Origin of the sequence: Stenotrophomonas sp. 364 (genome assembly GCF_009832905.1) — a bacterium.
GTDB lineage: Bacteria > Pseudomonadota > Gammaproteobacteria > Xanthomonadales > Xanthomonadaceae > Stenotrophomonas > Stenotrophomonas maltophilia_AP.
In genome coordinates, this window is the sequence record NZ_CP047135.1 from 40001 (window position 1) to 96482 (window position 56482).

Annotated in this window: 48 protein-coding genes, 2 tRNA genes and 4 rRNA genes (2 of these 54 cut by a window edge); 34 read left to right on the forward strand and 20 right to left on the reverse strand. The window is 66.3% G+C overall.

Going from position 1 to position 56482, the window contains the following annotated elements:
• From GQ674_RS00175 to rrf (GQ674_RS00200), 6 genes are all read left to right on the forward strand, one after another.
• Positions 1-134 (forward strand): 16S ribosomal RNA (locus tag GQ674_RS00175); it begins 1413 nt to the left of the window's first position.
• A 95-nt stretch (positions 135-229) separates the two neighbouring features.
• Positions 230-305, forward strand: a tRNA-Ala gene (locus tag GQ674_RS00180).
• Between the two features lie 48 nt (positions 306-353).
• Positions 354-430 (forward strand) — tRNA-Ile (locus GQ674_RS00185).
• 228 nt (positions 431-658) lie between these two features.
• Positions 659-3537 (forward strand): 23S ribosomal RNA (locus GQ674_RS00190).
• Between the two features lie 168 nt (positions 3538-3705).
• Positions 3706-3820 (forward strand): 5S ribosomal RNA (rrf, locus tag GQ674_RS00195).
• 131 nt (positions 3821-3951) lie between these two features.
• Positions 3952-4066 (forward strand): 5S ribosomal RNA (gene rrf / locus GQ674_RS00200).
• Together the 16S, 23S and 5S rRNA genes with 2 tRNA genes alongside form the textbook arrangement of a ribosomal RNA operon.
• A gap of 466 nt (positions 4067-4532) precedes the next feature.
• Here rrf (GQ674_RS00200) and GQ674_RS00205 read toward each other — a convergent pair.
• On the reverse strand, positions 4533-6284 hold the full coding sequence (locus GQ674_RS00205) for a M28 family metallopeptidase (RefSeq protein WP_159495525.1): 1752 nt from the start codon (positions 6282-6284) through the stop codon (positions 4533-4535).
• A 52-nt stretch (positions 6285-6336) separates the two neighbouring features.
• Positions 6337-6999, reverse strand: a complete 663-nt coding sequence (locus tag GQ674_RS00210; protein ID WP_159495526.1) for a hypothetical protein — start codon at positions 6997-6999, stop codon at positions 6337-6339.
• A gap of 190 nt (positions 7000-7189) precedes the next feature.
• On the opposite strand from GQ674_RS00210, the gene GQ674_RS00215 reads away from it, so the two are divergent.
• Positions 7190-8422, forward strand: coding sequence for a peptidoglycan DD-metalloendopeptidase family protein (locus tag GQ674_RS00215; RefSeq protein WP_236546268.1), 1233 nt, complete (start codon positions 7190-7192; stop codon positions 8420-8422).
• Positions 8423-8546: 124 nt separating this feature from the next.
• Positions 8547-9992: a S41 family peptidase gene (locus GQ674_RS00220; RefSeq protein ID WP_159495528.1), complete on the forward strand. Its 1446-nt coding sequence runs from the start codon at positions 8547-8549 to the stop codon at positions 9990-9992.
• 136 nt (positions 9993-10128) lie between these two features.
• Here GQ674_RS00220 and GQ674_RS00225 read toward each other — a convergent pair whose 3' ends face one another.
• The gene (locus tag GQ674_RS00225; RefSeq protein ID WP_128096239.1) at positions 10129-10821 is read right to left on the reverse strand and encodes a rhomboid family intramembrane serine protease; all 693 of its coding nucleotides are present in this window, start codon (positions 10819-10821) and stop codon (positions 10129-10131) included.
• A 226-nt stretch (positions 10822-11047) separates the two neighbouring features.
• On the opposite strand from GQ674_RS00225, the gene GQ674_RS00230 reads away from it, so the two are divergent.
• Entirely contained in the window at positions 11048-12406 is a 1359-nt protein-coding gene (locus GQ674_RS00230) for an outer membrane protein transport protein (protein WP_159495529.1), read from the forward strand.
• A 110-nt stretch (positions 12407-12516) separates the two neighbouring features.
• Here the strand turns inward: GQ674_RS00230 and GQ674_RS00235 are convergent, their stop codons facing one another.
• Both GQ674_RS00235 and putA read right to left on the reverse strand, forming a co-directional pair.
• Complete coding sequence (locus GQ674_RS00235) at positions 12517-13248, reverse strand: ThuA domain-containing protein (protein ID WP_159495530.1); 732 nt, start codon at positions 13246-13248, stop codon at positions 12517-12519.
• Between the two features lie 135 nt (positions 13249-13383).
• Positions 13384-16608, reverse strand: a complete 3225-nt coding sequence (putA, locus tag GQ674_RS00240; protein WP_159495531.1) for a bifunctional proline dehydrogenase/L-glutamate gamma-semialdehyde dehydrogenase PutA — start codon at positions 16606-16608, stop codon at positions 13384-13386.
• Between the two features lie 551 nt (positions 16609-17159).
• Here putA and coxB point away from each other — a divergent pair.
• From coxB to GQ674_RS00260, 5 genes are all read left to right on the forward strand, one after another.
• Positions 17160-18056 carry a cytochrome c oxidase subunit II gene (gene coxB / locus GQ674_RS00245; RefSeq protein ID WP_159495532.1) on the forward strand — a complete coding sequence of 299 codons (897 nt, stop codon included), beginning with the start codon at positions 17160-17162 and terminating at the stop codon, positions 18054-18056.
• 64 nt (positions 18057-18120) lie between these two features.
• Positions 18121-19731: a cytochrome c oxidase subunit I gene (ctaD, locus tag GQ674_RS00250; protein WP_038690929.1), complete on the forward strand. Its 1611-nt coding sequence runs from the start codon at positions 18121-18123 to the stop codon at positions 19729-19731.
• A gap of 7 nt (positions 19732-19738) precedes the next feature.
• Positions 19739-19873: a hypothetical protein gene (locus tag GQ674_RS21710; RefSeq protein ID WP_268893843.1), complete on the forward strand. Its 135-nt coding sequence runs from the start codon at positions 19739-19741 to the stop codon at positions 19871-19873.
• Positions 19870-20463, forward strand: a complete 594-nt coding sequence (locus tag GQ674_RS00255) for a cytochrome c oxidase assembly protein (RefSeq protein ID WP_128095990.1) — start codon at positions 19870-19872, stop codon at positions 20461-20463. Before GQ674_RS21710 ends, GQ674_RS00255 begins: the two co-directional genes overlap by 4 nt.
• A 22-nt stretch (positions 20464-20485) precedes the next feature.
• On the forward strand, positions 20486-21361 hold the full coding sequence (locus GQ674_RS00260; RefSeq protein ID WP_038690925.1) for a cytochrome c oxidase subunit 3: 876 nt from the start codon (positions 20486-20488) through the stop codon (positions 21359-21361).
• Positions 21362-21414: 53 nt separating this feature from the next.
• On the opposite strand, the gene GQ674_RS00265 is transcribed toward GQ674_RS00260, so the two are convergent.
• Positions 21415-21633 carry a twin transmembrane helix small protein gene (locus tag GQ674_RS00265; RefSeq protein ID WP_038690924.1) on the reverse strand — a complete coding sequence of 73 codons (219 nt, stop codon included), beginning with the start codon at positions 21631-21633 and terminating at the stop codon, positions 21415-21417.
• Between the two features lie 57 nt (positions 21634-21690).
• On the opposite strand from GQ674_RS00265, the gene GQ674_RS00270 reads away from it, so the two are divergent.
• The 7 genes from GQ674_RS00270 to GQ674_RS00300 all read left to right on the forward strand — a co-directional run bounded on the left by GQ674_RS00270 (position 21691) and on the right by GQ674_RS00300 (position 27460).
• Positions 21691-22425 (forward strand): SURF1 family protein, encoded by a 735-nt coding sequence (locus tag GQ674_RS00270; RefSeq protein WP_159495533.1) that lies wholly within the window; start codon positions 21691-21693, stop codon positions 22423-22425.
• A gap of 27 nt (positions 22426-22452) precedes the next feature.
• On the forward strand, positions 22453-23028 hold the full coding sequence (locus GQ674_RS00275; RefSeq protein ID WP_159495534.1) for a hypothetical protein: 576 nt from the start codon (positions 22453-22455) through the stop codon (positions 23026-23028).
• 11 nt (positions 23029-23039) lie between these two features.
• The gene (locus tag GQ674_RS00280) at positions 23040-24248 is read left to right on the forward strand and encodes a COX15/CtaA family protein (protein WP_159495535.1); all 1209 of its coding nucleotides are present in this window, start codon (positions 23040-23042) and stop codon (positions 24246-24248) included.
• A 4-nt stretch (positions 24249-24252) separates the two neighbouring features.
• Positions 24253-25143, forward strand: a complete 891-nt coding sequence (cyoE, locus tag GQ674_RS00285; RefSeq protein ID WP_038690917.1) for a heme o synthase — start codon at positions 24253-24255, stop codon at positions 25141-25143.
• Positions 25144-25325: 182 nt separating this feature from the next.
• On the forward strand, positions 25326-26129 hold the full coding sequence (locus GQ674_RS00290; RefSeq protein ID WP_236546154.1) for a calcium-binding protein: 804 nt from the start codon (positions 25326-25328) through the stop codon (positions 26127-26129).
• Between the two features lie 216 nt (positions 26130-26345).
• On the forward strand, positions 26346-26720 hold the full coding sequence (locus tag GQ674_RS00295) for a hypothetical protein (protein WP_159495536.1): 375 nt from the start codon (positions 26346-26348) through the stop codon (positions 26718-26720).
• 5 nt (positions 26721-26725) lie between these two features.
• Positions 26726-27460 carry a hypothetical protein gene (locus GQ674_RS00300; RefSeq protein WP_159495537.1) on the forward strand — a complete coding sequence of 245 codons (735 nt, stop codon included), beginning with the start codon at positions 26726-26728 and terminating at the stop codon, positions 27458-27460.
• Between the two features lie 51 nt (positions 27461-27511).
• Here GQ674_RS00300 and GQ674_RS00305 read toward each other — a convergent pair whose 3' ends face one another.
• From GQ674_RS00305 to rpsU, 6 genes are all read right to left on the reverse strand, one after another.
• Positions 27512-28510 (reverse strand): bile acid:sodium symporter family protein, encoded by a 999-nt coding sequence (locus GQ674_RS00305; protein ID WP_159495538.1) that lies wholly within the window; start codon positions 28508-28510, stop codon positions 27512-27514.
• 52 nt (positions 28511-28562) lie between these two features.
• Positions 28563-29015, reverse strand: a complete 453-nt coding sequence (locus tag GQ674_RS00310; RefSeq protein ID WP_159499127.1) for a sulfur transferase domain-containing protein — start codon at positions 29013-29015, stop codon at positions 28563-28565.
• Positions 29016-29107: 92 nt separating this feature from the next.
• Positions 29108-30838 carry a DNA primase gene (gene dnaG / locus GQ674_RS00315; protein ID WP_159495539.1) on the reverse strand — a complete coding sequence of 577 codons (1731 nt, stop codon included), beginning with the start codon at positions 30836-30838 and terminating at the stop codon, positions 29108-29110.
• A gap of 63 nt (positions 30839-30901) precedes the next feature.
• A complete protein-coding gene (locus GQ674_RS00320) occupies positions 30902-31747 on the reverse strand; it encodes a YihY/virulence factor BrkB family protein (protein ID WP_236546269.1) in 846 nt (281 codons plus the stop codon).
• A gap of 274 nt (positions 31748-32021) precedes the next feature.
• On the reverse strand, positions 32022-32468 hold the full coding sequence (locus GQ674_RS00325) for a GatB/YqeY domain-containing protein (protein ID WP_128096447.1): 447 nt from the start codon (positions 32466-32468) through the stop codon (positions 32022-32024).
• 139 nt (positions 32469-32607) lie between these two features.
• A complete protein-coding gene (gene rpsU, locus GQ674_RS00330) occupies positions 32608-32823 on the reverse strand; it encodes a 30S ribosomal protein S21 (RefSeq protein ID WP_002808376.1) in 216 nt (71 codons plus the stop codon).
• Between the two features lie 166 nt (positions 32824-32989).
• On the opposite strand from rpsU, the gene tsaD reads away from it, so the two are divergent.
• The 5 genes from tsaD (at position 32990) to GQ674_RS00355 (ending at position 39337) form a co-directional block, all read left to right on the forward strand.
• A complete protein-coding gene (tsaD, locus tag GQ674_RS00335; protein ID WP_159495540.1) occupies positions 32990-34015 on the forward strand; it encodes a tRNA (adenosine(37)-N6)-threonylcarbamoyltransferase complex transferase subunit TsaD in 1026 nt (341 codons plus the stop codon).
• A gap of 375 nt (positions 34016-34390) precedes the next feature.
• Positions 34391-34744, forward strand: a complete 354-nt coding sequence (folB, locus tag GQ674_RS00340; protein WP_038690891.1) for a dihydroneopterin aldolase — start codon at positions 34391-34393, stop codon at positions 34742-34744.
• Between the two features lie 76 nt (positions 34745-34820).
• Positions 34821-36098 carry a mechanosensitive ion channel domain-containing protein gene (locus GQ674_RS00345; RefSeq protein WP_159495541.1) on the forward strand — a complete coding sequence of 426 codons (1278 nt, stop codon included), beginning with the start codon at positions 34821-34823 and terminating at the stop codon, positions 36096-36098.
• 137 nt (positions 36099-36235) lie between these two features.
• Entirely contained in the window at positions 36236-38410 is a 2175-nt protein-coding gene (locus GQ674_RS00350) for a glycoside hydrolase family 3 N-terminal domain-containing protein (protein WP_159495542.1), read from the forward strand.
• Between the two features lie 318 nt (positions 38411-38728).
• Positions 38729-39337: a hypothetical protein gene (locus GQ674_RS00355; RefSeq protein WP_159495543.1), complete on the forward strand. Its 609-nt coding sequence runs from the start codon at positions 38729-38731 to the stop codon at positions 39335-39337.
• 196 nt (positions 39338-39533) lie between these two features.
• On the opposite strand, the gene GQ674_RS00360 is transcribed toward GQ674_RS00355, so the two are convergent.
• Positions 39534-40682 carry a PQQ-dependent sugar dehydrogenase gene (locus GQ674_RS00360; protein ID WP_159495544.1) on the reverse strand — a complete coding sequence of 383 codons (1149 nt, stop codon included), beginning with the start codon at positions 40680-40682 and terminating at the stop codon, positions 39534-39536.
• Between the two features lie 177 nt (positions 40683-40859).
• On the opposite strand from GQ674_RS00360, the gene yiaA reads away from it, so the two are divergent.
• Complete coding sequence (yiaA, locus tag GQ674_RS00365) at positions 40860-41297, forward strand: inner membrane protein YiaA (RefSeq protein WP_038690881.1); 438 nt, start codon at positions 40860-40862, stop codon at positions 41295-41297.
• Positions 41298-41322: 25 nt separating this feature from the next.
• Here the strand turns inward: yiaA and GQ674_RS00370 are convergent, their stop codons facing one another.
• From GQ674_RS00370 to GQ674_RS00400, 7 genes are all read right to left on the reverse strand, one after another.
• The gene (locus GQ674_RS00370) at positions 41323-41670 is read right to left on the reverse strand and encodes a hypothetical protein (protein WP_038690880.1); all 348 of its coding nucleotides are present in this window, start codon (positions 41668-41670) and stop codon (positions 41323-41325) included.
• A gap of 107 nt (positions 41671-41777) precedes the next feature.
• Positions 41778-43076 (reverse strand): amino acid permease, encoded by a 1299-nt coding sequence (locus GQ674_RS00375; protein WP_159495545.1) that lies wholly within the window; start codon positions 43074-43076, stop codon positions 41778-41780.
• Positions 43073-43882 carry a hypothetical protein gene (locus tag GQ674_RS00380; protein ID WP_159495546.1) on the reverse strand — a complete coding sequence of 270 codons (810 nt, stop codon included), beginning with the start codon at positions 43880-43882 and terminating at the stop codon, positions 43073-43075. Before GQ674_RS00380 ends, GQ674_RS00375 begins: the two co-directional genes overlap by 4 nt.
• Before the next feature lie 30 nt (positions 43883-43912).
• Positions 43913-44761: a MurR/RpiR family transcriptional regulator gene (locus GQ674_RS00385; protein WP_159495547.1), complete on the reverse strand. Its 849-nt coding sequence runs from the start codon at positions 44759-44761 to the stop codon at positions 43913-43915.
• Positions 44762-44990: 229 nt separating this feature from the next.
• Positions 44991-46097 (reverse strand): dipeptide epimerase, encoded by a 1107-nt coding sequence (locus tag GQ674_RS00390; RefSeq protein ID WP_159495548.1) that lies wholly within the window; start codon positions 46095-46097, stop codon positions 44991-44993.
• Positions 46094-47524 carry an SH3 domain-containing protein gene (locus tag GQ674_RS00395; protein ID WP_159495549.1) on the reverse strand — a complete coding sequence of 477 codons (1431 nt, stop codon included), beginning with the start codon at positions 47522-47524 and terminating at the stop codon, positions 46094-46096. The genes GQ674_RS00390 and GQ674_RS00395 overlap by 4 nt, the downstream gene beginning before the upstream one ends.
• The gene (locus GQ674_RS00400; protein ID WP_159495550.1) at positions 47521-47967 is read right to left on the reverse strand and encodes a hypothetical protein; all 447 of its coding nucleotides are present in this window, start codon (positions 47965-47967) and stop codon (positions 47521-47523) included. Before GQ674_RS00400 ends, GQ674_RS00395 begins: the two co-directional genes overlap by 4 nt.
• A gap of 134 nt (positions 47968-48101) precedes the next feature.
• Between GQ674_RS00400 and GQ674_RS00405 the strand changes: the two genes are divergently transcribed.
• From GQ674_RS00405 to GQ674_RS00435, 7 genes are all read left to right on the forward strand, one after another.
• Positions 48102-49604, forward strand: a complete 1503-nt coding sequence (locus GQ674_RS00405; protein ID WP_159495551.1) for a transglutaminase-like domain-containing protein — start codon at positions 48102-48104, stop codon at positions 49602-49604.
• Between the two features lie 43 nt (positions 49605-49647).
• Positions 49648-52647, forward strand: a complete 3000-nt coding sequence (locus GQ674_RS00410; RefSeq protein WP_159495552.1) for a TonB-dependent receptor — start codon at positions 49648-49650, stop codon at positions 52645-52647.
• Positions 52648-52651: 4 nt separating this feature from the next.
• Entirely contained in the window at positions 52652-54208 is a 1557-nt protein-coding gene (locus GQ674_RS00415; protein WP_236546155.1) for a serine hydrolase, read from the forward strand.
• A gap of 10 nt (positions 54209-54218) precedes the next feature.
• Positions 54219-54893 (forward strand): M15 family metallopeptidase, encoded by a 675-nt coding sequence (locus GQ674_RS00420; protein ID WP_236546270.1) that lies wholly within the window; start codon positions 54219-54221, stop codon positions 54891-54893.
• 58 nt (positions 54894-54951) lie between these two features.
• The gene (locus GQ674_RS00425) at positions 54952-55329 is read left to right on the forward strand and encodes a hypothetical protein (protein WP_159495554.1); all 378 of its coding nucleotides are present in this window, start codon (positions 54952-54954) and stop codon (positions 55327-55329) included.
• Positions 55330-55552: 223 nt separating this feature from the next.
• Positions 55553-55969, forward strand: coding sequence for an EF-hand domain-containing protein (locus tag GQ674_RS00430; RefSeq protein WP_159495555.1), 417 nt, complete (start codon positions 55553-55555; stop codon positions 55967-55969).
• Between the two features lie 112 nt (positions 55970-56081).
• Positions 56082-56482, forward strand: partial view of a hypothetical protein gene (locus GQ674_RS00435; RefSeq protein WP_159495556.1) — the 5' portion only. 13 nt of this gene lie beyond the right edge of the window; 401 of the gene's 414 nt are visible here — the first part of the coding sequence; its start codon is at positions 56082-56084; its stop codon lies off the right edge, out of view.

Here is a 56482-nt window from a genome sequence, read left to right on the forward strand (position 1 = left end):
CACCATGGGAGTTTGTTGCACCAGAAGCAGGTAGCTTAACCTTCGGGAGGGCGCTTGCCACGGTGTGGCCGATGACTGGGGTGAAGTCGTAACAAGGTAGCCGTATCGGAAGGTGCGGCTGGATCACCTCCTTTTGAGCAAAGACAGCATCGTCCTGTCGGGCGTCTTCACAAGTAACCTGCATTCAGAGTTTCACGTCGGCCTGGCCGACGTGGATAGTCCCGTATATGGGGCCTTAGCTCAGCTGGGAGAGCACCTGCTTTGCAAGCAGGGGGTCGTCGGTTCGATCCCGACAGGCTCCACCACACGTTGCGTGTTTATCGACGCAAACGGCAATGAGCTGAACGGACATTGGGTCTGTAGCTCAGGTGGTTAGAGCGCACCCCTGATAAGGGTGAGGTCGGTAGTTCGAGTCTACCCAGACCCACCACTCTGAATGACTAGCGCATACAAAGAATTTATTACGCATCGGCATTGTGGCCGGTACGTGTTCTTTTAAAACTTGTGACGTAGCGAGCGTTTGAGATTCTATCTTGACGTGTCGTGAGGCTAAGGCGGAAGACTTAAATGTCTTCTTATTAATTGAGTCGTTATATTTCGTATCTGGGCTTTGTACCCCCAGGTCATATATATAACCCAAGGCAACTTGCGGTTATATGGTCAAGCGAATAAGCGCACACGGTGGATGCCTTGGCGGTCAGAGGCGATGAAGGACGTGGCAGCCTGCGAAAAGTATCGGGGAGCTGGCAACAAGCTTTGATCCGGTAATGTCCGAATGGGGAAACCCACCCGCTTGCGGGTATCCTGCAGTGAATACATAGCTGCTGGAAGCGAACCTGGTGAACTGAAATATCTAAGTAACCAGAGGAAAAGAAATCAACCGAGATTCCCTGAGTAGCGACGAGCGAACGGGGACTAGCCCTTAAGCTGGAATGGTTCTAGAAAAACAGCCTGGAACGGCTGGCCATAGAAGGTGATAGCCCTGTATTTAAAAGGGCCACTCCAGTGAAGACGAGTAGGGCGGGGCACGTGAAACCCTGTCTGAACATGGGGGGACCATCCTCCAAGGCTAAATACTACTGACCGACCGATAGTGAACCAGTACCGTGAGGGAAAGGCGAAAAGAACCCCGGAGAGGGGAGTGAAATAGATCCTGAAACCGTGTGCGTACAAGCAGTAGGAGCTCGAAAGAGTGACTGCGTACCTTTTGTATAATGGGTCAGCGACTTACTGTTCGTGGCAAGCTTAACCGTATAGGGGAGGCGAAGGGAAACCGAGTCTGATAAGGGCGCATAGTCGCGGGCAGTAGACCCGAAACCGGGTGATCTAGTCATGGCCAGGGTGAAGGTGCCGTAACAGGTACTGGAGGCCCGAACCCACGTCTGTTGCAAAAGACGGGGATGAGCTGTGATTAGGAGTGAAAAGCTAATCGAACCCGGAGATAGCTGGTTCTCCTCGAAAGCTATTTAGGTAGCGCCTCATATGTATCCTCTCGGGGGTAGAGCACTGTTATGGCTAGGGGGTCATCGCGACTTACCAAACCATTGCAAACTCCGAATACCGAGACGGACTGTATGGGAGACACACGGCGGGTGCTAACGTCCGTCGTGAAAAGGGAAACAACCCAGACCCACAGCTAAGGTCCCAAATTCACTGCTAAGTGGAAAACCATGTGGAAAGGCACAGACAGCCAGGAGGTTGGCTTAGAAGCAGCCACCCTTTAAAGAAAGCGTAATAGCTCACTGGTCGAGTCGGTCTGCGGGGAAGATTTAACGGGGCTAAGCAGTGAACCGAAGCTTGGGGTGTGCATATTTATATGTACGCGGTAGAGGAGCGTTCCGTAAGCCGTTGAAGGTGGATTGAGAAGTCTGCTGGAGGTATCGGAAGTGCGAATGCTGACATGAGTAACGATAATGCGGGTGAAAAACCCGCACGCCGAAAGCCCAAGGTTTCCTTGCGCAACGTTAATCGGCGCAGGGTGAGTCGGCCCCTAAGGCGAGGACGAAAGTCGTAGTCGATGGGAAGCAGGTTAATATTCCTGCACCTCGCGTAAGTGCGATGGAGGGACGGAGAAGGTTAGGTGTACCCGGCGTTGGTTGTCCGGGGGAAAGGAGGTAGGTTTGAATCTTTGGCAAATCCGGGATTCTTCAAGACCGAGCACCGAGACGAGCCTTTAAGGCGAAGTCACTGATACCACGCTTCCAGGAAAAGCTCCTAAGCTTCAGCTTACGCAGACCGTACCGTAAACCGACACAGGTGGGTAGGATGAGAATTCTCAGGCGCTTGAGAGAACTCGGGTGAAGGAACTAGGCAACATGGCACCGTAACTTCGGGAGAAGGTGCGCCCTTTTTGGTGGCTCATGCGAGCTATAGCTGAAGAGGGCCGCAGAAACCAGGCCGCTGCGACTGTTTATCAAAAACACAGCACTCTGCAAACACGAAAGTGGACGTATAGGGTGTGACGCCTGCCCGGTGCTGGAAGGTTAATTGATGGGGTCAGCCGCAAGGCGAAGCTCTTGATCGAAGCCCCAGTAAACGGCGGCCGTAACTATAACGGTCCTAAGGTAGCGAAATTCCTTGTCGGGTAAGTTCCGACCTGCACGAATGGCGTAACGACAGCGGCGCTGTCTCCACCCGAGACTCAGTGAAATTGAAATCGCTGTGAAGATGCAGCGTTCCCGTGGCAAGACGGAAAGACCCCGTGAACCTTTACTATAGCTTTACACTGAACGTTGAGTTCGTCTGTGTAGGATAGGTGGGAGGCTATGAAACCATGGCGCTAGCTGTGGTGGAGCCATCCTTGAAATACCACCCTGTCGTGCTTGACGTTCTAACCTGGGTCCATAATCTGGATCGGGGACCGTGTATGGTGGGTAGTTTGACTGGGGCGGTCTCCTCCTAAAGAGTAACGGAGGAGCTCGAAGGTACGCTCAGCGCGGTCGGACATCGCGCACTGTGTGCAAAGGCATAAGCGTGCTTGACTGCAAGATCGACGGATCAAGCAGGTAGGAAACTAGGACTTAGTGATCCGGTGGTTCTGTATGGAAGGGCCATCGCTCAACGGATAAAAGGTACTCCGGGGATAACAGGCTGATACCGCCCAAGAGTTCATATCGACGGCGGTGTTTGGCACCTCGATGTCGGCTCATCACATCCTGGGGCTGTAGTCGGTCCCAAGGGTATGGCTGTTCGCCATTTAAAGTGGTACGCGAGCTGGGTTCAGAACGTCGTGAGACAGTTCGGTCCCTATCTGCCATGGGCGTTGGAGATTTGAGAGGGGCTGCTCCTAGTACGAGAGGACCGGAGTGGACGAACCTCTGGTGTTCCGGTTGTCACGCCAGTGGCATTGCCGGGTAGCTATGTTCGGAAGCGATAACCGCTGAAAGCATCTAAGCGGGAAGCGCGCCTCAAGATGAGATCTCCCGGGGCACAAGCCCCCTGAAGGAACCATATAGACTATGTGGTTGATAGGTCAGGTGTGTAAGTACAGCAATGTATTGAGCTAACTGATACTAATGATCCGTGTGGCTTGACCATATAACCTCAAGTTGCCTTGGCCGACATGACATGTCGATAGATCCAAGTGCACGCTACGTCACAAGACCAAACGAGAGGCAGGCGCCCAGGCGCGTCTCTTTGTAAAGCCGGCACATCCGTGCCCGCTCCCTGCAAAGACACGCTCTGCGGCGACACTCCAAAAGCCTCCCTGGTGAAATTAGCGCTGTGGAACCACCCGATCCCATCCCGAACTCGGAAGTGAAACGCAGCTGCGCCGATGGTAGTGTGGCTCAAGCCATGCGAGAGTAGGTCATCGCCAGGGTTTATACCCAAAAACCCCGCTGCTCACGCAGCGGGGTTTTTCTTTTTTTGCAGGCACCCGGTTTTCGAAGGTGTCTGTTTCTCGGAAGAGACCCATGCCGAGCTGGCGCAACGCGCTGCTCCAACCGTCTCCCTGGTGAAATTAGCGCTGTGGAACCACCCGATCCCATCCCGAACTCGGAAGTGAAACGCAGCTGCGCCGATGGTAGTGTGGCTCAAGCCATGCGAGAGTAGGTCATCGCCAGGGTTTACACCCAAAACCCCGCTTCTCACGCAGCGGGGTTTTTCTTTGTGCGTTTGGCACCTCCGTAGAGCCGACCGTTGGTCGGCTGCACGTCGCACCGGCATTGCGGCGCACCACGTGGAGCCGACCAACGGTCGGCTCTACCCGAGGGTGATGCCACGAATGCGTCTGCCGGAAGATGCGCGGCGTTGCCGACGCTTCGCGGATCTCGCTGGAAGACACACGTGGAGCTGACGCCGGCATTGCCTGTGTTGCATTGGCGGATGGACGCCTGATGCCGCGCGCCGGACATCGCTGGCCTTTCGCCGATCCCCTCATGCCACTACCGGGCGCGGAGGCAGCAACCGTGGTCGATAGGGATGCGACCCCATCAGGTCACATGTTCGACGCTCCACTGGCGTCATCCAGCCATAAAAAAACGGCGCCCCGCAGGGCGCCGTTTCTGGTTCAAGCACTGACTAAGGCTTACTTACTTGCTGGCCGGTGCCGGTGCCGGTGCCGCTGCACCTGCACCTGCCGCCGCACCCCTCGGCTTCATCATCGCATCGCGGGCCGCCTTGAACGGGTTGCCCTCATACCAGTTCGGCCAGCGGTCGCCGCCGGCGAGCTCCTTGCCTACGCCGTACAGCAGTTGCAGGTCTTCCACCGTGCCGTCCAGCTTCCAGGTGGCCACATCAAACTCATCCTTCGGCCCGTGGTAGCGGTCGCGGCCGTAGGCTTCGGCGGCCTTGCGGCCGGCCTCGATGCCACCGTCGCGCAGGTCTTCGCCGCCGTCGGCATACAGAGCCGGCACACCGGCCTTGGCGAAGTTGAAGTGGTCCGAACGGAAGTAGAAGCCGCTCTGCACCGAGGTCTCGCCATGCAGGGGACGGCCCTGGTTGGCAGCCAGCGGCTTGAGGATGTCTTCCAGCTCCGAGCTGCCGAAGCCGGTCACAGTGAGGTCCTTGGCACGGCCAGCCACCGACATCGCGTCGATGTTGATCACCCCGGCAATCTTGTCCAGCGGGAAGGTCGGGTGGCTCACGTAGTACTTGGACCCCAGCAGGCCCGACTCTTCCAGCGTCACCGCTAGGAACACCACCGAACGCTCCGGCGGCGGCTGCTGGTGTGCCATCGCATCGGCGACTTCCAGGATGCCGGCCACGCCGGTGGCGTTGTCCACCGCACCGTTGTAGATGTTGTCGCCCTGCTCACCCTCGTGCTTGCCCAGGTGGTCCCAATGGGCCATGTACAGCACCGCTTCGTCGGCCCGCTTGCTGCCCGGCAGCACGCCGACCACGTTGCGCGACTTCTTCTCGGCGATGGTGCTCTTCAGATCGAAAGACACCTTGGCCTTCAGCGACACCGGCTTGAAACCGCGCTTGCTGGCGTCCTTGTAGGCCTTGTCCAGGTCCAGCCCGGCATCGGCGAACAGCTGGCGGGCAGCCTCGGCGCTCAACCAGCCCTGCGCGGGAATGCGCGCTTCCGGGTCGTCCTTGGCCGGCAGGTCGTACTGCGGGCCCGCCCAGGAATTCTTCACCACGTCCCAGCCGTAGGAGGCACCGGCGGTGTCGTGCACGATCAGCGCCGCGGCGGCGCCCTTGCGGGCGGCTTCTTCGAACTTGTAGGTCCAGCGCCCGTAATAGGTCATGCGCTTGCCGTCGAACAGCTTGGCATCGTTGACGTGGAAGCCCGGGTCGTTGACGAACATCACCACCGTCTTGCCCTTCCAGTCCTGCCCGGCGTAGTCGTTCCACTTCTGCTCCGGCGCATCCACGCCGTAGCCGACGAACACCAGTTCGCTGTTCTCGACCTTCACTTCCGGCTGGCCGCTGCGGGTGCCGATCACCATGTCGGTGCCGAACTTCAGGTCGCGCTGCTTGCCCGCCTGGTCCAGCTTCAGCACCGTCGATTCGTCGGCGCTGGTTTCGGTCATGGCCACGTCCTGGAACCAGCTGTCGCCGTTGCCCGGCTGCAGGCCGATGCGCTGCATCTGGTCGCGGATGTAGTTGACGGTCAGTTCCTCGCCCTTGCTGCCGGGGGCACGACCCTCGAACTCATCGGAGGCAAGGGTTTTGACCAGCTCGCCGAAGTCGGCGGCGTTGATGTCGGGCGAGAACGCGTGGCCGGTGGCGGCCACCGGCGCCGGCGCGGTGGCCGTGTCGACAGGTGCGGTGGCTTCGCCCTTGCACGCGGTCAACGCGGCGGTGGCAGCAAGGCACAACAGAAGTTTACGGGGCATCATCGATTCCTGGGTACAAGGGGCCGGTGCCGACAGGCACCGGAAGAGGGTATCAATCCTGGGGCGCGGCGTCGGTATCGAACGTCTGCGGCTGGGCGCCGCTGACCGGGCCGATGTGCGCGCTGCGGTGGACGTACAGGGTGACGTCACGGTCGAACTGCAGGCTGCCGTTGACGCTGGCATTGGGGCCGATGATCACGCGCGGCTTGCGGCTGCCGGTCAGGGACAGGCTGAAGTTGGGCTTCTTGACCCGGATACCGCCCTGGACCTCCGAGCCGACGCCGACGGTGATGTCGCCGTTGACCGTTTCGATGTTGCCGTTCAAGCGCGTCTCCACCAGCCCGATGCCGCCATTGACCGTTTCCATGTTGCCTTCCACCACGCTGCCACGGTCGACGAAGATGCTGCCGTTCACCGTTTCCACGTTGCCGGCGGCCACTACTTCGCGGCCGATCCGCACGTTGCCGTTGACGGTGGACACGCCGGTGGTACGGGCGCGGTCGTCGACCCGGATGCTGCCGTTGACGGTTTCAATCTCGCGGGTGACCACGCCCTCTTCGACCGTCACACCGCCATTGACCGTCTCCAGGTCGCCGTAGGTCTGCCCGGCGGACGCGCGGATGCTGCCGTTGACCTTGCTGATGTCTTCGCTGGCGAAGGCGGGTGCGCACGGCAGCGCCAGGGCCAACAGCAGCGCGAGTGGAATGTGTTTCATGGTGACCTCATGTCCGGTGTGCGGCTGGCAGGCCGCCTGTTGGGATGTCACCATGCATCGCTACAATCCGCATCTGCCTGAAGTCACTGGAAAGCCCTTGCGCCACAACGCTTTGTCCTCACGCCGGAATAACAAACCGACGCCCGGTCGCCGCGGAGCGGTGGTCCTGCGCGCCTGCGCGCACGGGCTGATGCTGGCGCTGGCGGTGCTGGCGATGGGGCCGGTGTCGGCACAGAGTTCGAAAGAGGCCGAGCGCAAGCTGCAGAAGCTGCGCTCGGAGTTGAAGGGCGTGGCCCAGGAGCGCCGCACGCTGGAAGGCCAGCGCGGCCAGGCGTCGCGCCAGTTACGCGAGGCCGACGAGAAGGTGGCCCGCACCGGGCGCGTGCTGGCCCAGACCGAAACCGCCCTGCAGCGCGAAACCCGGGCCATGGAGGAACTGCAGCGCAAGCGCAGCGAGTTGCAGGCCGGCATGACCAGGCAGCGCGAAGAGCTGGCCTCGCTGCTGCGTTCGGCCTACCGCATTGGCAACAACGCGCCGTTGAAACTGCTGCTGTCGCAGGACCGCGTGGCCGACGCCAACCGCAGCCTGGCCTATCACCGCTACCTGCAGCGCGAACGTGCCCGCCGCATCCAGCTGCTCACCCACGACCTGGCCGAACTGCAGGCGGTGGAAGCACAGATCGTCGAACGCCGGCAGGCACTGGAAGGCACCCGCCAGCAGCAGAAGCAGCAGGTGGCCACCCTGGCCGACGACCGCCGCACCCGCGCGGCGACGGTGGCCAGCCTGGAAGAGCGCTACAAGGACCGCAGCGAGCGCGAAAAGGCGCTTGGCCAGGATGCCAAGGCGCTGGAGACGCTGCTGGCCAACCTGCGTGCCGCCGCCGCGCGTGCCGAGGCCGAGCGCCGGGCCGCGGCCCGCCGCGCAGCCGCCGAGAAGGCCGCTGCCGAGAAAGCGGAGAAGGCCGCTGCCGCCAACGGCACACGTCCACCGCCGCGACCGGGCAAGACCCCGCCGGCGGTGGCCTCGGCGCCGCCGCCCAAGGTGGGCGGGCTGGGCTGGCCGTTGTCGGGCAACCTGCTGGCGCGCTATGGCGGCAAGCTGCCCGACGGTCGCACCAGCAGCGGCGTCCTGATCGGCGCCGCAGCCGGCAGCACCATCACCGCTGTGGCCGATGGCACCGTGGTGTTCTCCGACTGGATGACCGGCTACGGCATGATCCTGATCGTCGACCACGGCAATGGCTACATGAGCCTGTACGCGCACAACGACACCCTGCTGCGCGACGCGGGTGCGACGGTGAAAAAGGGCGATCCGGTGGCCAAGGTGGGCAACTCTGGTGGGCAGGGCGTCACCGCGCTGTACTTCGAGCTGCGCCGCAACGGCCAGCCGGTGGATCCGGGTAGCTGGCTGCAGCGTCGCTGACAGCCAGCCCAACGGCGGGCGCTTGTTGCACGCCGGGTTCAACGGGAATTTACCGTCGCTTCGCGCATAATCGGGCGACGCACCTGGTGCGTGTTTTCCGTCCCCCGCCGACCTGGAGTGCTTCATGCGCGTAGCCCGTACCGCCACCTTGCTGCTGGCCCTGTTGCCCGCCGTGTCATGGGCGCAGCAGACCCGCGAGGCCGCCAGCAGTACCAGCGACGCCGCCAGCAACGAAGAAGCGGTGACATCGCGGGTACCGCTGGAAGAGATCCGGCGTTACGTGGCGGTCTACAACGCGGTGCGCGCCGCCTATGTGGACCCGGTGGACGACAAGAAGCTGATGCAGTCGGCCATCCGTGGCCTGCTGCTGGACCTGGACCCGCACAGCACCTATTTCGACAAGGAAGATGCCGAAGCCTTCGACGAGCAGGCGACCGGTGCCTACGACGGCATCGGTGTGGAGCTGCAGCAGCAGCCCGACAACAGCAGCCTGAAGGTGATCTCGCCGATCGACGACACCCCGGCCGCCAAGGCCGGCATCCTGGCCGGCGACCTGATCATCGCCATCGACGGCAAGCCGATCAGCGCCATCGAAGCGACCGAACCGCTGCGCGGCAAGGCCGGCAGCAAGGTGGTGCTGACCCTGGTGCGCGAAGGCAAGCCCAAGCCGTTCGATGTCACCGTCACCCGCCAGACCATCCGCGTGACCAGCGTGCGCAGCCGCATGCTGGAACCGGGCTACGGGTACATCCGCCTGAGCACGTTCCAGGCCGATACCGGCGCCGATTTCCAGAAACACGTGGGCCAGTTGCAGCAGCAGGCCGGTGGCAAGCTCAAGGGCCTGGTGCTGGATCTGCGCAGCAACCCCGGCGGCCTGCTCACCGCAGCGGTGCAGGTGGCCGACGACCTGCTGGAGAAGGGCAACATCGTGAGCACCCGTGGCCGCATCTCGATCAGCGATGCCCGCTTCGACGCCACCCCCGGCGACCTGCTCAAGGGCGCCCCGGTGGTGGTGCTGGCCGACGCAGGCTCTGCCAGCGCCTCCGAAGTGCTGGCCGGCGCGCTGCGCGACAACGGTCGGGCCCGCGTGGTGGGCAGCCGCACCTTCGGCAAGGGCTCGGTGCAGACCGTGCTGCCGCTGGACAACGGCGATTCGGTCAAGCTCACCACCGCCCGCTACTTCACCCCCAGTGGCAAGTCGATCCAGGCCACCGGCATCGTGCCCGACGTGGTGCTGCAGCCGGAAAAGCGCGAGGGCGACGACGACCTGCCGGCCAGCCTGGCCGACTACAGCGAAGCGACCCTGCCCGGCCACCTGCGTGGCGATGAGGAGGGCAGCGAAGGGTACAAGGCCGGTGACGTGCTGTCCGGCGACGGCCCGATCAACGACGCGCTGGCCGAGCTGAAGAACCCGGGTTCGGTAGTGGCCAGGCAGAAGGCGGAAGCGGCGAAGAAGCCGGCGGCCAAGCCGGCGGCGGCAGCGGTGAAGCCGACTGACGCGAAGCCGACCGAAGCAAAGCCGGAAGCAAAGCCGGAAGCAAAGCCGACAGATGTGCCAACCAAACCCTGACCGGTAGTGCCGGCCGCTGGCCGGCTCTGCAGTCATCCAACCGTACGAGGAGCCGGCCAGCGGCCGGCACTACCGGGCGAACCGGGCGAACTGGGCGAACTGGGCGTAGCGGCAGCCGGTCAGCGGCCGGCGTTACCTAGAAGCCGTGCCGCTTGCGCAGGCGTCGGGCGATCGCCGCGCGCACGTAGACCCCGTAGCCGAGCCCGAAGGCGAAGCCGGCGATGTGTGCCCACCAGGCCACCATGCCGAAGCTGGGGCCGATGTAGGCAAACACCACCTGCAGGGCTGCCCAGACCCCGATGAGCAGGTAGGCCGGGGCGCGTACGAATTCCAGGAACAGGCCCAGCGGGATCACCACGCCCAGTCGCGCGCCCGGGAACAGGGCCAGGTAGGCCCCGATCAACGCCGACACCGCGCCGCTGGCACCGATGATGATCTGGTCCGGGCTGCCCATGGTGTAGATCGCGGTCAGGTTCGAGATCGCCCCGCCCACCAGGAACAGCAGCATCAGCCGCCACGGCCCCAGCACGCGCTCGGCCGGCAGCCCGAAGATCAGCAGGAACACCAGGTTGCCCAGCAGGTGTGACCAGTCGGCATGCAGGAACAGGGCGGTGAACAGGCGCAGCACGCTGCCGTCCTGCAGGGTGGCCCACCAGTCCAGCGGGTGGGTCAGCCCGGTCGACAGCGCGCCCCAGTCCAGCCACAGGCTGCGCCGGGCGTCGCCGGGCCGCGAGATCGACCACAGGAATGCCACCCACAGCGCAGCGAACAGCAGCGGGGTAGCCCAGCGGACGGCAGACTTCTTGCGGGAGGGGATCGACACGAACATGCGTGCGGTAGCCTAGCGCGGTGGCGCTCCCGAAGGGGGATTGACGGGTTCAGCCTGAATAGCCATAAGGACGACGCCCGTTATTGTTTCATTAACCGGTCTGGGTATACTCCAATACGGCGTCGTATGTCGGGAGGGGAATCCGGCGCGTTGTTCCCGCCCCAGGGCAGGGAAGAACGCAGGCGCGCGTTGCCCAACATCACCGCAATTCCGGAGAGAACCAAACATGCATACCGCTTCCTCGCTTGCCCGCGTCACCGCCCTGGCCGTCGGCATCGCCGGTGCCCTGGCCGCTGGCCACGTCCACGCCGCCGCCTTCCAGCTGAAGGAAAACAGCGCCAAGGGTCTTGGCCGCGCCTTTGCCGGTTCGGGCAGCGCCCAGGGCGACGCTTCGATCATCGCCGTCAACCCGGCCGGCATGCGCCAGCTGGAAGGCATGCAGATCCAGGGTGACCTGAGCGCCATCAGCTTCTCGGCCGATTTCAAGGGCAGCGGCCGCAACGCCGGCCCGACCGGTGCCGGCACCGGCACCCCGATCTCGGGCGGTGACGGCGGCGACGCCGGCATGATCGCCCCGGTCCCGGCCGCCTACTTCCACATGCCGATCGGCGAAAAGGCCCACTTCGGCGTCTCGCTGACCGCTCCGTTCGGCTTCAAGACCGAATACGACAGCGACTGGGTCGGCCGTTACAGCGGCATCAAGACCGACCTGAAGGCCATCGACCTGGGCTTCGCAGCTTCCTATGACGTCAACCCGTACGTGTCCTTCGGCGCGTCCGTGTTCGTCGAACACCTGACCATCGAGCTGACCAACGCCATCGACTACGGCGCCATCCTGGCCCAGTCGCGTGTGCCGAGCTTCGCGCCGGGCAGCGATGACGGCACCCTGAAGGTCGAAGGCGACAACAACGCTGTCGGCTGGACCGTCGGCGGCCTGTTCAGCCCGGATGAGAACACCCACATCGGTATCAGCTACCGCTCGAAGGTGGAGCACAAGATCACCAACGGCGAAGCCACCTTCAACGGCGGTGATCGCGCCCGCGCCGTGCTGGCCCGCCCGACCGTGCGTCCGGGCTGGTTCGTGGACACCAGCGGTCGCGCCACGGTCACCATGCCGGCCTCGGCGACCTTCAGCGTCACCCACAACGTCAATGACCGCTGGACCGTCATGGGCGATGTGACCCGCACCGCGTGGTCGACCTCGTTCGACAAGGTGACCATCGACTACGCCTCCAACCAGGCCGACTCGAACCTCAACTTCGCCTACCGCGACACCACCTTCGTGTCGCTGGGCACGGACTTCAAGCTGAGCGACACCGTCACCCTGCGCGGCGGCGTGGCATACGACCAGACCCCGACCACCGACGCGCACCGTGACGTCCGCGTGCCGGACACCACCCGCAAGTGGCTGTCGCTGGGCGTGGGCTGGACCCCGTCGGCCAACATGGAATACAACTTCGGTTACACCCACCTGTTCACCAAGGACCCGAACGTCAACGTGACCTCGGAAACCGGCAACAAGCTGGTGGGCAAGTACGATGTGGGCGGCGACGTGATTGCTGCGTCGTTCAACTACAAGTTCTGATCGCCGTAGCAGTACGGCGTGTCTGACTGCAGAAAGCCCCGCGAAAGCGGGGCTTTTTGTTTGCCTGTCGCGCGGCGATCCGGTGCGGGACCGCACGGGCGATCAGCGACTCAACAGATCGTCGAGCGGCCGGCCGCGTAACGCAGTCCCTGCCGCAGCTGCGCCAGGAAATGCGGGTTGCGGTACACCGCTTCGTCATGGCCCAGGCCGGTGTACCAGCTGCGCCCGCCGCCGAAACGATGGCACCACGTGATGGGATGATCCGCGCCCATGCTGCCGCCGTCGTAGCGTCGCTCGTCCACGGTAGCCACCACCTGCACGCGCCCGCGCGGGTTGTCGCGGTAGTTGTAGAGCTCGTCGCGGATCGGCCATGGCGTGCCACGTGGGCGGCCATCGCGCTCGGGTTGCACCTGCGTGTCCTGCAGGCCGGGTGGGTGCGCCTTGAACCACGCGCCCACCAATTGGCCGTACCACGGCCAGCCGTATTCGGTATCGGCGGCCGCATGCACGCCGACGAAGCCGCCACCGTTGCCGATGAAGCCCTCCAGCGCGGCCTGCTGGTTGGCGTCGAGCACGTCGCCGGTGGTGCTGGCGAATACCACCACGCGGTAGCGGGCGAGGTTGGCAGAGGTGAACGCCGCCGGGTCTTCGTTGTGGTCGGCGACCATGCGCTCGCCGGTGGCCAGCGTCTGCAGCGTGGCCACGGCCGTGGGGATGGAGTCGTGCCGGAACCCGGCGGTATGGGTGAACACCAGCAGCCGCTCGGGGGGCGCGTCGGTGGCGTGCGCGATGCCGAGCAGGAGCACGGGAAGCAGCAGTAGTGTCCGGAGGAGGGCGCGCATGGGCGGATGATGGCACAGCCGCACGGCACCGGCGGAATGGTGTGCAGCCGCCCATGGGGTGGCTCTACCCGCGGGGGGCACGCAAAAAAAAGCCCCGCGTTTGCGGGGCTTTTTCGTGCTGCCTTGCGCTGTGGATCAGTCGCCCAGGGTCAGCAGCGAGGCGTTGCCACCGGCCGCCGTGGTGTTCACGGTGACCGTCTTTTCAGTGGCAAAGCGCAGCAGGTAGTGCGGGCCGCCGGCCTTGGGGCCGGTGCCGGACAGGCCCTGGCCGCCGAACGGCTGCACGCCGACCACCGCGCCGATCTGGTTGCGGTTGACGTACACGTTGCCCACGTTGATGCGCGAGGAAATGCGGTCCACGGTCTCATCGATGCGCGAATGCACGCCCAGGGTCAGGCCGTAGCCGGTGGCGTTGATCTGGTCGATCACCGCATCCAGCTGGTCGCCCTTCCAGCGGATCACGTGCAGCACCGGCCCGAAGATTTCCTTGTGCAGCTGGTCCAGGTTCTTCAGCTCGTAAGCACGCGGCGCAAAGAAGGTGCCGTGTGCCGCTTCTTCGCTCAGCGAGGCGGCGGCGATCAGGCGCGCTTCCTTCTCCATGCGCACGGCATGGTCCTTGAGGATCTGCAGGGCATCGGCATCGATCACCGGGCCGACGTCCGTGGAGAGCAGGCCCGGGTCACCGACCTTCAGTTCGGCCATCGCACCGGACAGCATGGTCATCACCTTGTCGGCGATGTCGTCCTGCACGAACAGCACGCGCGCGGCCGAGCAACGCTGGCCGGCCGAGGTGAAGGCCGACCCGATGGCATCCTTGACCAGCTGTTCCGGCAGCGCCGAGGAGTCGGCGATGAAGGCGTTCTGGCCGCCGGTTTCGGCGATCAGCACGCCGATGGCGGCATCGCGTGCGGCCATCGCGCGGTTGATCGCACGGGCGGTGTCGGTGGAGCCGGTGAAGGCCACGCCGGCCACGCGCGGGTCGGCGGTGAGCGCGGCACCGACGGTGGCGCCGTCGCCCGGCAGGAACTGCACCACGCCCTCGGGCACGCCGGCGTCGAGCAGCAGCTTCACCGCGTAATAGCCGATCAGGTTGGTCTGTTCGGCCGGCTTGGCGATCACACTGTTGCCGGCGGCAAGCGCGGCGGCCACCTGGCCCAGGAAGATCGCCAGCGGGAAGTTCCACGGGCTGATGCAGACGAACACACCGCGACCATGCAGCTGCAGTTCGTTGGATTCACCGGTGGGGCTGGGCAGCTTTTCGGCGTGGCCGAACTGCTCGCGCGCCTGCTTGGCGTAATAGCGCAGGAAGTCGACCGCTTCGCGCACTTCGGCGATGCCATCGGGCAGGCTCTTGCCGGCTTCCTTGACGCACAGCGCCATGAACTCCGGCATGCGCGCTTCCAACTGGTCGGCGGCGTGTTCCAGGATCGCCGCGCGGCTGGCGGCGGGGGTGCGGTTCCAGGCCGGCTGCGCGGCCACGGCATTGGCCAGCGCCTTTTCGACGGTGGCGCTGTCGGCTGGCTGCCACTGGCCCACCACCTGGCGCGTATCGGCCGGGTTGGTCACGTTCAACAGCGCGCCGGCCGGGGTGGCACCGGGCACCAGCGGCGCGGCCTTCCACGGCTTCACGGCCGCATTGAGCTGCTCGGCCAGGGCGCGCAGGTCGTTGTCGTTGGCAAGATTGACGCCCATGGAATTGGTCCTGTCATGGTTCTGGCTGCGCAGCAGGTCGACCGGCAGCGGGATTTTCGGGTGGGGAATGGACGCGAACGAGGACACCGCCTCGACCGGATCGCGGATCAGGTCGTCGATGGCCACCGCGTCGTCGGTGATGCGGTTGACGAAGCTGGAGTTGGCGCCGTTTTCCAGCAGGCGGCGCACCAGGTACGGCAGCAGGTCTTCGTGCGAACCGACCGGTGCGTACACGCGGCACGGCACGTTCAACCGATTGGCCGGGACCACTTCGGCATACAGGTCATCGCCCATGCCGTGCAGCTTCTGGTGCTCGTACTGGCCGCCCTTGGCGATCGCCTTCACCGCGGCAATGGTGTGCGCGTTGTGGGTGGCGAACATGGGGTACAGCGCATCGGCATGCGAGAACAGCCGCTTGGTGCACGCCAGGTAGGACACGTCGGTGTTCTGCTTGCGGGTGAACACCGGGTAGGCCGGCAGGCCGTCGATCTGCGCGCGCTTGATCTCCGCGTCCCAGTACGCGCCCTTGACCAGGCGCACCTGCAACCGGCGACCGATGCGACGGGCCAGGTCGGCCAGGTAGTCGATCGTGTACGGGGTGCGCTTCTGGTAGGCCTGCACGACCACGCCGAAGCCTTCCCAGCCGCTCAGCGAGGCATCGCTGACCACCGCCTCGATGATGTCCAGCGACAGCTCCAGGCGGTCGGTTTCCTCGGCGTCCACGGTGCAGCCGATGCCGTAGGACTTGGCCAGCTGCGCCAGTTCCAGCACGCCCGGGACCAGGTCGGCCATTACGCGGGCGCGCTTGGCATGCTCGTAGCGCGGGTACAGCGCCGACAGCTTGATCGAGATGCCCGGCGCCGCGTTGACGTCACCGTCCGGGCGACCGCCGCGGGCCTTGTGGTCGCCACCGATGGAGTGGATCGCGCGGCGATAGTCTTCCAGGTAACGCTTGGCATCCTTCATGGTCAGCGCGCCTTCGCCGAGCATGTCGAACGAATAGCGGTAGTTGGCGTTGTCGCCCTTGTGCGAGCGCGACAGCGCCTCGTCGATGGTGCGGCCCATGACGAACTGGTGGCCCATGATCTTCATCGCCTGGCGCACGGCCAGGCGGATCACCGGCTCACCCACGCGGCCGATCAGGCGCGCGAACGCGCCCGGCACGTCGGCGCGGGTGGCGTCGTTGATCTGCACCAGGCGGCCGGTCAGCATCAGGCCCCAGGTGGAGGCGTTGACCAGCACCGAGTCGCTGCCGCCCATGTGCTTCTTCCAGTCGGCATCGCCGAGCTTGTCGCGGATCAGCTTGTCGGCGGTGTCCTGGTCGGGAATGCGCAGCAGTGCTTCGGCCACGCACATCAGCAGCACGCCTTCCTCGCTGCCCAGGTCGTACTGGCGCATGAAGGCTTCGATCGCGCCCTGGTCCTGTGCACGCACGCGCACGCGCTTGACCAGGTCGGCGGCGGTGGCCTGCACCTGCGCCTGTTCGTCGGCCGGCAGGCGCGCCTGCGCCAGCAGCTCGCGCACATGGCTGGCCTCGTCCTTCATCCAGGCATCGGTGATGGCCTGGCGGAACGCAGCGGGAGGCGTCGGCAGCTCGGGCGAGAGCAGCGGCGGGCGGGGCGCGCCGGCCGGGGCCGGGGCAGGAATCGATGCAGAAGGTGCGGTCATGCCGGTTGGCTCGTGGAGAACTTGACCATTTTAATCGTTTTTTTGAGCTGGGAAGCACTTTCACGGCGTCGCCTGATTGCAGCAATAGCCTTTCATACAAAGGGATTCGGCGGGATCGGGCTGTGTTGTGGAAAGTATGCTGAATTCGTCAAAACTCCCGCCGGACGTCATGCTGTGTTGCACCATTCCCGAAAATGTGAATGGACCCTTGCTACTGTCGCGAGTGCAGGGCTACCATCGAGACGTTTCCCGCAGCAGGAATTGCGTCCCCCACAGGCGCTCCATGCCCCCGCTGTTCGTCCTGCTGTTTGCTGTGTTGAAGGTCCCGGAGCGCGAGGTCATCCCCGCCGCCGGGTAGTTGCCGGACTGCGTCGCCAGCCTGAATGGGCATGGTGCCGCGCCGGTGGCGAGAAGGACCGCTCGGGGCCGGACCAACGGCCCGGAAAACCAGAAGGCTTGCTCGCGGCCCGCAATGGCTGCAACCGACGACGCTAAGGGTCTAGGCAATGAAGCAACGCAGAAAGTGGGGCAGGACGTTCGCAACAGCAACAATGAGCGGGGCAGCACTGCTGGCGCCCGCAATGGCGTGGGCCCAGGCGGCCGACCCGAAACCGTGGCAGTTGAACATGGGCAAGGGGGTTACCCAGAGCGCGCGGTTGGCGTGGGAATCCAACCTGTTCTCGCTGTGGGTGTGCACCGTGATCGGCGTGATCGTGTTCGGCGCGATGTTCTACGCCATGTTCAAGTTCCGCAAATCCAAGGGCGCGGTTGCCGCCACCTTCAGCCACAACACCAAGGCCGAGGTCATCTGGACGGTGATTCCGGTGATCATCCTGGTGGTGATGGCATGGCCGGCCACGGCCAACCTGATCAAGTTCTACGACACCCGTGATTCGGAAATGACCGTGAAGGTCACCGGTTACCAGTGGATGTGGAAGTACGAGTACCTGGGTGAGGATGTCACCTTCACCAGCCGCCTGGACCGCGAGTCCGACCGCGTGCGGCAGAGCGGCACGGTGCCCACGCTGGCATCGCACCCGCACTACCTGCTGGAAGTGGACAACCGGCTGGTGCTGCCGGTGGATACCAAGGTGCGCTTTGTGATCACCTCCGACGATGTCATCCACGCCTGGTGGGTGCCGGCGCTGGGCTGGAAGCAGGACGCCATTCCCGGCTTCATCAACGAGGCCTGGACCAACATCGAAAAGCCCGGCGTGTACCGCGGCCAGTGCGCCGAGCTGTGCGGCAAGGACCATGGCTTCATGCCCATCGTGGTGGAAGCGGTGTCCAAGGAGGACTTCCAGAAGTGGCTGGCCTCGCGCAAGCCCGCCCCGGCACCTGCACCGGCAGCAACACCCGCAGCACCGGCGCCTGCCGATGCCGCGCCTGCCGCCGCTCCGGACGCCACGCCGCCGCCGGCACCGGCTGCAGCAGGCAGCAACGCCTGAAATCGAGCCGCGCCTGCCACCCGGCAGGCGTGGGTACCACCGGATCCAGTGAGGTGTAGTTGCGATGGCGCATTCCGCAGTTGACCACGATGGGCACCACGGGCATCAGCAGAGCTTCGTGGAGCGTTGGTTGTTCTCGACCAACCACAAGGACATCGGCACGCTCTACCTGCTTTTCAGCTTCATCATGTTCATCATCGGCGCGGCCATGAGCGTGGTCATCCGCGCCGAGCTGATGCAACCGGGCCTGCAGTTCGTCAAGCCCGAGTTCTTCAACCAGATGACCACCGTGCATGCGCTGGTGATGATCTTCGGCGGCGTGATGCCGGCTTTCGTCGGCCTGGCCAACTGGATGATCCCGCTGCAGATCGGCGCGCCGGACATGGCGCTGCCGCGCATGAACAACTGGTCGTTCTGGCTGCTGCCGGTAGCCTTCAGCCTGCTGCTGGTCACCCTGTTCCTGCCCGGTGGCGCGCCGGCCGGTGGCTGGACGCTGTACCCGCCGCTGTCGCTGCAGGGTGGCTACAACGTGGCCTTCAGCGTGTTCGCCATCCACGTGGCCGGCATCAGTTCGATCATGGGCGCGATCAACATCATCGCCACCGTGCTCAACATGCGCGCGCCCGGCATCGACCTGCTGAAAATGCCGATCTTCTGCTGGGCCTGGCTGATCACCGCCTTCCTGCTGATCGCGGTGATGCCGGTGCTGGCCGGTGCGGTGACCATGCTGCTCACCGACAAGTTCTTCGGCACCAGCTTCTTCAACGCGGCCGGCGGCGGCGACCCGGTGATGTTCCAGCACATCTTCTGGTTCTTCGGGCACCCGGAGGTGTACATCATGATCCTGCCGGCGTTCGGCGTGGTCAGCGAGATCATCCCCACCTTCAGCCGCAAGCCGCTGTTCGGCTACCAGGCCATGGTCTACGCGGTGGCGGCGATTGCCTTCCTGTCGTTCATCGTCTGGGCCCACCACATGTTCACCGTGGGCATGCCGCTGGGCGGCGAAATCTACTTCATGTTCGCCACCATGCTGATCTCCATCCCGACCGGGGTGAAGGTGTTCAACTGGGTGAGCACCATGTGGCGCGGTTCGCTCACCTTTGAAGCCCCGATGCTGTGGGCGGTGGCGTTCGTGATCCTGTTCACCATCGGCGGTTTCTCCGGACTGATGCTGGCCATCGTGGTTGCCGACTTCCAGTACCACGACACCTACTTCGTGGTGGCGCACTTCCACTACGTGCTGGTCACCGGCGCGGTGTTCGCGCTGATCGCCGCGGTGTACTACTGGTGGCCGAAGTGGACCGGGCGGATGTACAGCGAGAAGTGGGCCAAGTTCCACTTCTGGTGGTCCATCGTGTTCGTGAACCTGCTGTTCTTCCCGCAGCACTTCCTGGGCCTGGCCGGCATGCCGCGCCGCATCCCCGATTACAGCGTGGCGTTCGCCGACTGGAACCTGATCAGCTCGATCGGTGCGTTCGGCATGTTCGCCACGCCCTTCATGATGGCCGCGATCCTGCTGCACTCGCTGCGTCACGGCGAAAAGGCCACCGACCGGGTCTGGGAAGGCGCGCGCGGGCTGGAATGGACGCTGCCCTCGCCGGCACCGGCGCACACCTTCACCACGCCGCCGGTGATCCGCCCGGGCGACCTGGCCCATGACGACATCACCCACTGAGGCGACCATGGCGAATGCTCCCAACAACGTGGACATGCAGGCCCTGCAGCGCCGCCGCGCCCACCGCACTGCCTGGAAGATCGGGCTGGTGGCGGTGGCGGTGTACGTCGGTTTCATCCTGACCGGAGTGATCGGGCGATGAGCGACACCGGCCCGGCCGTTCCCGCACGCACGGCGGGCCTGCCCCGCCTGATCGGGGTGGCGTTGGCCGTGTTCGTGCTGACCTTCTCGCTGGTGCCGCTGTACCGCATTGCCTGCGAGAAGGTGTTCGGCGTGCGCCTGGAACGTGGCCCCGGCGCGGCGGCGGCGGGCGTCACCACGCCGGGCAAGCGCACCGTGCGGGTGGAGTTCGATGGCGGGGTCAATTCCAAGCTGCCGTGGGCGTTCCATCCCGAACAGCTGACCATGGACGTGGTGCCCGGCGAGCTCAACGAAGCGCTGTATTACGCACGCAACGACAGCGACCGCGCGCTGGTGGGCAGCGCGGTGCCGTCGGTGGCACCGGCCAAGGCGTCGGGTTACTTCAGCAAGACCGAGTGCTTCTGCTTCACCGCGCAGACCCTGCAGGCCGGCGAAAAGCGCGACATGCCGGTGCGCTTCATCGTCGACCCGGACCTGCCGGCCAACATCAAGACCATCACCCTGTCCTACACCTTCTACAAGAACGACGCGTTGTCGGCGCAGCTGCCTGCCGCCGTGGCGGCAACAGCCAACGCACACGCTGCTCCCTAGATACGCACCGGACCCCAAGACCATGGCCCAGCAAAGCCCCGATGCCAACGTGTACTTCGTGCCCACGCACAGCAAATGGCCGTTCATCGGTTCCATCGCGATGATGGTGACCATGGTGGGCGTGGCCAGCTGGCTCAATGATTCGGGCTGGGGCAAGTGGACCTTCTACGCCGGCATCGCGATGCTGGTGCTCACCCTGTTCTGGTGGTTCAGCGACGTGGTGCGCGAGTCGCAGGCCGGCAACTACAACCGCCAGGTGGACGGTTCATTCCGCATGGGCATGGTGTGGTTCATCTTTTCCGAAGTGATGTTCTTCGGCGCATTCTTCGGTGCGCTGTTCTACACCCGCAACCTGGGCCTGCCGTGGCTGGGCGGCGAGGGCGACGGGGTGATGACCAACGAACTGCTGTGGGACGGCTATTCCGCTGCGTGGCCCACCAATGGCCCGGGCAGTATCGGGGGGCACTTCCAGACCATTCCGGCCTGGGGCCTGCCGCTGATCAACACGCTGATCCTGCTCACTTCCGGCGTCACCCTCACCATCGCCCACCACGCGCTCAAGGCCGGCAACCGCCGCCAACTGCTGGTCTGGCTGGGCCTGACCGTGGTGCTGGGCGTGTTCTTCCTGACCCTGCAGGCCGAGGAATACATCCACGCCTACAAGGAACTCAACCTCACCCTGGGCTCGGGCATCTACGGCTCCACGTTCTTCATGCTCACCGGCTTCCACGGTGCGCACGTGCTGCTGGGCACCATCATGCTGGGCGTGATGTGGCTGCGCTCGGCCAAGGGCCACTTCACCCGCGACAACCACTTCGGCTTCGAAGCGGCGGCCTGGTACTGGCACTTCGTCGACGTGGTGTGGCTGATGCTGTTCCTGTTCGTCTACGTGCTGTAGCGTCGGGACGACACCTGCCGCACCTGTCCGGGTGCGGCGTCAGTGGAACGCGGTCAACCGCCGATGCCGTGGGGTTTGATCCAGCCGCTGTAGATGCCGATGGCCACCAGCGCGATCAGCGCCACCGACACCGCGATGCGGCGGGTGAGCGCATTGACGGTGCGCTTGGTCTGGCCGCGATCGACCAGCAGGTAATACAGCCCGGCGCCCAGATTCCAGACGATGACGATCAGAAACGCGATTACCAGCAGGGTCTTCAACGAATCATTCATGCGCGGCTCGATGGCAGGGCGGGTACGCCTATATCACCGCGTTTGGTCGCCGTTGTCATGATGCGAAAGCACACACGCCTGATCGGTTGGGTGGCCGCGGTGCTGGTGATCACCGGTTTCTGCCTGCTGGGCCAGTGGCAGCTGCAGCGCATGCATGAAAAGCAGGCGCTGCTCGACCAGCAGGTGCCGGCGCATGCGCAGGCGCTGCGCCTGGCCGCCGCGCTGTCGGCGCCGCCAACGTTGCGCTGGGTGGAAGACCACGGGCAGTACCTGCCCGGCACCGTGCTGCTGGACAACCAGACCCGCGAGGGCCGCGCCGGATTCAAGCTGTACCAGCCCTTCCTGAGCGATGGCGGTGCGCGCGTGCTGGTCGACCTGGGCTGGCAGCCGATGCCGCCCGACCGGGTGCTGCCGCCCCTCCAGCCTCCGCACGGCCACGCCCGCATCGCCGGGCTGCTGGCGCCGCCACCGGCCAGCGGCATTGCCCTGGGCCCGGCCTTGGCCACCACCGTGCAGCCGGGAATCTGGCTGGCCAACCGCATGCCCCCGGATGAGGTGGCCCGCGCGCTGGGGCTGCCTGCCGACAGCCTGCCGACGCGTGTGCTGCGGCTGGACCCTTCGCTGCCCGGCGGCTACGCCCGCGACCTGGACCTGCTGCCCAACACGCTGCCGCCCAGCCGTCACCTTGGCTATGCGGTGCAGTGGTTCGGGCTGGCGTTGACCGTGCTGGTGGTCGCGCTGGTGCTGGAGCTGCGTTCACGCCGCCGCGTTTCCCCCGACTCCCGGCGCTGACCGCCCCAACGTGAGAAAATGCCCCCCATGAATGCCACTTCCCCGGAACGGCTGTCCCCGCGCTCACGCGGCCGCTGGACGCTGATTGCCCTGTTCGGCCTGTTCTTTGGTGCGATGGCGTTGGCCGGCGTGCTGCGCTTCTCCGGGTGGCAGCCCACCGCGCACCGCAACAGCGGCCAGTTGCTGCAGCCCCCCGCCGATCTGCGCGCGCTGCCGCCCACGCTGGCCAATGGCCAGCCGTATGCATGGAATCCGGAAGCGCGCACCTGGCGCATCCTGGTGGCCCCGTCTGCCGGCTGTACAAGCGCGTGCGTCACTTTGTCGCAGGGATTGGGCAAGGTGTGGCAGCTGTTCGGCCATAACGCCGATAATGTCGAGATCCTGTGGCTGGGCACGCCGCCGGCCGAGCTCCAGGGCGTGCCCGCATTGCGCGTGCTGCGCGACCAGCCCGACCTGCGTGCCGCATTGCCCGCCGTGGATGACCCTGCCGGCACGCCGGTGTATGTGATCGATCCCAACGGTTTCGTGATCATGCGCTATGCGCCGGGATTCGATATGGCCGGTCTGCGCAAAGACCTGGCCACGCTGCTGAAACTGAAGTGAGTTCCGTTTAGATGAGCCTCTCCGCACGCCCGGTGCTGCACCGCAATTTCCACCGTCTGGCGTGGTTTGCGCTGATCATGACCGCCAGCACGATCATGTTCGGTTCGTTCGTGCGCTTGTCTGATGCCGGCCTGAGCTGCCCGGACTGGCCCACCTGCTATGGCCGCGTCACCTGGCCGCAGCATGCCGCCGAGGTGGTCGGGCACGAAGCGGCCAAGATCCGCCCGCTGGAAACCCACAAGGCGTGGCGCGAGCAGGTGCACCGCTTCCTGGCCGGCGCGCTTGGCATCGAGATCCTCACCCTGGCACTGCTGGCCACGCGCCGCCGTCGCTGGGGCACTACTGCCGTGGTCACCGCCTGCGTACTGGTGGCCACTGGCATACCGCTGTACATGATGGGCATGCACGTGCCGGCCAGCATCCTGGCGATCATCGGCGAGGCCATCCTGCTGGTGGCCGCGCTGCGCTGGAACAACATCGACCTGGCCCGCGCCGCGTTGCTGACCCTGGCGGTGGTGATCTTCCAGGCCTTGCTCGGCATGTGGACGGTGACCTGGCTGCTCAAGCCGATCGTGGTGATGGGCCACCTGCTGGGCGGCATGCTGATGTTCGGCCTGCTGGTGTGGATGGCATGGCGTGCCACGCACATGCCCATCACGCTGGTGGAAGCGCCGAAGCTGAAGTGGCTGATCCGCGCCGGCGTGGCCGTGCTGGTGCTGCAGATCGCGCTGGGCGGCTGGGTCAGCGCCAACTACGCCGCACTCGCCTGCGGCGGCGGCAGTGGATCGCTGGACAACTTCCCGCGCTGCGTCAGCCAGTGGTGGCCGCAGCACGACTTCAAGGAAGGCTTCACCCTGTGGCGCGGCATTGGCGTGGACTACGAAGGTGGCGTGCTCGATGGCGCCTCGCGCATTGCCATCCAGATGGCGCACCGCATGATGGCGATCGTGGTGGCCGTGTACCTGCTGTGGCTGTCGGTGCGCCTGTTCAAGCTGCCGAGCATGCGCGGCTGGGCGAGCGCGCTGGGCCTGCTGGTGGTGGCGCAGATCACCCTGGGCATTCTCAACGTGAAGCTGGCGGTGCCGCTGGAAGTGGCCGTGGCCCACAGTGGCGGCGCGGTGGCGCTGTTGTTCGTGCTTGTCACGCTGCTGGCGCGCCTGCGCGCGCCGGACGCAGACGGCAAGCCCGGCACGTCCGCGTCTGCCGTGCAGGCAGGCTGACGGCATGGCCAGTTATCGTCAGTACTGGGACCTGACCAAGCCCAAGGTCGTCGCCCTCATCGTCTTCACCGCGCTGGTCGGCATGTTCCTGGCCATCCCGGGGCTGCCCACCGCGCAGCAGGCCCTGGACGGCGCGCTCGGTTTCCTCGGCATCTGGCTGGCCGCTTCCGCTGCCGCGGCCATCAACCAGTTGCTCGATGCACGCATCGACGCGCAGATGGCGCGCACCTCGTGGCGCCCGCTGGTGGTGGGCAAGGTCAAGCCGTGGCAGGTGCTGGTGTTTGCCGGGCTGCTGATCGCGCTGTCGATGACCATCCTGGTGGTCTGGGTCAACGTCATCACCGCGGTGCTGACCTTCGCCTCGCTGATTGGTTACGCGGTGATCTACACCGTGTACCTCAAGCGCGCGACCTCGCAGAACATCGTCATCGGCGGCCTCGCCGGCGCCACCCCGCCGATGCTGGGCTGGGCCGCGATCACCGGCATGCAGGGCCCGTGGGACTGGGCCTACGCGTCGCTGCTGGTGCTGATCATCTTCATCTGGACCCCGCCGCATTTCTGGGCGCTGGCGATCTTCCGCCGCGAGGATTACGCCAAGGCCGAGATCCCGATGCTGCCGGTCACCCACGGCGTGGCGTACACCCGCAAGTCGATCATGGTGTACTCCATCGCGCTGGCCGTGGTGAGCATCCTGCCGGTGGTGTTCGGCATGAGCGGCATGTTCTACCTCGGCGGTGCGATCGTGCTCAACGCGGTCTTCCTCTGGTACGCGTGGCGCATGCTGAACCCGCCGGATGAGATCTTCTCGATGAAGATGTTCGGCTACTCCATCGTCTACCTGATGGCGTTGTTCGCCTTCCTGATGGTGGACCACTGGATGCTGCCCTGGTTGTAGGGTGCTGTACCGACCAACGGTCGGTACCTGCCGGGGCGGTGATGGCGCCCGCGCGCCTACCCGCGGTAGGTCACGACCGTTGGTCGTGACGCGCCAACCCGTGCGCTGCGACATATTGAATTTCCCGCAAACGTCGCCATTGCTTTCATGACCGGACAGGACGTGACGGCATGAAACGATGGATGCGAAGCGCAGTACTGGCCATGACACTGCTGTGCAGCGCGGCGATTGCCACACCTGCACCCGATGAGACGGCCATGCAGATCATGCGGCACGCCGGCGACCACCGCCTGGTCGTGCTCGGCGAATACCACGGCACCGCCGAAACGCCGCGGCTGGTGGCCGACCTGATGGAGCGCTACAGCCGCAACACGGCCGCCGTGCGGCTGGGGCTGGAACTGCCGATGAGCGAGAACGTCGCACTGGCGCGCTACCTGCGCTCGGACGGCGGTGCCGACGCGCGCGAGACGCTGCGCACGTCGCCGTTCTGGGTGGTGAAGGACGATCAGCATGACGGCCGGCGCAGCCGTGACATGCTCGCGCTGATCGAGGCCGTCCGTGTGTTGCGGGCCCAGGGCCGCGATGTCGGCGTGGCCGGCTATGACAACGAAACCGGCGCCTCCACCAGCAGTGACCAGCGCGATGCGGCCATGGCCGCGCACCTGCGCCAGCAGTTCAACGCGCTGCCCGCCGATGCACGGATGCTGGTGCTGACCGGCAACGTGCATGCCATGCGCACCCGGTCGGCCGATGCGCCCCCAGAGATGCAGAAGACGATGGCCGCGTACCTGCTGGACCTGCCGCTGTACAGCGTGCGTCTGGAAGCGCTGCGCGGCCATTTCTGGGCGTGTTTTCAGCCGTGCCGCGCAGTGCCGCTGATCGAGCGTCCGCCGCGCGCGGCGAAAGAAGATACAGACGCGGATCGGCAGTACGACCTGTGGATATGGATGCCCGCCTTGAGCGTTGCCACCCTGACTGACCCATAGTGCCGGATGTCGCGTCAGACCTGTCGCAACCCTGTTGCGATGCCTCTGCGCCGTCCTTGGTGATGGTCTTCATCGGAGCATTGTCGGGATATGCCGTGTTGAAGTGTCCGCTACGCCTCAATGCGTGGTGAGTTGGAATGCAGTGCACCGTTTACCCTCACCGTGCAGCGTACATATGTGGTGCGAGGTGACTCGCCAACATGTGAGGGAGCGGCAATGAAACTAATCAGACGCCTTGGCGCCGGGCTGCTGTTGATGGTCGCATTCGGGAGCGGGGATGCGGCAGCAGAAGTAAAAGCTATCAGCCGAGCGAACTGTCTTGGCTTCGTCAATGAATCGATAACCTACGACAGGCCCCAATTCAGAAGCATTCAAGGCTCTGCGGCCAGCAGACACATCCCATTGGGCGCCATCCAGCCAAAGCATGTGCTTGGCGCGCCAAACAATGGTGGCTTCTCTTGGCGGTTCAGGGCAGGTGATCAATCCGATCCGGAACGAATGCTCGTGCGTGGGTACCACACCTGGATACTCAACCGGATAGTACACACGCGAAATACCGCGACCGCCGACTGCAGCCTGACCGAGTGGTGATGCATATGAAGAAGATCTCAATCGCGATCGCGCTGCTTGCGTCGTTATCGTCGGTCCATGCCAACGCCGAATCCCGCGATGCGATCGGTCAATGGCTCCATGAGCGGGCCATGCGGGCTGCTCTCAACGACGATCTGCCTGGTGCCAGGCAGAACAATGAAGAGGGAACCTACCGGATAGTGCCGCTTGCGGAGCTGGATGCACCCGATACGGTCAAGCAAACCTTCCGCGTCCAGATCGCGCGCAGCCGGGCGGGCGCCGTACGTGTCCCTGTTGGGGTCATTCCATCGCAGGCCGAACTGCTCGCCACCTTGCCCAAGGTGCAGCGCCCCGATTCGGTTCTCCGCCAGCGGCTGCCCAGTCCGCCGAGTAACCTGCAGGGCACCGTGCTCGGCGTTGCAGAGGTGATCGGCATGGAGCCAAGCGGTGCGCTGGATGGTGTCAAATCGTCCGGGCTGACCCGCTTCTATCGCTTGACCGACGTGGGCATCGTCGCCTTCAACGAGGAGAACTTCCGCGTTCCCGGCACCACCATCGAGGTCATTGCCGAAGCCCAGAACACTGCCGTCAACGGTTTGCCCGCACAGATCGACATGAATGTTGACGGACAGGGACGTGGTCGCGTGGTGTTGTCGTGGGCCGCTGGAGACAAGGCGTACACACTCACCGCAACCGGCGACAGTGACGTGGAGGGCAAGGCGCGCGTGTTGCAGGTGATCGCCGCGGCAATCACCGATTGATCTTGAGCAGACGGGGACTGACGTTCAAAAAACGGAGGGAGCCGAGCGAGCTCAACTGCCCACGTCACCCTTCAGCGGTTCCACCGGATCGCGCGCATACCGCTGCGCGATCATCGCGCAGACGATCAGCTGGATCTGGTGGTAGATCATGATCGGCAGCACGATCGCGCCCAGGCTGCCGCCGGCGAACAGTACCTTGGCGATCGGGACGCCGGTGGCCAGGCTCTTCTTGGAGCCGCAGAACAGGATGGTGATTTCGTCTTCGCGGTTGAAGCCCAGTCGGCGGGCAATGAAGCGGATCAGCGGCATTGCGATGCCGAGCAGAACCGCGGCAACAAGCGCCACGGTGAACAGCGACACCAGCGGCGTCTTGCTCCACAGCCCTTCGCTGACCGCTTCGCCGAACGCCGAATACACCACCAGCAGAATGGTGGCCTGGTCGGTGTAGCGCAGCAGCGCGCGCTGGCGTTCCACCCAGCCGGCGATCCACGGGCGCAGCAGGTGGCCGGCCACGAACGGCACCAGCAGCTGCAGCATGATGCTGGCGATGGCCTGCACCGGGTTGTGCATGCCGCCCTCGGTGCCGGCCAGCAGGGCCAGCAGCAACGGGGTGAGGAAGACACCGAGGATGCTCGACAGCGAGGCGCTGCACACCGCCGCCGGCACGTTGCCGCGCGCCATCGAGGTGAAGGCGATGGACGACTGCACCGTGGACGGCAGCGCACACAGGAACAGCACGCCGATGTACAGCTCCGGGGTAAGCAGCCAGCCATCCAAGGGCTTGAACAGCAGCCCAAGCAACGGGAACAGCACGAAGGTGCACGCCAGGATGGTCAAGTGCAGGCGCCAGTGCAGCAGCCCGGCCACGATCGATTCACGCGGCAGGCGCGCGCCATGCAGGAAGAACAGCAGGGCAATGGCTACGTCGGTGACATCGTCGAGCACCATCGCCGCCGCGCCGTGCATGGGCAGCAGCGAGGCCAGCAGCACGGTGCAGAGCAGGGCGAGGGTGAAGTTGTCCGGTCGCAGGCGCGACCACCAGGGCTTCATGCGCGGCATGCTCCTGTGAGGGGGAAAAGAAAGGGGAGAAACGCGTGCTGACTCAACGCGCGGCAGCCTGTTCGAGCAGGGCGCGGGTAGGGGCTTCCAGCGAGGTCATGCCGGCATCGCGACCCAGCTGCAGGGCTTGCTCCACCGAGGCGCCATCGCGTGCGTTCAACAGCGCCAGCAGCGCACCGGCGCGGTTGCCGGAGGCGCAATGCACCAGCACCGGACCGCTGCTCTGCGCCAGCGCCGTGCGCAGTGCGCGCGCATTGGCGTCGGTCAGGCCGGCCGCGCCGGCCACCGGAATGCGCACGTAGCGCAGGCCGAGGCGTTCGGTGGCGGCGGTTTCATCGAAGCCGCGGTCTTCATCAGGCTGGCGCAGGTCGATCAAGGTAGTGACGCCCGCGTCGGCAGCCTGCTGCAGCTGGGCGGCACTGGGCTGGCCGGCGCTGTACAGCTGGGGGCGCGGCTGCGCGAAGGGCAGCGTGTCGGCCACCGCAGGCAGTGCCATTGCCAGCAGGGCGGCGAGGGCGCCAGGGCGGACGTGGCGGGCGAAGGATGCGGCGGGGTTCACTCGGGGAGAGGCCACGGCTGCTCCGTTGGTCAGAAGCGGAGGGTGCTGCGCGCCTTGAGCAGTTCGCGCAGTTCGTACTTGTCAGTATCGTCCAGACCCTGCTGGCCCTGCTTTGCCTGAAGCTCGTCCAGACGTTGCATCAACAGCTGTTTCTCCAGCTGCGCTACCGCATCGTGCAGTTCCTGGGTCCACATCGCCTCATCGCCAGGCAGGGTCTGCGCGGCCAGCTTGTGCAGCGACTCCTGTTCTTCGCGGCCCTCGAAGTGCTCCAGCAGCGCGCCGGTGCTGATGTCCGGGCGCTGCTCCACCAGGCCCAGCAGCTCCAGCAGCAGGTCGATGCCAGGCAGCCGCAGGCCGTTGAAGTGGTGGCCTTCCAGGGTCATGGCCAGGGACGGTTGCTGCAGCAGGATCGCAATGGCCGCGCGCACCAGGCTGCGCCGCTGGGTGGGCGCCACTGCGCGCGCGGGCGGGCGCGAGGGCTGCGCGGACGCGGTGGGTTTGGCGCCCAGGCCGGTAAGCGTGGTCAGCTGCTGCTTCATCAGGTCGCCGAAGGCGCCGTCGGGAATCTGTGCCAGCATCGGCTTGGCCCGCTCGGCCAGCCGCGCCTTGCCGTCCAGCGTGGCCATGTTGACCTCGCGGGTGAGCTCGTCGAAGAAGAACTGCGACAGCGGCGTGGCCTGCTTGAGGCGTTCGTCGAATGCGGCGCTGCCTTCCTTGCGCACGATGGTGTCGGGGTCTTCGCCGTCTGGCAGGAACAGGAAGAAGGCCTGGCGGCCGTCCTTCATGCGCGGCAGCACCGATTCCAGCGCGCGCCAGCCGGCGCGGCGGCCAGCGGCGTCGCCGTCGAAGCAGAAGAACACATCCGGCGCATTGCGGAACAGCAGCTCGGCATGGTCCGGCGTGGTGGCCGTGCCCAGCGTGGCCACCGCCTGGGTAACCCCGTACTGGAACAGCGAGACCACGTCCATGTAGCCTTCGACCACGATCAGTCGCTCGATCTTCTGGTTGGCCTGGCGCACCTGCCACAGGCCGTACAGTTCGCGGCCCTTGTGGAACAGCGCGGTCTCGGGCGAGTTGAGGTACTTGGGGCCGTCGTCCTTCTCCATGACCCGGCCGCCGTAGGCGATCACGCGGCCGCGCCGGTCGAAGATCGGGAACATGATCCGGTCGCGGAACTTGTCGTAGACGTGGCCGCGGTCGTTCTTGGAGAACAATCCGGCGCGGTCGAGCAGCTTCATGCGCCGCTCGTCCTTGCCCAGGGCATCTTTCAGCGCACTGTAGCCATCGGGCGCGTAGCCGATCGCGAACCGGGTGCGGTTCTCCTCGTCCACGCCGCGCTGGTCCAGGTAGGCGCGCGCCTTGTCGCTGCCCTCCAGCGCTTTCTGGAAGAAGCGCGTGGCCGCGTCCAGCGCCGAGTACAGTTCGCGGCTGTCGTCCTGCTGCTGGGCAGTGCGCGGCTGGGTGTCGCGCGGCACTTCCATACCGACGCGCTTGGCCAGCTCGTCGACCGCGTCGAGGAACTCGAGGCGGTCGTAATTCATCAGGAAGCTGATCGCGGTGCCATGCGCGCCACAGCCGAAGCAGTGATAGAACTGCTTGGTGGGCGAGACCGTGAACGAGGCCGAGCGCTCGTCGTGGAACGGGCAGCGTGCGGCGTATTCCTTGCCCTGGCGCTTCAGCGGCACGCGGCTGCCCACCACCTCGACAATGTCGGAGCGGGCCAGCAGGTCGTCGATGAATGCGTCGGGGATACGGGCCATGGGCAGCAGGCAGTGGCACGGCCGGTAACGGCCCTGCGCGGAAGCGGGGGACGGCCTAGTCTACTAGCTGCCGGTCGCTTCGCCCGGTTTCGGCGCGGGGATGCCCGCCGCGGCCAGGTGCTGGCGCGCGCGCAGGCGCTCGTCGATCACCGCCGTCATCAGCGCACCCACGAAAAACACCACGGTGGCGTAGTAGATCCACACCAGCGAGATCACCAGCGCGCCCATCGACCCGTAGGCGCTGCCGGGCGCGACCGTGGCGATGTACAGGCCGATCGCGTAGCGGCCCAGCGCGAACAGCGCCGAGGTGATCGCCCCGCCGATGAAGGCCTGCCGCCAGGCTACGCGGCGGTCGGGCAGGTAGTGGTAGAGGAAGGCGAAGCCCACCGTGTACAGCGCCAGGCTGGTCAGGTAGCCCACCGCCGGCAGCACCGACGGCAGCTGCGCGAAGGCCACCTGCAGCATGGTGGTGGCGGTCATCGACAGGATCAGCAGGAAGCCCAGTGCCAGCACTACGCCGAAAGAGAACACGCGCTTGCGCAGCCAGGCCACGATGCCGTCCAGGCGCTCGCCGCTGGTATTGAAGATCAGGTTGAGCGCGTTCTGCAGCTGGGCAAATACCGCCGTGGCGCCGATGAACAGCAGCAGCGTGCTCCACACCCCGGCCAGCGAGCCCACGTCGGGCTGGTTGTCGGCGTTCTTGAGCACGGTGTCGGCCACGGTGGCGGCGCTGCTGCCGGCCACGTCGTTGATCTGCGCGATCAGCGCCTGCTGCGCCGGCGGGTACAGCGAGGCGGTGAGCCACAGCAGCAGGACCAGCAGCGGTGCCATCGACAACAGTGCGTAGAAAGAGACCGAGGCGGCCTGGGTAAGCACGTCGATATCGACGAAGCGTTTGCCCACCGCCATGGGGAAGCTGCGTTGCAGCCGGTCGACGTACTTGTGCAGCCGGGGCGGCACGCCGTGGTGGCTAGGCGTGGGAACGGCGTCGGGCGCGGGGGCAGGTGGCAGTGAAGACATGCGCCCGATTTTTGCAGGCCCGGGTCGAAGGCGGGGTGAAGCGAAGCGATGTGCGCGGCAGTGCGCATGCATGCGTGCACCGACCAACGGTCGGTGCCTACCGGGATCCGGATGTGGGCATCCGGCTCGGCAGGTAGCGACCGGGGGTCGCTACCTGGTCCGATCAGCCGGCCAGCTGCTGCTTGACCAGCTTGGACACCAGGCCCATGTCGGCCTGGCCGGCGAGCTTGGGCTTCAGGGCGCCCATCAGCTTGCCGATGTCGGCCGGGCTGGCCGCGCCGGTTTCGGCGATGGCGGCCTGGATGGCGGCCACGATCTCGGCTTCGCCCAGCTTGGCCGGCAGGTACTGGTCGATGACCAGGATTTCCTCGCGCTCGATCACGGCGAGGTCTTCCCGGTTGGCTGCTTCGAACTGGCTGACCGAATCCTTGCGCTGCTTGACCATCTTTTCCAGCACGGCCAGCGTGGCGGCGTCGTCCAGCTCGATGCGCTCGTCCACTTCCTTGCGCTTGATGTCGGCCAGCATCAGGCGGATCACGCCCAGGCGGTGCTTCTCGCCGGCCTTCATGGCGGCCTTCATGTCATCGGTGAGCTGCTGTTTCAGGCTCATGGAACACCTCGTATTCGGTCAAAAGGGCGGAAAGGGACGCCAAACGACTGGAACGCAAAAAGCCGGCAACGCTCGCGCGTTCCGGCTTCGGCTCCGCCACGACAGACCAGCGGCCTGTCGCATCGAAGTTGCGTCCGACTCAGTACAGGCGCTGACGCTTGGTAACGTCGCGCGACGACCGGCGCAGCTGACGCTTCACAGCAGCAGCAGCCTTACGCTTGCGCTCCTGGGTCGGCTTTTCATAGAACTCGCGCTTGCGGGTTTCGGCCAGCACGCCGGCCTTTTCGCAGGTGCGCTTGAAGCGACGGAGCGCAAACTCGAAGGGCTCGTTCTCGCGGACTTTAACGCTGGGCATGGAATCTCCGGGACACAGTAGAACCGGGTCACGCCCGGTGAGAGCCGCACATTATAGCGGCGACAAAAGAAGTTGCAACCCACCCCGGCAAACTTCTTGGCCACAGGTGGTGTCAGGTGGGCTGGCGGTAACGCTGCCGGGGCCTCAGCGGTCCATAATACCCGGTATGCGAGTCCTTGGTATTGAATCTTCCTGTGATGAGACCGGCGTGGCGGTGTACGACACCGCCCTGGCCGGCCCGGACGCTCTGCGCGCCCATGCGGTCTACAGCCAGATCGCCCTGCACGCCGAGTACGGCGGGGTGGTGCCTGAACTGGCCAGCCGCGACCACGTGCGCAAGCTGCTGCCGCTGATCCGCCAGACCCTGGCCGAGGCCGGGATGGGCGTGGCCGACATCGACGGGGTGGCCTATACGGCCGGCCCGGGGCTGGTCGGCGCGCTGCTGGTGGGGGCGGGCGTGGCCCGCTCGCTGGCCTGGGCGCTGGAGGTGCCGGCGGTCGGCGTACACCATATGGAAGGGCACCTGCTGGCTCCGTTGATGGAAGACGACCCGCCGCAGGCCCCGTTCGTGGCGCTGCTGGTGTCCGGCGGGCATACCCAGCTGGTGGCAGTGGACCGGATCGGCCAGTACCGCCTGCTGGGCGAGACCCTGGACGATGCGGCCGGCGAGGCCTTCGACAAGACCGCCAAGCTGATGGGCCTGCCGTATCCGGGTGGCCCGCAGCTGGCGGCGCTGGCCGAGCGCGGTACCCCGGGCAAGTACACGTTCACCCGCCCCATGACCGACCGGCCCGGGCTGGATTTCAGTTTCTCCGGGCTGAAGACCCAGGTGCTGCTGGCCTGGCGCGACAGCGACCAGAGCGAGCAGACCCGCGCCGACATCGCCCGGGGCTTTGAAGATGCCGTGGTGGACACCCTGGCCATCAAGTGCGAGCGCGCGCTGGATGCGGCCGGTACCGATGTGATCGTGGTGGCCGGCGGGGTGGGCGCCAACAAGCGGCTGCGCGCCAAGCTGCAGCAGATGGCGGCCCGCCGTGGGGGCCGGGCCTGCTTCCCGCGCCCGTCGCTGTGTACCGACAACGGCGCGATGATCGCCTTCGCCGGCGCGCTGCGGCTGGAAGCCGGCCAGCACACGCCGCCGCAGGTGCAGGTCACCCCGCGCTGGGACATGGCGACGCTGCCGGCGGTGTAGGCGGAACTGGGCGCTCCGTTCCAGGCCCGGATCGCGCTGATCGAACCGCCTGCACTGAAGGGCCCCGAATGGGGCCCTTCGTGTTTATCCGGGTGCGCCTGCGAGAAGCGCGTGCGGCGTGAATCCAGTGCGCATTGCATCGCAGTTCTGCCCGCTCGGGCTTGCCGCTGTCGTTGGCATCACGTAGCGTCATCATGACGTGCCACCGGGACATGCCGATGGGTGATCCCCATCTCCCCCCGGGGACAAGGTGGTAAGCAAAGGCCCCCGCGGGGCCCTTTGTCTTTGGGCGTCTCCGGTCGCATCTGCCCCCGGTTCCCGGCACGTTCCGGCCCGCGCCGTTACCATGTTCGGCATCTTCCACGTGGCATGGCTATGGACAAGGTATTCATCGAAGGGCTCGAGATCGATGCCCTGATCGGCATCTACGACTGGGAACGGCGGATCCGCCAGACCCTGCGGTTCGACCTGGAAATGGGCTTCGACAACCGTCGCCCGGCGGCCAGTGACGACATTGCCGATACCCTCAACTACAAGGCCGTGAGCAAGCGTATCGAGCAGTTCGTGCGCGAGTCCGATTTCGGCCTGGTCGAAACCCTGGCCGAACGCATCGCCGAGATCGTGCTGCGTGAGTTCAAGGTGGAGTGGCTGCGCCTCAAGCTGAGCAAGCCCGGCGCCGTGCGCGGCGCGCGCGCGGTGGGCGTGATCATCGAACGCAGCGCGTCCTGACCGGGCGCTGCCCGGCAACCCGACGCACCGTAGTGCCGGGCTCTGCCCGGCAACCAGAACTGGAGACCTCCCCAAGATGCTGGATGCAGTAGTAGCAACCCGTTGGCTGGACGACCTGCAGCGAACCCTCGAACCCTGGCCGTGGGCCTACACCGCCGCGGTGCTGTGCCTGCTGGCGCTGGCCGCCTGGCTGGCCAATTTCGTCACCAAGAAGATCCTGCTGCGCGGCCTGCGCGGGTTGATCAACCGGCTGCCCGGCAGCACTGCCCACGGTGGGCGCGGCAGCAACGTGATGCGGGTGGTGTCGCGGTTGTCCAACGTGGTGCCCAGCCAGGTCATCGCCGCCGGCATCACCGTGGTGCCCGACCTGCCCGCGCCGCTGGTGGCCTTCGTCATTGGCGCCTGCCAGGCCTGGGCGATACTCACGGTGGCGCTGGCGATCTCGCACGCGCTGGACGCGGCCAACGACATCTACGAGCGCCGCCCCGATGCGCGCAACAAACCGATCAAGGGCTACCTGCAGGTCGGCAAGATCGTCATCTTCGTCATTGCCGGGTTGTCGATCGTGGCCACCCTGGCCGGCGTGGATCTGCGCTACCTGGTCACCGGACTGGGCGCGGCCACCGCCGTGCTGATGCTGATCTTCCAGGACACCATCCTGTCGCTGGTGGCCAGCGTGCAGATCAGCGGCGACGGCCGGGTGCGGCTGGGCGACTGGATCGAGATGCCCAGCCAGAACGCCGACGGCGACGTCATCGACATCGCCCTGCACACCATCACCGTGCAGAACTTCGACAAGACCATCACCACCATCCCGACCAAGAAGCTGGTCACCGAGTCGTTCAAGAACTGGCGCGGCATGCAGGAGGCCGGCGGACGCCGGATCAAGCGCGCGCTGTACCTGGACCAGCACAGCGTGGGCTTCGTCGATGCGCCGATGCTGGCCGAGCTGGAACAGTTCGCGGTGCTGGGTGAGTACCTGCGCGAGAAGCAGAGCGAACTGCAGCAGTGGAACGCGCAGTTGCAGGCCAAGGGCGTGGCGGCGGTGAATGCGCGGCGGGTGACCAACCTGGGCACGTTCCGCGCGTATGTGGAGCGCTACCTGCGCCAGCATCCCGGCATCCATACGGACATGACGCTGCTGGTACGGCAGCTGCAGCCGACCACCGAGGGCCTGCCGCTGGAGATCTACTGCTTCACCCGCACCACCGCGTGGGGCGAGTACGAGGGCATCCAGTCGGACGTGTTCGACCACCTGCTGGCCACGCTGCCGGCCTTCGGGCTGCGCGTATTCCAGGCCTCCAGCGACGCGATGTTGATGGCCGGCCAGCAGCGCGTGGCCGCCGCAGAGTAAGCTCCTGTGCCCCCGCCACCGCGCTCACGGTGGCGGGGTTCTTCCCACGGGGAAGAAAAATGAACGTCAAAATCATTCACAACGGGCCCGGGAACGCTAGAATCCTGGCCTTGTAAACGTTTTCATAAGGACAGCCGGTGGCCGCCGATCGTATCGAAACCCTCATTGCCAAGATGACCGTCGAAGAAAAAGTCGGCCAGCTGGGTGTGTTTGCCGACATGGTTCGGCCGTTCGCCCCGGACGTGAACCCGGAAGCCAACGTGCTCAACGCCGACCAGGTGCTGCAGCAGGTGCGCGAGGGCAAGGTGGGGTCGCTGTTCAACGGCGTGGGCGTGGAAGCCGGCCGCCGCATCCAGCAGGTGGCGCTGGAAGAAAGCCGCCTGGGCATTCCGGTGATCCTGGCGGCCGATGTCATCCACGGCATGCGCACCGTGTTCCCGATCCCGCTGGGCGAAGCGGCCAGCTTCGAGCCCGACTTGGCCGAGCGCACCGCACGCGCCACTGCGGTGGAAGCCACGGCGGCCGGCCTGCACTGGACCTACGCACCGGCGGTGGACATCGCCCGCGACCAGCGCTGGGGCCGCGGTGCCGAAGGTGCCGGTGAAGACGTGGTGCTGGGCTGTGCGTTCGCCGCCGCCCGCGTGCGCGGCTTCCAGGGTCCGGACCTGCGCGCCGCCGATGCGCTGCTGGCCACGCCGAAGCATTTCGCCGCCTATGGCGCGGTGATGGCCGGTATGGAATACAACATGGTCGACATCTCGCCGCAGACCCTGCGCGACGTGCACCTGCCGCCGTTCCAGGCCGCCTTCGAGGCCGGCGCGCTCACCGTGATGTCCTCCTTCAACGACATCAACGGCGTGCCGGCCAGCGCCAACGCTGAACTGCTCACCGACATCCTGCGCGGCGAGTGGAAGTTCCCGGGCGTGGTGATCTCCGATTACACCGCCGACATGGAGCTGGTTGCGCACGGCTATGCCGCCGATGACCGCGACGCCACCGCCAAGGCGTTCACCGCCGGCCTGGACCTCAGCATGCAGAGCGGCTTCTATGCCGAGCACCTGCCGGGCCTGATCGAGAGTGGCGAAGTGCCGATGGCCACGCTGGACGAATCGGTGCGCCGCATCCTGCGCCTGAAGGATGCGATCGGCCTGTTCGACGATCCCTACCGTTCGCTGGACCTGGACCGCGAAGCGTCCACCGCGCACATCGCCGAACACGATGCGCTGTCGCGCGATGCCGCGCGCCGGTCGATCGTGCTGCTCAAGAACACCGACGCGGTGCTGCCGCTGAAGAAGACCGGGCAGAAGATCGCGCTGATCGGGCCATTCGTGCAGGACCGCGAGAACATCGAAGGCTGCTGGACCCTGTTCGGCGACAAGTCGCGCTATGTGAGCCTGGAAGCCGGCGTGCGCGCGGCGATCAGCGATGAAGCCCTGCTTGAAATCGTGCCGGGCTGTGACCTGGAAGCGGCCGTGCAGGACGGCATCGAGCAGGCCGTGGCCGCTGCACTGCGCGCCGACGTGGTGGTGCTGGCGCTGGGCGAACCGCAGCGTTACAGCGGTGAAGCGCAGTCGCGCGTCGAAATCACCCTGCCGCCGGCCCAGCAGGCGCTGGCCGAGGCGGTGGCCATGACCGGCAAGCCGCTGGTGGTGCTGCTGCGCAATGGTCGCGCGCTGGCACTGCAGGGCGCGGTGCGCAATGCGCAGGCGGTGGCGATCACGTGGTACCTGGGCACCCAGACCGGTCATGCCGTGGCCGATGTACTGTTCGGCGACTACAACCCGTCCGGCCGCCTGCCGGTGAGCTTCCCGCAGGTGTCGGGCCAGCAGCCGTTCTTCTACAACCACCCGCGCACCGGTCGCCCGGAACTGCCGACCATGTCCGAGTTCAAGGCGCGCTGGCGCGAGATCCCGAACGAGGCGCTGTATCCGTTCGGGCATGGCGTGGGCTACACCACCTTCGGCTACGGCGTGCCGCAGCTGAGTGCGGAGAAGCTGGGCTGGGATGACACCCTGACCATCACCACCACGCTCACCAACACCGGTGCGGTGGCGGGCGAGGAAGTGGTGCAGCTGTACATCCACGACCGCGTGGCCAGCCGCGTGCGGCCGGTGCGTGAGCTGAAGGCGTTCCGCAAGGTGGCGCTGCAGCCGGGCCAGAGCACCGAGGTGCAGTTCACCCTGGACCGCACTGCCCTGGGCTTCACCGGCCGCGACGGCGTGTTCCGCGCCGAGCCGGGCCAGTTTGAGCTGTGGGTGTGTGCGTCGTCGGCGAGTGGCGAGCCGGTGATCTTCGAGCTGCTGGCCGGTTGACCCTGTGGGGGCATCGCCGCCGCCCCGGCGGTAGAGCCGACCGTTGGTCGGCTGCCCCAAACGCACTGGTCTCTGCTTGATGGCAGCCGACCAACGGTCGGCTCTACGTTGTGGGTTGGTCGCCTGTGGCGGCAGCCGACCAACGGTCGGCTCTACGTTGTGGGTTGGTCGTCTGGGACGGCAGCCGACCAACGGTCGGCTCTACCTTGGTGGTGTCGGGTGTGGCGGTCATCCCCTGTGGTGCGGCGGTGGCCGTCATCGGCGGCTGACGTGTGGGCGGTTACGCTGGCTGCCTTGCATAATCGTCTGGAGCCCAGCATGCGCGCGATCCGAATCCTGCTTCCCACCCTGTTGCTGGCCGCGTGTTCGCAGCCGGCACCACCGGCGACCGATGCGGCGGCTCCTGCGCCGACCTCACCGCCTACCACCACCGCCACGCCGAGCGAGGACGCGCCGGCGGCCGGCATGTCGCCCGATGCGGTGGCAACGCCGGCCGAAGCGGCTGCGCAGACCGCGCCGGCGGCTTCCGCACCGGATGCCAGCGCCGATAGCAGCGAGGGCGACGTTCGTCAGCGCATTGAACGCCTGCTCGGCGAAGCGCCCCGCTATGAGGCGGTGTTCACTGCCTTGCAGAAAGGCGTGGCTGCGCATGATGCCAAGGCGGTGGCGGCCCTGCCGCTGTACCCGGTGAGCGTCAACGTGGGCGGCAAGAAGCGCAAGGTGGCCGACGCGGCCACCTTCGAGCGCGAGTACGACCGCATCATCACCGCCGACATCGCCAAGACCATCACCGAACAGAAATTCGACGATGTGTTCGTCAACTGGCAGGGCGTGATGCTGGGCAACGGCCAGGTCTGGATCAACGGCATCTGCCCGGCCAACGACTGCACCAAGGCCAAGGTCGGCATCGTGACCGTGCAGGACTGACCGGCACGCATCACCGGGAACCGACCGCGGGTCGGTTCCTCATGCCTGCCTGATGCGGACTGCCCGTTGACCGATGCGCGGTGCCGCGCGGGTAGCGATCCTAGATCGCTACCCGCACCGGTGACGACTGACGGTTGATCACACCCGGTAGGTACCAACCGTTGGTCGATACGCGTTTATCCGGTACGCCCGTGGCTCACCCCTTCGGGGTGAGCTTCAACAACCGGCCGTTCTTCCCGTCTTCCAGCAGCCAGATGGCGCCGTCCGGGCCCTGTTCCACTTCGCGGATGCGCTCGCCCATGTCGAAGCGCTCGGCCTCGCGCGCGTTGTCGCCATCGAAGGCCACCCGCACCAGCGCCTTGGACGACAGCCCGCCGATGAAGCCGCTGCCCTTCCACTGCGGGAACTGCGCGCCGTTGTAGATGATGAAACCGGCCGGCGAAATCACCGGCGTCCAGGTCACCTTGGGCGCGGCGAATTCCGGGCGCGTGCTGTGGTCGGGAATGTCGCGACCGTCGTAATGGTTGCCGTTGGATACGATCGGGTAGCCATAGTTGGCGCCTCGCTGGATCAGGTTGAGCTCGTCGCCACCGGCCGGGCCCATTTCGTGCACCCACAGCTTGCCGCGTGCATCGAAGGCGATGCCCAGCGCATTGCGGTGGCCCAGCGACCAGACCTGCGCGGCCACGCCGCCCTGCGAGGCGAACGGGTTGTCGGCCGGCACGCTGCCGTCGTCGTTCAGGCGCACGATCTTGCCGAGGTTGCCGCCCATGTCCTGGGCCGGATCGAACTTCTGGCGTTCGCTGGAGGTGATCCACAACTTGCCGTCCGGACCGAACGCCAGCCGGTGGCCGTAATGGCCGCCGCCTTCCACCTTCGGGGTCTGGCGCCAGATCACCTTGAAGTCCTGCAGCGTGCCGCTGCCATCGGCGGCCAGCACCAGGCGGGCGCGGCCCACGGCGGCGCCGCGGGTGTCGCCTTCGCCAGCTTCGGCATAGCTCACATACACCAGCTGGTTCTTGGCAAAGCCGGGGTGCGGCAGCACGTCGCCGAAACCGCCCTGGCCGGCGTAGGCCACCTTGGGCACGCCGCTGATGGCTGCACGTTTGCCGGTTTTCAGGTCCACATGCTGCAGGGTGCCGGCCTTTTCGCTGACCAGCAGGCTGCCATCGGGCAGGAAGCTCATTGCCCACGGTTCGTTGAAGGTGCCTGCTTCGGTGGCGGCAAAGGGCCACTCGGCCTTCTTCAGGACCGGGGGGGCCGCCTTGTCAGCGGCCACGCAGGCGGTGGCGAAGAGGGGCAGGGTGAGGGTGACGGCGAGCGACAGCAGCAGCTTGCGGGTCATGGGGAATCTCCGGGTGGGGATGCGATGGCCAGCCATGGTTGTACAGCATGCCCATCAACGCGGCGTGGACCATACGTCATCCCCCGTAGGCGCGCGGGCCGTGATCGGCTACCGTTGGCGCGGGCTGCCCGTGGGGCGGCGTATGCGGCTTGCCGCCATCAAATGGAGTTGGATCACATGAAACAACAGGTGCACAAGCCGTCCCCGGCCTTCATCGCCGCCTCGTGGGCAGCGCTGCTGCTGGGCGCGGCGGCCTATCTGGTTGGGCTGTTCAACGCCGAGATGGCGCTCAACGAGAAGGGCTACTACCTCACCCTGCTCCTGTTCGGCCTGTTTGCGGCGGTGTCGCTGCAGAAGAGTGTGCGTGATCGCGTCGAAGACATTCCGGTCAGCGGCCTGTACTACGCGCTGTGCTGGTTCGCCCTGCTGGCCTCGCTGCTGTTGCTGCTGGTGGGCCTGTGGAACGCCACGCTGCTGCTGAGCGAAAAGGGCTTTTACGGCATGGCCTTCGCCCTGAGCCTGTTTGGTGCGGTGGCGGTGCAGAAGAACACCCGCGACCTGATGGCCGCGGGTGGCAATGTGCGCGAGATCCCGCCGCTGCCCAGCGGCGACTAAGCGCGAGCAGGTGCCGCGCGCTGCCTCAGGTGCCGCGCGGCACACCCTTGTCCAGGTGCGACTGGTGCAGGGCGGTGGATTCATCCCAGCCGCGGCGCACGGCGTTGCGCGCCTGTTCCCAGGTCAGCTTGCTCTTGCCGCGCTCCTGCGCCCAGCGCGTTTCCAGCTCGGCTTCCACCTGCTCGTAGGCGCGGATCATCTCGTCGGCCCGGGAGTAGTGGCCCAGCTGGTAGGCCGGCTCGTAATCGTCGTAGAACTGGCTGTTGTCGTAGTACGGCTCGCTCGGGAAGCGTTCGCGCCAATAGTCCGATACCGCCTGGCGCGGCACACCGTCTTCCGGCACCCGGCCGGGAATCTGGTAATCAGTAGGCATGTGGTGGCTCCGGTTGGGTGAGGCTCCACCCTACCCAGTGGCCGGTTAACGCCGTGGACCCACGAGGTGAATGACACATCAAGCGTCATCCACCGCGCGGTGTCTGTTCAGGCCGGTCGGTCCTTGCGCGGCAGCATGTAGATCACCGCGCCCACCGCGAAGGCAATGCCGGCGGCGGCGATGTTCTGCCAGCTGGCACTCACGAACAGCGCCACGCACAGCACCAGCGCCAGCACCGGAATCACCGGGCCACCCGGCAGCTTCAACGCACCGGGGCGGTCGCGGAAACGGCGCGCCAGTACCAGCACCGCCGCGGCCGTGCCGATATAGGCAAACAGGCGCGTGGTCATCGACAACAGCGCCAGCTGCACGAACGAACCGGACAGCGCCAGCGCCAATGCGATCACGCCCTGGGTCACGATGGCCGCCGCCGGCGTGCGGAAGCGCGGGTGCACGTTGGCCAGCACCTTCGGCCCGTAGCCATCGCGGGCCAGGGCGAACAGGAAGCGCGGGCCCATCATCATGGTGTTGCTGTTGGTGCCGAGGATGGAAATGGTGGCGCCGATGGTGAGGATCAGCGCCAGCGCTTCTCCGCCGAAGCGGGAGGCCGCGTCGGCCAGCGGCGTGGGCGAGGCGGCCAGGTTGGCCAGCGTGCCCTGTGCCACCAGCTGTACCGCACCGTAAATGACGGTGACGCTGATGATCATGGTGATCAGCGCGAACGGAATGTCGCGGCGCGGGTTCTTGTACTCGCCCGCGGCGGCCGGGATGTTCTCGAAGCCCGCATAGGCGTACAGCAGCAGCAACGCCGCCTCGCCCATGCGCTGCAGGTCGTGCGGGTCCGGGCGGACCCCGGAGAAGGCCAGATCCATGTCGACGTAGAACGCGCCGATCGCCACGAACAGCAGCAACGGCAACAGCTTGCCGATCACCAGGATCACCCCGGTGCGCGCGGCCGAACGCACGCCGGCCACGTTGACGGCGGTGAGGAAGCCCAGCGACACCACGATGATCAGCACGCGGCCGAGGTCGTGCCCGGCCCATGGCCAGAACCGTGCGACTGCGTCCGCCAGCGCGTTGCTGAGCGCGGCGGCCGAGCTGATCCGGGTGAGCCAGATCATCCAGCCGATCTCGAACCCGGCAAACCGCCCGAACGCCTCGCGGGCGTACAGGTAGCTGCCACCGGGTTGGTCGAAGTAGCTGGCCGCCTGCGCGTAGCACAGCACCAGCAGCGCCACCACGATGCCGGCGGCAACCACGCCCCACAGGCTGAAGGGCCCGAGCAGGGCGACGGTGGCGGCGGGCAGCAGGTAGATGCCGCTGCCGATCACATCGTTGATCGACAGCCCGACGATCTGCCAACGGCTGACCGCGCGTTCCAGTTGGGGATCGGCCGGGGCGCTCATCGGGTGGTTTCCGGTGCGGGCGGCAGGTTCCAGTCGTGCTGCATCTGTTGGTACTGCGTGCGCGGCAGCAGCACGAACAGGGGGCGCCTGGTCGGATCCAGCCAGGCCAGCAGGCGCTGCATGTGTTCGGGCTGCATGGCGGTGCAGCCGGCGGTGGCCTCCCCGGGCGTGCGCCACAGGTGGGCGAAGATGCAGCTGCCGAGGCGCGCTTCGCCCTTCGGGTTGTGCTCGATCACAAAGCCCTCGCGATAGCGCACATCCCCTTTGTTGTGCAGGTCCAGACGCATCGGCTCGGTGGAGCCTTCCACCGCGTCGCTACCCACGACCTCGGCGTCGACGATGCGGTTGTAGTACGGCGAATCGGGCACGTCCATGCAGTAGCTGCTGGCCAGCATCGCCTGGTACGGCAGGGCGGTGGTGATCGTCGGGGCGTAGCCGAAGGCCAGGCCGATGGTGAAGACGCCGGCCGGGCTGCGACCATCGCCTTCCTTCTTTACCGGGTCCCCGGGCTTCACCGGGTCACCAGGTTGGTGCGGGCCAACGCCTTGCGCCGGTACCACGCCCACGCCCCAGGCGCTGCCGTTGCGGCCTACGGCCACGTCGAATGCGCTGCCCTGTGGCGTCCAACCGTGCGGGGTGCGTTCATAGGCCTGCAGCCGGCCATGGGCGGCATCCCAGCTGTCAGTGACGACCACGATCATCTGGTGGTGGTCCTGCAACGGCCCCACTGCCGGAGTGAGCGCGGCGGCGGGCAGGGCGCTGGTGGCCAGCACGACGGCGAAGACGGATCGGAACAACGGCAGCATCGTGGCGGACTCCAGAAGAGCAGGTGTTGATCAGGTATCGATCAGGTGTTCGATCCGTTCCAGGTTCACCCCGAGCTGGCGGTGGCGGTCCGGGTTGGCATGGCACAGCAGCACGAAGACGAAATCCAGCAGGGACTGCAATGAGGCACGGTACAGCAGCTGGGCCAGGTGTGGCGCCGGGTCGTGCGCGCACAGCACCAGGGACGCATCGGCGTGCGCGCGCAGCGGGTTGGCGCTGTGCCGGGTGATCGACACCACCTTGCCGCCCACGTCCTGGAACTGGCGCGACAGCTGGAACAACTGCGGTAGCTTGCCGAACTCGGAAAACACCAGCATCACGTCGTTGGCGCGTGCCGCCGACAGGTTGGCCATCATCAGGATCGGGTCGGCGTGGTGCACGGTGAGCATGCCCAGCAAAGACAGCCGCATGGCGAACTCGCGCGCATACAGGCCGTCGTCGCCCAGGCCGTAGACGAACACCTTGGGCGCGGCGTCGATCAAGTGCACGATGGCCTCGACATCGGCCTGCGGGTTGGCCACCCGGGTCTCTTCCTCGGCGGCGGCCTTGCTCAGCCGCAGGCGCTCGGCGATACCGGTGTAGGCGTTGCTGTCGGCCGCGGCCGGCGCCTGGGCCTGGGTGCCGTTGCCGGCGCGGGCCACCGCTTGGCCGATGGAGTACTTCAGGTCGGGGTAGCCCTTGAAGCCCAGCTTCTGGCTGAACTTGACCACGCTGGACTGGCTGATCCCCAGTGCGCTGGCCAGCTGCTGGGACGAGTAGTCGCGCAGCAGGTGGGCGTTGTCGAGGATGAAGTCGGCGATGCGGCGTTCGATTGCCGACATGTGGTCACGCTCGGAGCGGATTTTCACCAGAGGGGGCATGGGTGGGGCATCGGGTCCGGAAAGGAGAGCATACGCAAACCGCCGGGCAGAGCCGACCGTTGGTCGGCTGCGCACCCCGGAATTGCACGAGGCAGAGCCGACCGTTGGTCGGCTACGCACCCCGGAATTGCACGAGGTAGAGCCGACCGTTGGTCGGCTGCGCACACCGGAATTGCGCGAACAGCAGCCACCCATGGGGTGGCTCTACCCGCAGGCGGTGCAGGCAGGGTCACCACCGCGGCGGCGTGATCATCTCCAGCCCCCGCACCTCGGTGATGCCCAGCCCGGGCGCGTCGCTGATGGTGATCTCCGATTCGTTGAAATTCACCCCGCCGCTGACCGGGTTGAACTGCCCCAGCGACGGTCCGTCCAGGTCCACCTTGGTGATCACATCGCTCTTGGCCACCGCCAGGTGCACGGCCGCCGCCACGCTGATGCTCGACTCGATCATGCAGCCGATCATGCACGGTACCCCGTAGATGGCGGCGATGTCGGCGATGCGGATCGCGTTGGACAGCCCGCCGGTCTTCATCAGCTTGATGTTGATGATGTCCGCGGCGCGTTGCTGGATCAGGTCGACCACCTGGCCGGGGTTGAACACGCTCTCATCGGCCATCACCGGCGTGTTGACCCGGTCGGTGACGTACTTCAGCCCGCTGATGTCGGCGGCCTTCACCGGCTGTTCCAGCAGTTCCAGCACCACCCCGGCCTCTTCCAGCGTGCGCATCGCGTGCACCGCCTGCTTGGCGGTCCAGCCCTGGTTGGCGTCCAGGCGCAGCAGCGCACGCCCCTGCACGGCGGCGTGGATCGCCTTGACCCGTTCGATGTCCAGGCCGATGTCCTTGCCCACCTTGATCTTCAGCGACTCGAAACCGCGTTCGATCGCCGACAGCGAATCGGCCACCATCTTGTCGATGTAGTCCACGCTGATGGTGATGTCGGTGGTGATCACCGGGTCGCCACCGCCCAGCATCTGGTACAGCGGCGCCTTGTGCAGCTGCGCCCACAGGTCGTACACCGCGATCTCCACCGCGGCCTTGGCGCTGGTGTTGCGTTCCATCGCACTCTGGATCAGCGCGCACACATGGTTGAGGTTGGCCACGTCCTGGCCGATCAGGCGCGGCTTGATGAAACTGTTGATGGCCTCGATGATCGAGCCGTGGGTATCACCGGTGATCACCGCGGTGGCCGGCGCTTCGCCGTAGCCGGTATGGCCGGTATCGGTGCGCACCAGCACCACCACGTCTTCCACCGTATCCACGGTGCGCAGCGCGGTCTTGAACGGGGTCTTCAACGGCACGCGCAGCATGCCAAGTTCGATGTCGGTGATCTTCATTCAGGAGTCTTGGCTCGAAGGCGCTGGATGTTGGTGATGCGGTCGATGTAGCTCACGGTGTCGCTGGCCATCATCGGCTCCAGCGGGGTCACCGACACGCCGTTGAGGTGCGCCTGCACGCGGGTGCCGTCGGGGCCGGACCAGCTGCCGCCGGCGGTGTCATGGATTACCCAGGTGCGGCCGTCCACATGGCCGATGGTCATCATGACGTGGCCGGGGATGTAGACCAGGTCGCCCACCTGCAGCTGGTTCACCGCCGTGGTGCGCCGGGCCTTGCTGTCCTTGCCGGCGAAGGCGATACGGTCCAGCGCCGGGCTCACCGCCTGCGCGCTGGTGTTGCGCGGCATCAGCACGCCCACGCTGCGGTAGATCTCGGACACGAAGCCGCTGCAGTCGCGGGTGTCGTAGTCGTGGCCCCAGCCGTAGCGCTCGCCAAGGAACTTGAAGGCCTGGGTGAGCAGGGTGCGCGGGGTCAGCGGCAGGTAGTCGGCCGCACTGTCCTGCGAGCGCGGCAGCAGCGCTGGTACCAGCGCCAGGCGACCATCGTCATTGCGCACCGGCAGCTGCAGCACGTAACCGGCGTGCGCCTGCTGGCCGTTCACCGGGGTGCCCGGCGGCCAGTCGGCCAGCACCGGCAGCCGCACGCCCATGTCCAGCTGCAGGCGCGACACGCGCGGTTCTTCCGGCGTGTAGGCGGTGAAGGCGGTCGCGCCGGTGATCACCCGGTACGGCCCGCGCTGGCCGTAGCCGAGCACCGTGGCCGCATCGCCGATGCCGACGAAGCGTTTCTCGATCCATGCCGCATAGCGCTCGCTGGTGACGAACAGCCATTGGCCATCGGCGCTTTCATGCATCACCGCCACCGCGTCGCCGGGGAACAGCGCCGATTCCTGGAAGCGGTCGATATCGGTGTCGCCCTGGGTGGTGAACACCCGCAGCGAGGTGGGGAAGGCGCGCAGTGCGGCGCGATGGGTGACCAGTCCGTACTGCAGCGCGCGTTGTGCGGGAATGGCCGCCAGCGCCAGGTTGTCCACGCTGGCGCTGCGCTGCGCCGCACCGAGCGGCTTGCCATCCACGCCGTACAGGGTTTTCTCCGGCCACTTCGACAGTGCCTGCACCGCGGCCAGTACCTGTGCACGCGGCAGCTGTGCGGGCAGTGCGCGCAGGTCGTGGATGGAGGCATCTTCGGCGCGCATGCGCGCGTTCTGCGCGTCGATCTGGGCGCGGTCCAGGATCACCGCATCGGCATTGGGCAGGCGGGCGGCCCAGTACTGCGGGGTGAGGTGGGCCTCATGCAGATCCACCACATACGGCAGCGGCGCGCCCGGGTCGGGGGTGCCGGGCGCGCTGCCGTCGGCGGCCCACGCCGGCGCGCCGGACACCGCCAGCAACAGTGCCAGCACGCGTTTGGCGGCGGCGCGGGTCATGCCGCCCACTCCGTGGCCACATCGGCCGCATAGCGCTTCGGTAGCGAAGGCGCCGCGCGGTAGTAGGTGCCCATGCGAACGTAGGCGTGCGCGCGCCAGGGGAACTGCGCGATGGCGGTCGCAATGGTGGCTTCCAGCGCCGCCCGGTCGGCCCAGGTGGTACCGCAGCTGCCGCAGCCCCATACCGGCGGGTGCAGCGTATCGACCCAGCAGGCATCGCCGGTGCAGGCGCATTCCGGACAGGGCAGGGAGGGCGTGGGGTCGACCGGGCGCGCGGCACCGGGCTGGGTGGGGTCCACCGCAGTGCCGTGGTAGCAGTGCGGGCAGTCCAGCATCACCAGGCGCATGCCCTTGGCGCGGCAGGTATCGAACAGCACGGCCTGCGCCCCGGTCGGCACGAAAGCGGCCTGGCAATGGTCGCAGCGCAGCTCTGGATGATTCATGGGGCACGTCCTCCAGCGGCGGCGGGTGTCATGGAATACTTATTCCTTTCGCTGTGGAATGCAAGAATAAATTATTGACCGACGTCACGGCCCGTGTTACACAGCCTTACCACCCGCGCTGGGGAAGTGTCGCTGTGGATCGTGTCGTTCGCAAACCGTTTGTGCCTGTTGCCGCCAGTCTGCTGGTGGCAGCGCTGCTGTCGGTGCCGTCGGCCCAGGCCGGGCGCGCCGACACCGGCACGGCAGACGACGCGGCCGAACACGCGCGCGTCGCCGATCTCATCGATGCCGGGTACTTCGCCCGCGCCGAGCAGCGCATCGCCACGCACGGCAGCCCGCCGCCAGCGGCCTACGACGAACACACGCTGGCCTTCCAGCGCGAGCGCATGCGGCGGATCCGGCTGGATTTCAGCCTGGACACCGCCGCGACCAAAGACGCCGTGCGGCGTTCGATTCCGGACCTGCGCGACGACGAATTCGAGCGCTGGGACCGGCAGGGGCTGTTGGAGCATCTGGACATCGACGGCACCCGGTTCTACTTCAAGCGCGCGCCGTCCAATCTGTTCCGGCTGAGCGATGAAGCACATGCGCGCCGCCGTGCCGACGCGCCACTGCCCAGCGACGGTCCGTTCGAACACCTCACCCCGTACCACGCCAACGTGGTGGAGGCGGCCACGGCATCGGGGCAATCGTCGGTGCTGCCGCAGCGGGTGGAAGTCACCCAGTCGCTCACGGTGAAGGCCGATGCGGTGCCCGCCGGCACCACGCTGCGCGCGTGGATTCCGTACCCGCGCGCCATCGCCGGCCAGCAGGAACAGATCCAGTGGCGCGGCAGCACGCCCGACCAGGCGCGCATTGCCCCGGCCAGCGCGCTGCAACGCACGGCCTACCTGGAAGGCACCGCCGTGGCCGGGCAGCCCACCCGGTTCGAAATCCGCTACGCGCTCACCGTGCAGGCCCGGCACACCCGCATCGACCCGGCCGTGGTGCGTGCCACGCCTACCGACCCGGCGCTGGCCCCGTACTTGGCCGAACAGCCGCCGCACGTGCGCTTCACCCCGGCCCTGCGGCTGTTCTCCGACCAGGTGCTGCAAGGCGAAACCCGCCCTTACGAGGTGGCCCGCCGGCTGTTCGATGCGGTCGACCGCATTCCGTGGGCCGGCGCGCGCGAGTATTCCACCTTGACCAACATCAGCGACTACGCGCTGCACGCCGGCCACGCCGACTGCGGCCAGCAGACCCTGCTGCTGATCACCCTGCTGCGCATGAATGGCATCCCCGCGCGCTGGCAGTCGGGCATGGTCTACGCCGACGACGCGGTGGGCTACACCAACCTGCACGACTGGGGCGCGCTGTACCTGGCCCCGTATGGCTGGGTGCCGATGGATGTCACCACCGGCCGCCTGGACAGCCCGCAGCCGGCGCTGCGCGATTTCTACTTCGGCGGGCTTGATGCCTACCGCATCGCCTTCAACGACGCCGTCAGCCAGCCGCTGGTGCCGGCCAAGCGCTTCCCGCGCTCGGACACCGTGGATTCGCAGCGCGGCGAGGTCGAGTGGGATGGCGGCAACCTGTACTTCGATCAATGGAACTACGACTTCCAGTCGCACATCGTGCCACTGGCGGTGAAGCGGTAAACGGCACCACCCACGATTCCATATCTGCAGGAGAGAGCAGGGAATGAACACGAACAGGTTGAAGCGGGCGGCGCTGTGCGTCGCGTTGGGGGCGTGCCTGGGCACGTTGGCGCCGGTGGCGATGGCGCAGGACGGCGCGGTGGTGGGCAAGCTGCTTACCGACCCGGGCCAGCGCCTGGACAACGCCACGGTGACGGTGCGCAACCCGTCCACCGGCTTTGTGCGCTCGGTACGCGCCGAGGCCAATGGCAGTTACCGCATTCCGCTGCTGCCGGTGGGCACGTACGAGCTGGAGGTAGCCGTCGCCGGTGGCGCGCCCACCCGCGTGGGCCAGATCAACGTGGGCCTGGGCAGCGCCACCACGGTCAACGTACCGGTGAGTGGTGTGAGCACGCTGGGGGCGGTGGAAGTGCGCGCGCCGCAGGTGGTGTCGATGGTGGATGTGAAGTCCACCGAGTCGGCCACCAACATCACCCGCGAAGAACTGTCGCGGCTGCCGGTGGACCGTGACATCACCGCCGTCGCGCTGCTTGCGCCCGGCGCGGTCAAGGGCAAGGGGTCGCTGGGCGGGCAGGGCATTTCCTTCGGCGGCTCGTCGGTGGCCGAGAACACCGTCTACATCAACGGCCTGAACGTCACCGACTTCTACAACCGGGTGGGCTTCTCCTCGGTGCCGTTCGGCTTCTATCAGGAATTCCAGGTCAAGACCGGCGGCTACTCGGTGGAGTTCGGGCGCAGCACCGGCGGCGTGATCAACGCGGTGACCCGCTCGGGCAGCAACGACTTCCAGGCCGGCGCGCAGCTGGTGTTCGAACCGCGCGCCTGGCAGTCGCAGGCACGCGACCGCTACACCGCCGATGGCAGCCGCTACATCACCGCCAGCCGCGACGACTACAGCCGCAGCGCACTCAACGTGTTCGCTTCCGGCGCGCTGGTGCAGGACAAGCTGTTCTTCTTCGGCATGTACGAAGCGCGCGACTACACGCCCCAGTCCACCAACGACGCCGGCACCGTGTTCAACGCCGGCAAGGCCGACGACCCCTTCTGGGGCGGCAAGCTGGACTGGCAGATCACCGACAACCAGATGCTGTCGCTGTTCGGCTTCTCCGACAAGAGCGACACCATCACCGACGTGTACCGCTACGACTACGCCAGTGGCCGCGCCGTGGGTGACAGCACCAACCAGATCTACAACACCGTGGGCGGCAAGAACTGGTCGGGCACCTACAGCTGGCAGGTCAACAACGACCTGACCATGAAGCTGATGTACGGCGAGAACAAGCGCAACCGCTCGCAAAGCAGCCTCATGGACCAGAACTGCAACCGTGTGTTCGACAACCGCACCGCCAGCCAGGGCGTGCCCACCGCGCTGCAGGGCGACCGCAGCTGCACCAGCAGCTCGCAGCTGGAATCGGCACTGGATACCCGCAAGGCCGCGCGTGCGGATTTTGAATGGTCCATCGGCGACCACCTGCTGCGCTTCGGCCTGGACCGCGAAGAGAACACCTCCGACTACGAACGCGCCTACCCCGGTCCGGGCGGGCTGCGCTACGACGTGTACTACCGCACCCCCGGCAGCTCGCTCAACGGCGGCATCGTGCCGGCCAGCGGGCTGGTGGTGCGCACCCGCCGCTATGAAGTGGCCGGTTCGTTCGAGACCATCAACTCGGCCTACTACCTGGAAGACAACTGGCAGGTCACCCCGAACTTCCTGCTGAACATCGGCGCGCGCGTGGAAGGGTTCGACAACAAGGGCGGCGACGGCAACAGCTACATCAAGATCGACAACATGATCGCCCCGCGCCTGGGCTTCTCCTGGGACATGCGCGGCGACGGCACCACCAAGCTGTTCGGCAACCTGGGGCGCTACTTCCTGCCCGTGGCCAACGTGATCAACATCAAGCAGGCCGGCGGCTTCCTGGACGAGCGCACCTGGTATGAGTTCCTGGGCTATTCCGGCGCGGCAAACAACGTGCCCGGGTTGGGCGGGCAGATCGGCCCGGTGGACAATTCGCAGGGCGACGGCAGCGTGCCGGACCTGCGCGCGGAGGTGAACCGCGAGATGGACCCGGTGTACCAGGACGAAGCGATCCTGGGCTTCCAGCACATGCTGAGCGAATCGTGGTCGCTGGCCGCCAGCGTCACCTACCGCCGCCTGCACAACGCCATCGACGACATGAACATCACCGCCACCGGCCAGTGCGGTGCCATCGACGGTGTCTGGATCATGGGCAACCCCGGCCGCACCAACACCGTGTGGGGCGACAGCAACTGCGACGGCAGCAACGATGCCTGGATCGACATCGACACCTCGCGCGAAGGCTGGGCGTTGTACGACGATGACGGCAACTACGTGGGCCAGCGCGGCTGGGTCAAGCCCAAGCGCGACTACAAGGCGCTGGAACTGCAGGTGGACCGCGCCTGGGACGGCACCTGGGGCTTCAATGCGTCCTATACGCTGGCCTATGGGCGCGGCAACGCCGAAGGCCCGGTCAACTCCGACACCGACTTCGCCGATTCCGGGCGTACCGAGAACTTCGACAATCCGTGGGTGAACTACCGCGGCTACGGCTACCTGGCCAACGACCGCCGCCACCAGTTCAAGTTCCGCGGCAGCTACGCGCTGACCGAGAACCTCACCGTGGCCGCCACTCTGGGCATCCAGTCGGGCAGCCCGATCACCCGCTTCGGCGCCGGCAACCCGTTCGACGACACCGACTTCCACAGCTATTACGTGTGCGTGTCCAACTGCCAGGCCACCGTGCCGTCCGAACGGGTGTTCGTGCATTCCCCGCGCGGCGGCGATGGGCGCACGCCGTGGACCTACGACCTGGACATGAGCATTGCCTACAAAGTGCCGGTGCCGCAGGACATCAACCTGAAGCTGGCCGTGTACAACGTGCTCAACCAGCAGCGCATCGTGTCGGTGGACCAGGACTACGAACCACAGGACAGCATCGGTACGCTGAACCCGATGTACGGGTACGGCACCGGGTTCCAGTCGCCGCGCTATGCGCAGCTCACGGTGACCTGGAACTACTGATGGGATGACCGCGATGACGCTGCACCGGTGGCGTGCGCTGGTGGTGGCGCTGGCTGTTTCAGCCAGCGCCATTGCAGCGCCCGCACCGCCCTTCCAGCCGATGTTCGACCAGGCCCGGCAGCACTACGCGCTGCCGGGCCTGGCCATGGCCGTGGTGGAAGACGGACAGGTGGTCTATCAGCACACCGCCGGCGAGCGCCGCGTGGGCACAGGTGAGGCCATCGATGAGGACACGCTGTTCAAGATCGCCTCCAACAGCAAGGCGATGACCGCCGCGCTGCTGGCACGGCTGGTCGACCGCGGTGCGTTGCGCTGGGACGACCCGGTGATTCGATACCTGCCGCAGTTCCGCATGCACGATCCGTGGGTCACCGAACACATGCAGGTGCGCGACCTGCTTATCCACAACAGTGGCCTCGGCCTGGGCGCCGGTGACCTGATGCTGTGGCCCGAACCCAATGCCTTCACCCGGCAGGACATCATCGCCGGGCTGGCGCATCTGAAACCGGTCACCAGCTTCCGCAGTGGCTACGCCTACGACAACCTGATGTATGTGGTGGCCGGGGAGGTCGCCGCGCGCGCGGGCGGCAAGCCGTACGACCAGTTGCTGCGCGAGGAGGTATTCGTGCCGCTGGGCATGCAGCGCTGCCAGGTGGGGGCGTGGTCGGTGGCGGCGGTGGGCAACGTGGCCCAGCCGCACGCACGCCGCGATGGCCGCAACGTGGTCACCCAGCCCGATGCCGACACCAGCCCGGACCTGACGTCCATGGCCGCCGGCGGCATCCGCTGCAGCCTCAAGGACATGACCCGCTGGATGCAGGTGCTGCTGGACCCGGCGCAGGTGCCGGGATGGCTCAGCGATGCGCAGCGCCGCGCGCTGTGGAACGCGCACATGCCGATGCCGATCGGTGCGCGCCAGCGCCAGTGGGACAACGCGCACTTCGCTGCGTATGGCTACGGCTGGCGCCTGTCGGACCTGGACGGCCAGTGGAAGGTCGCCCACACCGGCACGCTGTCGGGTATGTATTCCTCGCTGGCGCTGCTGCCGGACCGGCGCGTGGGCGTGGTGCTGTTGATCAACGGCGATGCCGAAGATGCCCGCACCGCGCTGATGCAGGCCGCGCTGCGGCACTACACCGCGCCCGATGACAGCAAGGGCGTGCTGGATTACGCGCGCCTGCTGCGCGACGAGCAGGAACAACGCCGGGACAGCGGCCACGTGCGCCCGGACACGCGTGCGCGCACGCCGGCCAGTCTGCAGGCCACGACCGCCTGGCAGGGCCGCTACCGCGACCCGTGGCTGGGGCCGGCCCGTGTGTGCCCGCACAATGGCCGGCTGCGTTTCCAGGTGGAGAAGTCGCCGCAGTTGCAGGGCACGGTGATGCAGCTGGGCGCGCGCTGGCTGGTGCAGTGGGATACGCTCGGGGCCGATGCCGAGCCCTGGCTGCAGCCGCAGCCGGGCACGCCGCCCACGCTTGCACTGCGCGCCATCGACCCGGATATCGACTTCAGCTATGACTACCAGGACCTGCAGTTCACCCGCATCGGCGATTGCCCGTAGCGCCTTGCTGATGCTGGCCGTCATCGGCGGTGCGCAGGCGCAGCCGGTAAAGGTATCCCCCGCGCGCACCGTCGAGCAGGCCGGGCTGGTCGACCTTGCCCGCCAAGTGCCCGACATCGCACTGGACATCCGCTACGCCGGCAGCAACAACTTCACCGCCCACCCCGTGCCCGGCTACGACGCGCCCAAGTGCCTGCTGCTGGCGCCGGCGGCTACCGCACTGGCCGCGGTGGAAGCCGATCTGCGGGCCGAGGGTTACCGGCTGCGCGTGTTCGACTGCTACCGCCCGGCGCAGTCGGTGCAGGCGTTCGTGCGCTGGGCCCATGACCCGGCCGAACAGTCGCGCAAGGCGCTGCAGTATCCCGACCTGGACAAACCGGCTCTGCTGGGCGGCTACATCGCCGAGACCTCCGGCCACAGCCGCGCCGCCACCGTCGACCTGACCCTGCTCGATTGCCGCACCGGCCCCTGCAGCGCGCTGGACATGGGCACCGACTTCGACTTCTTCGGCCCGCGTGCGCATACCGACGCGGCAGACATCAGCGCCCTCCAGCGCGGCAACCGGCAGCGGCTGGTGCAGGCGATGGCCCGGCACGGCTTTGCCAACTACCCGCTGGAGTGGTGGCACTACACCCTCCGCCCCGAGCCGGACCCGCACACCGCCTACGACGTGCCGGTGCGCTGAACGCCGGAGGCGCGGGCCACGCCGCTACACTGTGGCCTGACCTGCCGCCCGGACCACGATGAACCTGCCGCTGCACTTTGGATTGCTCGGAACCCTGGAAGCAGGGCTGATCGCGCTGCTGGTCGGCCTGCTGGTGTATGCGCTGTGGCACCGCCTGTGCCGCGCGCTGGGCTGGACCGCCGGGCACGCCATCGGCTGGGCCTGCGTGATCGCGGTGGTGGTATCGGCCGGCATCGATGCGTGGAATCTGTTCTACATGGGCATGATGCGTTTGGAGTCGCCGCTGTACGCGCGGTTGTTCCTGGCCGGTATCCACGACCCCAACGAACTGGGCTCGCGTGTGGTGCTGGAAGTGGCCGGTGCACTCGGCGGTGTTGCGTTGGGCTGGATGATATTCAGTTCGCGCTCAGGCGAAAAAAACGCCAGCGACGGCTGATATTCCGTTCGCATCCGGTTAAATCCGCGCCCGTTGAATGCTCTTCTTACTGCCTGCTCACCTGCACATAACCTGTGCGGTAAACGACGCGCGTGGGCAGGTGGTTAAGACCGCGTGCGCAGGCCGGTTGCGACGCAAAGTTGATTCACAAACGCGGTGGCAGTGTGGGGCCGTGCGGAAAAACAACGAACCGTGCAACACCCCAATCGCAGGAGACCACCCAATGACTATTCGCAACCGCAAGCCCCTGATCGCCCTGATCGTCGCCGCAGGCAGTGTGCTGGCCATTCCGGCGATGGCCCAGTCCGCGCAGCAGAGCGCCGCGCAGGCACAGAATCAGGCCGCGCAGGCCCAGCAGGCAGCGGCGCAGGCCGGCCAGGCGGCAGATTCGGCCGCAGGTGCCGCCGCGCAGGCCTCGCAGCAGGCCAGTGGTGGTGGCCAGACCTGGGCCAGTGTGGATACCGACGGCAACGGCACCATCAGCAAGACCGAAGCCCAGGTCAATGCGGGTCTGGCCCAGGTATTCGACCAGGCAGACAGCAACAAGGATGGCGAGCTTTCGCCGGACGAGTACAAGGCGTACGTGGCGGCCCAGCAGGGCAAGGCCGCCAGTGGCAGCGGCGCACAGCCGGGCAACTGATCCACGTGCAGCATGCAGTTCATTGAGCGCAAGGGCTGAACACCGCTGGACACCGGTGAACAGCAGTGAGGGGTTGGGCGGCTTCGGCCGCCCTTCTTTTATGATGGATCCCATGGATCATCCCGGCCGCCGGCCTCCCTTCGACGTCTACCTGCCCGTACCGGGCGAACCTCCGCCGCAGCGGGTGTCGCACCTGGCGCCCGGCGAAGTGGTGGTGGTGACCGGTGCCTCGCCCGGGGGCTGCGCCGAATCGATCCCCTTTGAGGATCACGGTCCGCGCTGGGCCAACGCGGCCCTGCAGCAGGTGCTGGGCGAACTCAACACCCGCGGCCTGCCGTTCCAGTACCAGCCCCATGACCCCGAAGGCCCGGCCGCGCTCATGGCGTGGTGGCAGGAGACCGGGCAGCTGGCCAGCAGCTACCGCCAATTCAGCTGGCAGGGCCCTGGCCAGTGGCTGCTTACCCGCATCGAGCTGCCGCAGCTTGGCGTGCTGGGCTGGGACGGCCCGCGGCC

Excerpts from the sequence above, each read along its gene's own strand:
- GQ674_RS00265 (WP_038690924.1), bottom strand. The coding sequence starts at position 21,633 with ATGAATGATTCGTTGAAGACCCTGCTGGTAATCGCGTTTCTGATCGTC.
- cyoE (WP_038690917.1), top strand. The coding sequence starts at position 24,253 with ATGGCCAGTTATCGTCAGTACTGGGACCTGACCAAGCCCAAGGTCGTC.
- GQ674_RS00215 (WP_236546268.1), top strand. The coding sequence starts at position 7,190 with ATGCTGGCGCTGGCGGTGCTGGCGATGGGGCCGGTGTCGGCACAGAGT.
- coxB (WP_159495532.1), top strand. The coding sequence starts at position 17,160 with ATGAGCGGGGCAGCACTGCTGGCGCCCGCAATGGCGTGGGCCCAGGCG.
- GQ674_RS00220 (WP_159495528.1), top strand. The coding sequence starts at position 8,547 with ATGCGCGTAGCCCGTACCGCCACCTTGCTGCTGGCCCTGTTGCCCGCC.
- GQ674_RS00210 (WP_159495526.1), bottom strand. The coding sequence starts at position 6,999 with ATGAAACACATTCCACTCGCGCTGCTGTTGGCCCTGGCGCTGCCGTGC.
- GQ674_RS00275 (WP_159495534.1), top strand. The coding sequence starts at position 22,453 with ATGAATGCCACTTCCCCGGAACGGCTGTCCCCGCGCTCACGCGGCCGC.
- GQ674_RS00345 (WP_159495541.1), top strand. The coding sequence starts at position 34,821 with ATGCTGGATGCAGTAGTAGCAACCCGTTGGCTGGACGACCTGCAGCGA.
- GQ674_RS00395 (WP_159495549.1), bottom strand. The coding sequence starts at position 47,524 with ATGACCCGCGCCGCCGCCAAACGCGTGCTGGCACTGTTGCTGGCGGTG.
- GQ674_RS00400 (WP_159495550.1), bottom strand. The coding sequence starts at position 47,967 with ATGAATCATCCAGAGCTGCGCTGCGACCATTGCCAGGCCGCTTTCGTG.
- GQ674_RS00255 (WP_128095990.1), top strand. The coding sequence starts at position 19,870 with ATGAGCGACACCGGCCCGGCCGTTCCCGCACGCACGGCGGGCCTGCCC.
- GQ674_RS00260 (WP_038690925.1), top strand. The coding sequence starts at position 20,486 with ATGGCCCAGCAAAGCCCCGATGCCAACGTGTACTTCGTGCCCACGCAC.
- GQ674_RS00410 (WP_159495552.1), top strand. The coding sequence starts at position 49,648 with ATGAACACGAACAGGTTGAAGCGGGCGGCGCTGTGCGTCGCGTTGGGG.
- GQ674_RS00380 (WP_159495546.1), bottom strand. The coding sequence starts at position 43,882 with ATGCTGCCGTTGTTCCGATCCGTCTTCGCCGTCGTGCTGGCCACCAGC.
- GQ674_RS00310 (WP_159499127.1), bottom strand. The coding sequence starts at position 29,015 with ATGGCACTGCCTGCGGTGGCCGACACGCTGCCCTTCGCGCAGCCGCGC.
- tsaD (WP_159495540.1), top strand. The coding sequence starts at position 32,990 with ATGCGAGTCCTTGGTATTGAATCTTCCTGTGATGAGACCGGCGTGGCG.
- GQ674_RS00230 (WP_159495529.1), top strand. The coding sequence starts at position 11,048 with ATGCATACCGCTTCCTCGCTTGCCCGCGTCACCGCCCTGGCCGTCGGC.
- GQ674_RS00235 (WP_159495530.1), bottom strand. The coding sequence starts at position 13,248 with ATGCGCGCCCTCCTCCGGACACTACTGCTGCTTCCCGTGCTCCTGCTC.
- GQ674_RS00375 (WP_159495545.1), bottom strand. The coding sequence starts at position 43,076 with ATGAGCGCCCCGGCCGATCCCCAACTGGAACGCGCGGTCAGCCGTTGG.
- GQ674_RS00355 (WP_159495543.1), top strand. The coding sequence starts at position 38,729 with ATGCGCGCGATCCGAATCCTGCTTCCCACCCTGTTGCTGGCCGCGTGT.
- GQ674_RS00305 (WP_159495538.1), bottom strand. The coding sequence starts at position 28,510 with ATGAAGCCCTGGTGGTCGCGCCTGCGACCGGACAACTTCACCCTCGCC.
- ctaD (WP_038690929.1), top strand. The coding sequence starts at position 18,121 with ATGGCGCATTCCGCAGTTGACCACGATGGGCACCACGGGCATCAGCAG.
- GQ674_RS00390 (WP_159495548.1), bottom strand. The coding sequence starts at position 46,097 with ATGAAGATCACCGACATCGAACTTGGCATGCTGCGCGTGCCGTTGAAG.
- GQ674_RS00300 (WP_159495537.1), top strand. The coding sequence starts at position 26,726 with ATGAAGAAGATCTCAATCGCGATCGCGCTGCTTGCGTCGTTATCGTCG.
- GQ674_RS21710 (WP_268893843.1), top strand. The coding sequence starts at position 19,739 with ATGGCGAATGCTCCCAACAACGTGGACATGCAGGCCCTGCAGCGCCGC.
- GQ674_RS00360 (WP_159495544.1), bottom strand. The coding sequence starts at position 40,682 with ATGACCCGCAAGCTGCTGCTGTCGCTCGCCGTCACCCTCACCCTGCCC.
- GQ674_RS00290 (WP_236546154.1), top strand. The coding sequence starts at position 25,326 with ATGCGAAGCGCAGTACTGGCCATGACACTGCTGTGCAGCGCGGCGATT.
- GQ674_RS00420 (WP_236546270.1), top strand. The coding sequence starts at position 54,219 with ATGCTGGCCGTCATCGGCGGTGCGCAGGCGCAGCCGGTAAAGGTATCC.
- yiaA (WP_038690881.1), top strand. The coding sequence starts at position 40,860 with ATGAAACAACAGGTGCACAAGCCGTCCCCGGCCTTCATCGCCGCCTCG.
- GQ674_RS00320 (WP_236546269.1), bottom strand. The coding sequence starts at position 31,747 with ATGGCGGTGGGCAAACGCTTCGTCGATATCGACGTGCTTACCCAGGCC.
- folB (WP_038690891.1), top strand. The coding sequence starts at position 34,391 with ATGGACAAGGTATTCATCGAAGGGCTCGAGATCGATGCCCTGATCGGC.
- GQ674_RS00325 (WP_128096447.1), bottom strand. The coding sequence starts at position 32,468 with ATGAGCCTGAAACAGCAGCTCACCGATGACATGAAGGCCGCCATGAAG.
- GQ674_RS00385 (WP_159495547.1), bottom strand. The coding sequence starts at position 44,761 with ATGCCCCCTCTGGTGAAAATCCGCTCCGAGCGTGACCACATGTCGGCA.
- GQ674_RS00430 (WP_159495555.1), top strand. The coding sequence starts at position 55,553 with ATGACTATTCGCAACCGCAAGCCCCTGATCGCCCTGATCGTCGCCGCA.
- GQ674_RS00205 (WP_159495525.1), bottom strand. The coding sequence starts at position 6,284 with ATGCCCCGTAAACTTCTGTTGTGCCTTGCTGCCACCGCCGCGTTGACC.
- GQ674_RS00415 (WP_236546155.1), top strand. The coding sequence starts at position 52,652 with ATGACCGCGATGACGCTGCACCGGTGGCGTGCGCTGGTGGTGGCGCTG.
- GQ674_RS00425 (WP_159495554.1), top strand. The coding sequence starts at position 54,952 with ATGAACCTGCCGCTGCACTTTGGATTGCTCGGAACCCTGGAAGCAGGG.
- putA (WP_159495531.1), bottom strand. The coding sequence starts at position 16,608 with ATGACCGCACCTTCTGCATCGATTCCTGCCCCGGCCCCGGCCGGCGCG.
- GQ674_RS00295 (WP_159495536.1), top strand. The coding sequence starts at position 26,346 with ATGAAACTAATCAGACGCCTTGGCGCCGGGCTGCTGTTGATGGTCGCA.
- GQ674_RS00225 (WP_128096239.1), bottom strand. The coding sequence starts at position 10,821 with ATGTTCGTGTCGATCCCCTCCCGCAAGAAGTCTGCCGTCCGCTGGGCT.
- GQ674_RS00270 (WP_159495533.1), top strand. The coding sequence starts at position 21,691 with ATGATGCGAAAGCACACACGCCTGATCGGTTGGGTGGCCGCGGTGCTG.
- GQ674_RS00370 (WP_038690880.1), bottom strand. The coding sequence starts at position 41,670 with ATGCCTACTGATTACCAGATTCCCGGCCGGGTGCCGGAAGACGGTGTG.
- rpsU (WP_002808376.1), bottom strand. The coding sequence starts at position 32,823 with ATGCCCAGCGTTAAAGTCCGCGAGAACGAGCCCTTCGAGTTTGCGCTC.
- dnaG (WP_159495539.1), bottom strand. The coding sequence starts at position 30,838 with ATGGCCCGTATCCCCGACGCATTCATCGACGACCTGCTGGCCCGCTCC.
- GQ674_RS00280 (WP_159495535.1), top strand. The coding sequence starts at position 23,040 with ATGAGCCTCTCCGCACGCCCGGTGCTGCACCGCAATTTCCACCGTCTG.